The 40,484-nt window shown below is 68.5% G+C and carries 20 protein-coding genes (1 of these 20 only partly in view); 6 read left to right on the forward strand and 14 right to left on the reverse strand.

Annotation, left to right across the window (positions count from 1 at the left end; genetic code table 11):
- The 3 genes from LRH25_RS26450 to LRH25_RS26460 all read right to left on the reverse strand — a co-directional run.
- Positions 1 to 529: the 5' portion of a glutathione S-transferase family protein gene (locus LRH25_RS26450; protein WP_141289448.1), read on the reverse strand. 125 nt of this gene lie to the left of the window's left edge; only the first 529 of its 654 coding nucleotides appear in the window; its start codon is at positions 527 to 529; the stop codon falls past the left edge of the window.
- Positions 530 to 629: 100 nt separating this feature from the next.
- Positions 630 to 1,055, reverse strand: coding sequence for a hypothetical protein (locus LRH25_RS26455; RefSeq protein WP_141289449.1), 426 nt, complete (start codon positions 1,053 to 1,055; stop codon positions 630 to 632).
- 129 nt (positions 1,056 to 1,184) lie between these two features.
- Entirely contained in the window at positions 1,185 to 1,976 is a 792-nt protein-coding gene (locus LRH25_RS26460; protein ID WP_141289450.1) for a class I SAM-dependent methyltransferase, read from the reverse strand.
- A gap of 189 nt (positions 1,977 to 2,165) precedes the next feature.
- Between LRH25_RS26460 and LRH25_RS26465 the strand changes: the two genes are divergently transcribed.
- A complete protein-coding gene (locus LRH25_RS26465) occupies positions 2,166 to 2,846 on the forward strand; it encodes a hypothetical protein (RefSeq protein ID WP_211361483.1) in 681 nt (226 codons plus the stop codon).
- Between the two features lie 34 nt (positions 2,847 to 2,880).
- Here LRH25_RS26465 and def read toward each other — a convergent pair whose 3' ends face one another.
- Positions 2,881 to 3,420 (reverse strand): peptide deformylase, encoded by a 540-nt coding sequence (def, locus tag LRH25_RS26470; protein WP_141289451.1) that lies wholly within the window; start codon positions 3,418 to 3,420, stop codon positions 2,881 to 2,883.
- Positions 3,421 to 3,564: 144 nt separating this feature from the next.
- Here def and czcI point away from each other — a divergent pair, with 144 nt between their 5' ends.
- The 5 genes from czcI to LRH25_RS26495 all read left to right on the forward strand — a co-directional run bounded on the left by czcI (position 3,565) and on the right by LRH25_RS26495 (position 10,767).
- Positions 3,565 to 3,909, forward strand: coding sequence for a cation efflux protein, CzcI family (gene czcI, locus LRH25_RS26475; RefSeq protein WP_141289452.1), 345 nt, complete (start codon positions 3,565 to 3,567; stop codon positions 3,907 to 3,909).
- Positions 3,910 to 3,978: 69 nt separating this feature from the next.
- Positions 3,979 to 5,193, forward strand: coding sequence for a TolC family protein (locus LRH25_RS26480; protein ID WP_231012845.1), 1,215 nt, complete (start codon positions 3,979 to 3,981; stop codon positions 5,191 to 5,193).
- 17 nt (positions 5,194 to 5,210) lie between these two features.
- The gene (locus LRH25_RS26485) at positions 5,211 to 6,485 is read left to right on the forward strand and encodes an efflux RND transporter periplasmic adaptor subunit (protein WP_141289520.1); all 1,275 of its coding nucleotides are present in this window, start codon (positions 5,211 to 5,213) and stop codon (positions 6,483 to 6,485) included.
- Between the two features lie 14 nt (positions 6,486 to 6,499).
- Complete coding sequence (locus LRH25_RS26490) at positions 6,500 to 9,652, forward strand: CusA/CzcA family heavy metal efflux RND transporter (RefSeq protein WP_141289519.1); 3,153 nt, start codon at positions 6,500 to 6,502, stop codon at positions 9,650 to 9,652.
- A gap of 23 nt (positions 9,653 to 9,675) precedes the next feature.
- Positions 9,676 to 10,767 carry a DMT family transporter gene (locus LRH25_RS26495; protein WP_231012846.1) on the forward strand — a complete coding sequence of 364 codons (1,092 nt, stop codon included), beginning with the start codon at positions 9,676 to 9,678 and terminating at the stop codon, positions 10,765 to 10,767.
- A 17-nt stretch (positions 10,768 to 10,784) separates the two neighbouring features.
- Here LRH25_RS26495 and LRH25_RS26500 read toward each other — a convergent pair whose 3' ends face one another.
- The 10 genes from LRH25_RS26500 to LRH25_RS26545 form a co-directional block, all read right to left on the reverse strand.
- Positions 10,785 to 11,333: an arsinothricin resistance N-acetyltransferase ArsN1 family B gene (locus tag LRH25_RS26500; RefSeq protein WP_141291898.1), complete on the reverse strand. Its 549-nt coding sequence runs from the start codon at positions 11,331 to 11,333 to the stop codon at positions 10,785 to 10,787.
- 123 nt (positions 11,334 to 11,456) lie between these two features.
- Positions 11,457 to 13,421: an arsenic resistance N-acetyltransferase ArsN2 gene (gene arsN2, locus LRH25_RS26505; RefSeq protein ID WP_231012847.1), complete on the reverse strand. Its 1,965-nt coding sequence runs from the start codon at positions 13,419 to 13,421 to the stop codon at positions 11,457 to 11,459.
- Positions 13,422 to 13,483: 62 nt separating this feature from the next.
- Positions 13,484 to 13,951, reverse strand: a complete 468-nt coding sequence (locus LRH25_RS26510) for a MarR family winged helix-turn-helix transcriptional regulator (RefSeq protein WP_141287424.1) — start codon at positions 13,949 to 13,951, stop codon at positions 13,484 to 13,486.
- A 111-nt stretch (positions 13,952 to 14,062) separates the two neighbouring features.
- Complete coding sequence (arsH, locus tag LRH25_RS26515) at positions 14,063 to 14,797, reverse strand: arsenical resistance protein ArsH (RefSeq protein WP_141287425.1); 735 nt, start codon at positions 14,795 to 14,797, stop codon at positions 14,063 to 14,065.
- Entirely contained in the window at positions 14,794 to 15,873 is a 1,080-nt protein-coding gene (gene arsB, locus LRH25_RS26520) for an ACR3 family arsenite efflux transporter (protein ID WP_141287426.1), read from the reverse strand. Before arsB ends, arsH begins: the two co-directional genes overlap by 4 nt.
- Positions 15,874 to 15,875: 2 nt before the next feature.
- On the reverse strand, positions 15,876 to 16,388 hold the full coding sequence (locus LRH25_RS26525) for an arsenate reductase ArsC (protein WP_141287427.1): 513 nt from the start codon (positions 16,386 to 16,388) through the stop codon (positions 15,876 to 15,878).
- 24 nt (positions 16,389 to 16,412) lie between these two features.
- Complete coding sequence (locus tag LRH25_RS26530) at positions 16,413 to 16,745, reverse strand: ArsR/SmtB family transcription factor (protein ID WP_141287428.1); 333 nt, start codon at positions 16,743 to 16,745, stop codon at positions 16,413 to 16,415.
- 73 nt (positions 16,746 to 16,818) lie between these two features.
- Positions 16,819 to 18,213 (reverse strand): MATE family efflux transporter, encoded by a 1,395-nt coding sequence (locus LRH25_RS26535; RefSeq protein WP_211361365.1) that lies wholly within the window; start codon positions 18,211 to 18,213, stop codon positions 16,819 to 16,821.
- Positions 18,214 to 18,225: 12 nt separating this feature from the next.
- On the reverse strand, positions 18,226 to 19,689 hold the full coding sequence (locus LRH25_RS26540; protein ID WP_141287429.1) for a cytochrome P450: 1,464 nt from the start codon (positions 19,687 to 19,689) through the stop codon (positions 18,226 to 18,228).
- A gap of 12 nt (positions 19,690 to 19,701) precedes the next feature.
- On the reverse strand, positions 19,702 to 40,473 hold the full coding sequence (locus LRH25_RS26545) for a non-ribosomal peptide synthetase (RefSeq protein WP_310742445.1): 20,772 nt from the start codon (positions 40,471 to 40,473) through the stop codon (positions 19,702 to 19,704).
- Positions 40,474 to 40,484: the final 11 nt, after the last annotated feature.

The following is a 40,484-nucleotide window of genomic DNA, read 5'->3' on the forward strand; positions in this document are numbered from 1 at the left end:
ACGGCTTCAACCTGAGCAGCACCGCGACCATCATCAGGTCGCCGGCGCTGAACGCGCCGTCCAGCCAGTCGGCATCGCCCAGACGGTTCGACAGTTCACGCAACCGGACGCGGATGCGGTCCTTGACCAGCGGCAGGCGTTGTTCGGACCAAGGCTTGTCTCCCTCCGCGAACCTGGCGGTTTGCAGGTCCAGGATGGGCGGCTCCACTGTGTTCAGCGCAGCAAACATCCAGGTGATGGCGCGGGCCCGCGCATCCGCATCGGCAGGTAGCAGGCCTGCGTGGCGCTCTGCGATGTGGAACACGATGGCTGCGGACTCGAAAAGGACCAGGTCACCTTCCTCGTAAGTCGGAATCTGCCCGAAGGGATGCAGCGCGAGGTGGGCTGGCGCTTTCATCGCCTCGAAGGAGACCAGGCGAACTTGGTAAGCCTGGCCGGCTTCTTCGAGCGCCCAGCGAACGCGCATGTCACGGGCCAGCCCCTTGCCGCGGTCGGGCGAGCGTTCAAAGGCGGTGATGGTGAGGATCATGGTCGACTTCTCCTTTGCTGAGTCTCGTCGGATTCCTCAACACGACGTTCAGGACCGACCTGAATCGACATGACCGTGCATCGCTTCGCCCGATGGACGCTCACCCAGCCGGCTTCAGCGCCACCTCCAGGTAGCAGCGCAACATCAGCGCCAGCTCCTTCAGCGCGGGCGCGCCGCCGCCTGGCAGGTCATCGGCCTTCAGCTGGTTCGCAGCCTTCATGGCCTGCTGCACGACCGCCGCGACGGCGGCCAGGCGCTGGCGGCTGAGGCCTGCGGTGGCCCGTGGTGCCAGCGTCTCGATGACCCAGCGCCTCACCCGGCCTCGCACCTCGGCGGCCAGCGGGCCGGTGGCGCCGGCCGAGTCCTCCACCAGCACGGCAAAGGACGGATGTGACGCACGGAAGGCCACCAGCGCGCTGCAGAGTTCGCTGGCCAGCATGGCCAGGTCGGCCTGCGCGGTGCGTTCACGCAGCGCGTCCAGCGTGACGAACCGGTCCTCGGTCTGCTGCTGCAGCAGCGCCTGCACTCATGAGCCTGCGGCGCGCCGGTAGAAGCGGCGCACCAGGGCTCGATGGCCCACGTGCTGCCGCGGCTGGGCCAGCTGCAGTCCACGGCCCAGGTGCTGGCAGCGCCCTGAGCGGGCCGCCAGTCAAAGTCACGCCACCGGTCGCAGGCCCCGAATGGCGTTTGCCTTGGCGCTGCAGCGGATGCGGCCATCCGCGTCCGGACGCAAGCGCTCGTGCAGCCGAACGGTCAACCGTTCGACATCGGCCGGCGCCATCGTGGTCAGCCGAGGGGCCAGCCGCGGCCCGCTTTGGGCCACGCGCCAGAAGGTGTCGAAGTCGTCAAAGCTGCGCTGGACGTGGATTTCCTTTGTCTCGACAGCCACCAGCCCCGCCTCGGTCCACAGCGTGCGCATCGCGTCCATGCGCGAAGCGTCCGCGCGCGGTGGCCACAGCGGCGGCACGCCGAGTGCGGCCATCTCCTCCTGCAGCACGGCAAAAGGGAAACCGCCACCAAGAATGTCCCAGGCGTAGGCCGACACGCTGCCGCCCGGTTTGACCACTCGCGCCATCTCGGCCACGCCCCTGGCCGGCTCGGGCACGAAGAAGATGACCAGGGCCATCACTGCGGCGTCGAAGGCCGCGTTGGCAAAAAGCAGCGCCATCGCGCTGCCCTGCTGCAGCTGGACTGGCTGGCCGGCGAGGCGGCCGCGCGCATACAGCAGCTGATCTTCCGATGGATCGAGACCCTCGACCGCACTCGGCGCGCAGCGCTGCAACAGCAGCTCGGTGAACGCACCGTTGCCGCAGCCCACATCCAGCCAGCGCTGACCCGGCGCTGGCGCCAGCCACTGCAGGAACTGCTCGCCGGCCAGCCGGCTCCACTTGCCCATGAAATCCTCGTAGGCGGCCCCGTCGTCAAAGCGGATATGCTGCTCGTCCATGGCATGTTCCGGGTGGGTTGGGATGGCTGGATTCTGAACCGCGCCCGCTCAGACGCGCTCGTGTCTTCGGGCTGGTCTGACAGGCTGACGCAGGAAGAACCGGGCCGCCAAGCGCGAGACAGCGGGGGAACTGCCATGCGTCTCTGCTTCAACCCTGTGGGCATTGGGGCCGAAATGGTGGGGATGTCCATGCCCGCCCCTGTCCAGCTGCTCGGTTTTCGCCTGCGCATCGCGCACACCCGGCAAGACCTGCTGGCGGCCTGCAGCGTTCGCGCCGGGGCTTACGGCCGGCACCTGCCGCAGTTGCAGCAGTCCCTGCTCGCCCCTGACGACATGGACAGCGACGCGCACAGCAGCGTGCTGCTGTGCGAGGAAAAGCGCAGCGGCAAGCCGGTCGGCACGATGCGGCTGCAGCACAGTCTCGGCGGCCCGCTGCAGATCGAGCACAGCGTGGCCATGCCGGCCGAGGTGCTGGCCTGCTCGCGTGTGGAGCTGACCCGCTTCGCCGTGTCGCAGGGCGCGGACCCGCTGGTCAGGCTGGCGCTGATGAAGGCTGCGTTCCTGCACAGCCGCGCCGCTGGCGTGCAGCTGATGCTGCTGGGCGCGCGCAGCCCGGCGCTGGTGCGCCTCTACCAGCGGCTGCAGTGCAGCGAGCTGTTCGGTGCCGGCGCAAGCTTCCCGCTGCAGCATGCAGGCGGCTTGCCGCACCGGGTGCTGATCAATGACCTGCGCAGCGTGGAAGCGCGCTGGCGCGCCGCCGGCCATGCCTGGCTGGGCTTCATGCTGGACACCTGGCACCCGGACATCGATGTCACCCGCAACCCGCCCGCCTCGGCCTCGGCAGACCAGGCACTGCCGCTGGCCGCCTGAACCGCGCCACCAGCGAGGCTTGCGCAGCCTTGCCTCAATCGTCCGCGTTCGGATCCAGTTCCGGGAACAGCACTTCGGTGAAGCCGAGTTTGCGCAGGTCAGCCATGCGGGTCGGGTACAGCCGGCCGATCAGGTGGTCGACCTCGTGCTGCACCACGCGGGCGTGGAAGCCCTCGGCCTCGCGGTCAATGGGCCGGCCCTGCGGGTCCAGCCCCTGGTAGCGGATGCGGCTGTGACGAGGCACCAGGCCGCGCAGGCCCGGCACCGACAGGCAGCCCTCCCAACCCTCCTCCAGTTCGTCTGACAGCGGCGTGATGACCGGATTGATCAGCACCGTCTGCGGCACCACCGGGGCTTCGGGATAGCGCGGGTTGTGCTGGCCGGAGCCAAAGATCACCAGTTGCAGGTCCACGCCGATCTGCGGCGCGGCCAGGCCGGCGCCATTGGCCGCGGCCATGGTGTCGAACATGTCGGCGATCAGCGCGTGCAGTTCGGGCGTGTCAAAGGCGGTGACGGGTTGGGCGACGCGCAGCAGACGCGCATCGCCCATCTTCAGGATGGGGTGGACAGCCATGGCAGGGATTCGGAACGAAAGAAGCCGGGGTGCCAAGCTTAAGGCCGAAAATGACGGCAACAGAATCGTTGACCCCTTGACTCTCTACCCGCTTCAGGGTTTCCAATCGCGGCTGCCTTGTTGCCCACAGAATTCCCTCCCTTCGTGACCAAGCTCATCGCGTTGCTGCTTGCCTTGCTGATACCGCTCCAGTTCGCCTGGGGCGCAGCCGCGACCTATTGCGAGCACGAAAGGGCGCCGCAATCGGGCGCGCACTTTGGGCACCATGCACATGAGCACCAGGGCAGCGCCGATCCCTCGTCGCAGGGCAAGCTCAGCGTCGACAACGATTGCAGCTTCTGCCATGCCGGCGCGCCCGCGCTGGTGGCACCGGCCCTGCAGGCGCTGGGCGCGGTGCCCCGCGAAAGCCTGGCCGAAGGCCCGGACACCGCCGGCTCTTCTGCCCTCGCAGAAGGACCAGACAGGCCACAGTGGCCCCGTCTCGCCTAGCCGGCGGGACGAAAGGACTGACCCCAAGCCATCCGTCTCGCCGAATCCCTGGAACCACCATGAGATTCGATGAGAACACTTCTATTGCCGCTCGGGCTGGCGGCGACTTTGCTCAGCCCCTTCCTGGCGCAGGCCCAGCCTGCGTCGCCCCTCACCCTTGAAAGAGCGCTGCAGCTTGCGGGCACCGGCAGTCCCGTCCTGTCCGCTGCGCAGCGCGAACTCGAAGCCTCGGACGGTGCGCTGCAGCAGGCGGGTGCCTTCCCCAACCCTGCGCTGAACGCCTCGGTCGAGGACACCCGGCGCGCCACGCGCACCACCACGGCCACGCTGGACTTCCCCATCGAGCTGGGCGGCAAGCGCCAGGCGCGGGTGACCGCGGCCGAGCGCAGCCAGGACCTGGCGCGGGCCGAACTCGGCAACGCCCAGGCGCAACTGCGCGCCACCGTCATTGCCAGCTACTTCTCGGTGCTGCTGGCCCAGGCGCGCGTGCAGCTGGCCGGCGACTCGGCCGCGCTGGCCACCCGGGCCGCTGATGCAATTGCCAAGCGTGTGGCCGCCGGCAAGGTCTCGCCTGTGGACGAAACCCGGGCGCGTGTCGACCAGGCGAACGCGCAGCTGGAGGCCGCCGAGGCAGTTGCGGAACTGCAGGCCGCACGCCACGGTCTGGCGGCGCTGTGGGGCGACGAACAGCCCGGTTTCTCCGAAGTGACCGGCGATGCGAGCCAGCTGCCCAGCCCGGCGGCGCTGCATGAGCTGCGGCAACAGCTCGACGCCTCGCCGGCGCTGCAGGCCAGCCGCATCGAAGCCAGCCGCAGGCAGGCGATGGTGGAAGTCGAGCGCAGCAAGGCCGTGCCCGACATCACGCTCAGCCTGGGCGCCAAGCGCGACAACGAACTCGGCCGCACGCAGGCGGTCATCGGCGTGTCGATTCCTCTGCCGCTGTTCGACCGCAACCAGGGCAGCGTGCTCGAAGCCGGCAGGCGTGCGCTGCAGGCCGAAGATGCGCACCGCGCCACGCGCCTGCGGCTGCTGGGCGAGCTGCAGCAAGCCACCAGCCAGCTTGCGCTGGCCCGCAGCTCGGTGCAGACGCTGCAGGACACCGTGCTGCCGGCCGCGCAACGCGCCTTCGACGCGGCAAGCCAGGGCTTCGAGGCCGGCAAGTTCGGCTTCATCGACGTGATCGATGCCCAGCGCGCGCTGCTGCAGGCCCGCAGCCGCTACCTGAACACGCTGTCCGGCGCCCACCAGGCCGCCGCGACCATCGACCGCCTGCTCGGTCGCTAAACGCATTCCTTCCCATCATGGCAATCACTTCCAGACAACGCGTCGCGATGGCGCTCCTCATCGTGCTAGGCCTGCTCGGCACCGGCGCGGTGCTGATGACGGCACGGCACACCAGCGGCGAAGAAGCCGAGCACGCCGATCCACACGAGGGACAACATGAAGGTCAGCACGAGGACACACACGAAGACAAACCTGGCGACAAGGACGCACATGCGCCTGAAGCTCAAGCACATGGCGAGCATGAAGCGCACGAGGAGCACGAGGAAACGCGCATCTCGCTGAGCGCCGAGCAGATCAAGGCCGCAGGCATCACGCTGCAGGCCACCGGGCCGGGCCAGCTGCAGGCCAGCGCCGAGTTCCAGGGCGAGATCCGCTTCAACGACGACCGCACCTCCCACGTCGTGCCGCGCCTGGCCGGCGTGGTCGAGGCGGTGCATGCCGACCTCGGGCAGCAGGTGAAAAAAGGCGAGCTGCTGGCGACCGTTGCCAGCACCGCGCTGGCCGAGCAGCGCAGCGAATGGCTGACCGCGCAAAAGCGCCGCGACGCCGCACGCGTGAGCTTCGAGCGCGAGAAAAAGCTGTGGGAGGACAGGATCTCCGCCCAGCAGGATTTCCTGCAGGCGCAAAGCGCCTTGCAGGAGGCCGACATTGCCCTGCAGAACGCCGCGCAGAAACTGGCCGCGGTCGGTGCCACGGGCGCTTCGGCCGTGCTGAACCGCTTCGAGATCCGCGCGCCGTTTGCCGGCACCGTGGTGGAGAAGCACCTGAGCCTGGGCGAGGCCGTCAAGGAAGACGCCAGCATCTTCACCGTGTCCGACCTGAGCACCGTGTGGGCCGACTTCGCGGTGGCGCCCAAGGACTTGGGCACGGTGCGGGTGGGCCAGCGGGTCATCGTCTCCTCGACTGCATTCGACAGCAAGACCGAGGGCGTGATCGCCTACGTCGGCGCCCTGCTGGGTGAGCAGACCCGCACCGCCCGCGCCCGCGTGGCGCTGCGCAACCCCGGCGGCGCGTGGCGCCCGGGCCTGTTCGTCACCGTGGCGGTGCTGGGCGAGCAGCAGACGCTGCCACTGGTGGTGAATGCCGATGCGGTGCAGTCGGTCGAAGGGCAGAGCATGGTGTTCAAGGCAGTCGATGGCGGCTTCGCGGGCCAGCCGGTGAAGCTGGGCCGGTCGGACGGCCGCAGCGTCGAAGTGCTGGGTGGGCTGAAGGCCGGTGAACAGATCGCCGCGTCCAACACCTTTGTGTTGAAGGCCGAGCTGGGCAAGGGCTCGGCGGAACACGAACACTGAAGGAAGACGCATCCATGTTTGAACGCATCATCCGCTTCTGCATCGAGCAGCGCTGGCTGGTCATGCTGGCCGTGCTGGGCATGGCCGGGCTGGGCCTCTACAACTACACGCGCCTGCCAATTGACGCCGTGGTGGACATCTCCAATGTCCAGGTCGTCGTCAACACCGAGGCGCCCGGCTACTCGCCGCTGGAAGCCGAGCAGCGCATCACCTACCCCGTCGAGACCGTGATGGCCGGCCTGCCCGGCCTGGCGCAGACCCGCTCGCTGTCACGCTACGGCCTGTCCCAGGTCACGGTGATCTTCCAGGACGGCACCGACATCTACTTCGCCCGCCAGCTGGTCAACCAGCGGCTGCAGGAAGCCAGGGAGCGCCTGCCGGCCGGCATCACACCCAGTATGGGCCCGATCTCCACCGGCCTGGGCGAGATCTACCTGTGGACCGTCGAAGCAGCGCCCGGCGCCAAGAAGCCCGACGGCAGCGCCTACACGCCGACCGACCTGCGCGAGATCCAGGACTGGGTGGTCAAGCCGCAGCTGCGCAATGTGCCCGGCGTCACCGAGATCAACTCGATCGGCGGCTTCGAGAAGCAGTACGTGGTGGCGCCGAACCTGGAGCGGCTGGGGGCTCACGGCCTGAGCCTGGCCGACGTGGTGGCGGCGCTGGAGAAGAACAATGCCAACGAGGGCGCGGGCTACATCGAGCGGCGCGGCGAGCAGTACCTGGTGCGCGCGCCGGGCCAGGTCGCGTCGATGCAGGACATCCGCGACATCATCGTCGGCAGCGCGCAGGGCCAGCCGGTTCGCGTGGGCGACGTGGCCGAGGTCGAAATCGGACGCGAGCTGCGTACCGGTGCGGCCACCGAGGACGGCCAGGAGGTGGTGCTGGGCACCGTCTTCATGCTGATGGGCGAGAACAGCCGCAGCGTCTCGCGGGCGGTCGACAAGCAGATGAAGGCGATCAACCAGTCGCTGCCGGCCGGCGTGCGGGCGGTCACGGTGTATGACCGCACGGTGCTGGTCGACAAGGCCATCGCCACGGTGCAGAAGAACCTGCTCGAAGGCGCGGTGCTGGTGGTCGCGGTGCTGTTCCTCTTCCTCGGCAACATGCGCGCCGCGCTGATCACGGCGATGGTGATCCCGCTGTCCATGCTGTTCACCTTCAGCGGCATGGTCTCGTACCGCATCAGCGCCAACCTGATGAGCCTGGGCGCGCTGGACTTCGGCATCATCGTCGACGGGGCCGTGGTCATCATCGAAAACGCGGTGCGCCGGCTGTCCCATGCGCAGGCCCACAGAGGCCGGCCACTGACACGCTCGGAGCGCTTCCACGAGGTGTTTGCCGCGGCCAGGGAAGCCAGGCGGCCGCTGCTGTTCGGGCAGCTCATCATCATGGTGGTCTACGTGCCCATCCTGGCGCTCACCGGCGTGGAGGGCAAGATGTTCCACCCGATGGCCTTCACCGTGCTGCTGGCCTTGCTGGGCGCGATGCTGCTGTCCATCACCTTCGTGCCCGCGGCCATTGCGCTGTTCATCGGCCAACGCGTGGCGGAAAAGGAGAACCGGCTGATGCTGTGGGCCAGGCGCCGTTACGAGCCGGCCCTGAAGGCCTCGCTGGCCAACGCGCCGGTGGTCGCCACCTTCGCCGCGGTCGCGGTGCTGTTCTCGGTGGCGGTGGGCACCCGGCTGGGCAGCGAGTTCGTGCCCAACCTGAACGAGGGCGACTTCGCGATCCAGGCGCTGCGCATTCCCGGCACCAGCCTGACGCAGTCCGTCGCCATGCAGCAGCAGCTGGAGCGCCGTCTGAAGGCTCGCTTCCCCGAGATAGAGCGCATCTTCGCGCGCACCGGCACCGCAGAGATTGCCGCCGACCCGATGCCGCCCAACATCTCCGACGGCTACATCATGCTCAAGCCCATGGACCAGTGGCCCGCACCGCGCAAGACGCGCGACGAGCTGCTGGCCGCGATCCGCGAAGAAGCGGCCCTGGTGCCGGGCAACGCCTACGAGTTCTCGCAGCCCATCCAGCTGCGCTTCAACGAGCTGATCTCCGGCGTGCGCTCGGACGTGGCGGTGAAGCTGTTTGGCGACGACAACGAGGTGCTGAACACCACCGCCGCCCAGATCGCCGAGCGGCTGGGCCAGGTGCCCGGCGCCACCGAGGTCAAGGTCGAGCAGACCAGCGGCCTGCCGATGCTCTCGGTCAACATCGACCGGGCCAAGGCCACCCGCTACGGGCTGAACATGAACGAGGTTCAGGCCACCGTGGCCACCGCCATCGGCGGCCGCGAGGCCGGCACCTTCTTCCAGGGCGACCGGCGCTTCGACATCCTGGTGCGCCTGCCCGAGGCCGTGCGGCAGGACATCGACGCGCTGCGCCGCCTGCCCATTGCCCTGCCCAGGGGCAGCGGGCCGACGGCCTATGTGCCGCTGGGAGAACTCGCCACGCTGGAGCTGACGCCAGGCCCGAACCAGATCTCCCGCGAAGACGGCAAGCGGCGCGTGGTCGTCAGCGCCAACGTCACCGGGCGCGACCTCGGCTCCTTCGTCGGCGATGCCCAGGCCGCCATCGCCACCGTCAAGGTGCCAGCCGGCTACTGGACGGCCTGGGGCGGCACCTTCGAGCAACTGGCCTCGGCCACCCAGCGGCTGCAGCTGGTCGTGCCGCTGGCCTTGCTGATGGTGTTCGTGCTGCTGTTCACGATGTTCGGCAACGTCAAGGACGGGCTGCTGGTGTTCACCGGCATTCCGTTTGCACTCACCGGCGGCGTGCTGGCGCTGTGGCTGCGGGGCATTCCGCTGTCCATCTCGGCCGCGGTGGGCTTCATCGCGCTGTGCGGCGTGGCGGTGCTGAACGGCCTGGTGATGCTGTCCTTCATCCGCGGCCTGCGCGAAGAAGGCAGGAACCTGGACGACGCGATCTGGGAAGGCGCGTTGACACGGCTGCGGCCGGTCCTGATGACCGCCATGGTGGCCTCGCTGGGCTTTGTGCCGATGGCGCTGGCCACCGGCACCGGTGCGGAGGTGCAGCGCCCGCTGGCCACGGTGGTCATCGGCGGTATCCTGTCGTCCACGCTGCTGACCCTGCTGGTGCTGCCGGTGCTGTACCGCTGGGCGCACAGGCGCGATGAAGACGAGGTGCCGGCAGCCGCCGCCGTGCCGGCCTGATCCCGCGCCACCCCAGGTTTCCCATGTCCCTGCGACCCGCCCTCCCCGCGCTCACCGCGGCCTTGTTGTTCGGCGCCAGCACGCCGCTGGCCAAGTGGCTGGGCGGCGACATGTCGCCGCTGCTGCTGGCGGGCCTGCTGTACCTGGGCAGCGGCATCGGCCTGGCGGCATGGCTGCTGCTGCGGCAGTGGCGGGCCGGCGCTGGCGGCGCCCCCGCCCACCAGGCCTCGCTGCGCATCCCGCGCAACGAGCTCAGCTGGCTGCTGGGCGCCATTGCCTTTGGCGGCATGCTGGGGCCGGCCTTGTTGATGACGGGACTGGCCCAGGCCAGCGCCGCCTCGGCCTCGCTGCTGCTGAATGTCGAAGGCGTGCTGACGGCCGTCGTCGCCTGGCTGGTCTTCAAGGAAAACGCCGACCGCCAGATCGTGCTGGGCATGGTCGCCATCGTCATCGGCGGCCTGCTGCTGTCGTGGGAACCGGGCGCGGCCTCGGTCTCCACCGGCGCCCTGTTCATCCTCGGCGCCTGCCTGTGCTGGGCCATCGACAACAACCTGACGCGCAAGGTCTCGAACAACGATGCCATGCTGGTCGCCGGCCTCAAGGGCCTGCTGGCAGGCGGCTGCAACACCGCGCTGGCACTGGCCAGCGGTGCGGCACTGCCGCCCTGGACCTCCGTCGGCCTGAGCCTGCTGATCGGCTTCTTCGGCTACGGGCTCAGCCTGACACTTTTCGTGGTCGCCCTGCGCACGCTGGGCACCGCGCGCACCGGCGCATATTTTTCAGTGGCACCGCTTTTTGGCGTGTTGCTGTCGTTGGCGATCTGGCCGGCCATCCCGCCCCCGCTCTTCGGGCTGGCGGCCGGCTTGATGGCGCTTGGCGTGTGGCTGCACGTGCGCGAGCGCCACGAGCACCCGCACACCCATGAGCCGCTGGTGCACGCCCACGCGCATGCCCATGACGCGCATCACCAACATGCGCACGACTTCGCCTGGGACGGCACAGAGCCCCACCGGCACTTGCACCGACACGAGCCGCTGACGCACAAGCACCCGCACCATCCGGACATTCATCACCGGCACTCGCATGCGGCCACGCCGCCCGCACACGAAGACTGAGCGGCCAGCGCCGCGGATCAGGTCGCGGCCATCGGCCTCGGTGCGCCGGGCGACGCCAGCTGCTGCAACGGACATTGCCACCAGCCCACGTCGTGCCACACGCCATGCTTGAAACCCACCTTGCGGTAGACGCCAATGAGTTCAAAACCCACCGATTCATGCAGCGCCACGCTGGCCGCGTTGGGCAATGCAATGCCAGCAAAGGCCTGGCAATGGCCCAGGTCGACCAGCACCCGCTTCAAGGCCGCGTAGAGCTGCTTGCCCACACCTTGTCCCCGCACATCGGCCCGGACGTAGGCCGTGGTGTCGACCGACCACTGGTAAGCCGCTCGCTCCCGGTGCCTGCTCGCGTAGACATAGCCGCTCACCCGGCCGGCCTCATCCTCACTGACCAGCCAGGGCAGCGCCTGCAAGGTGGCGCTGATGCGCGCCCGCATCTCCTCCACCGTCGGCGGCACCAGCTCGAACGAGATGCAGGTGTCCTGCACGATGGGGGCATAGATGGCGGCGATGGCCGGTGCATCGTCTGGCGTTGCAATGCGGATGGCGGTGATCGTGGGGTCCATGGCAATCATCGGCCGGGCTAGGATCGCCGGCAGGTAGTACGAGGAGGCCCAGGCCAGTGTGTCTGGGCCAATCCCAGCGCCGCGACTTCCGCCGGCCTGGCACCAGGGCCATCGTGGGCTGCTTCAGCCACAGCAGCGGCGCGCGCTCGGTGCCCCGGCCGGCGCCGTGGCGGACGCGGCTGCGGGCTCCGGCTTGGGCCCGCAGCCGGAAGACGCGCAGCCCTTGGTGGGTGCGATCGGTGCAGCCGGTGTCGTCAATGTCATCGATGCCGTCGGTGTCACCGCAGCAGCCAACGCGATGGACGGGCTGGCCACTGGCGCAGGACCGCAGCAGCCGCCGGAGAGCGCAGCGCCTGACTTCACCCCAAAGTCGGACGAGCACACCCCTGTCTCCGGCAGGTCCAACTCGACCCGGTCCGCAGCAGGCAGGTCGCTGGCGATGGCGGCCACCACCGAACGCACCTGCTCGAAACCGGTGGCCATCAAGAAGGTGGGCGCACGGCCATAGCTCTTGACCCCCACCGTGTAGAAGTCCGCCTCAGGGTGGGCCAGCTCACGGTGCCCATGCGGCCGGACGGTTCCGCAGCTGTGCAGGTTCGGGTCGATCAGCGGGCCCAGCGCCTGGGTGGACTCGAGCCAAGGGTCCAGCTGAAGTCGCAACTCGCGCGTGATGTTCAGGTCGGGCCGCTGGCCGGTCGCGCAGACGATCTCGTCGAGGCCCTCGATGCGCACCGGCTGCTGCTGCAGGTCCAGGCCCTCGACTGTGAGTTGCGCGCCAGCCCGCCGGATGGCCGTGATGCGCACCCCACTGTGGAAGGCCAGCACACCGCTCTCGCGCAGGCGACGCAGCGCCGCACCCAGCTCGCCGCGTGCCGGCAGCGCATCTGCCACGCCGCCGCCATAGACCCGCTGCGGCACTGTCGAGCGCACCGCCCAGGCCAGCCGCGTCGTCGGCGAAGCCTTGGCCAGCGCGGCCAGGTCCAGCAGCGCATTGGCCGCGGAATGGCCCGCACCCACCACCAGCGTGCGCTTGCCTTCGTACCGGGTGCGGTCCCGGCCCAGCACGTCGGGAATGCCGTAGAAGATCTGGCCGCTGGCCTCGCCTTCGCCATCGGCCGCCAGGCCGTTGCCTCCCAGCGGGTTCGGGGTGGCCCAGGTGCCAGTGGCGTCGATCACCGCGCGAGCCCGGAACTGCACAGCCTGCCCGCTTCTCAGCGCATGGATCACGAAGGGTGCCTGCGCCCGGCCGTCGCTCCTGACCTTGTCGAAACCCTCGCGGCTGATGGCCGTGACACGGGTGCCCAGTTGCAGCGCCGCCTGCACCTGCGGCAACGCGGCGAAGGGCTGCAGCACCTGCTCGACCACTTCGCGGGACAACGGCAGGCCTGCGGGCGCCGGCGCTTGCCAACCCGTCGCGGCCAGCGCCCGGGCCACCGCTTCGTCCACATTGAAGCGCCATGGCGAGAAAAGGCGCACATGCCCGTGAGCCAGCAGGTTCTGTCCCACTCGGTCCCCGGCTTCCAGCACGACCACCCGCAGCCCGCGCTCCTGCAGCCGCGCCACCGCAGCCAGGCCAACCGGCCCGGCCCCCAGCACCGCCACCGGCAAGCCGTCCAGCAAGGCTGGCTTGGTCGCCTGCGCCTGCAGCGGCAGGCTCATGAATGCCGCACACGCTGGGCAGGCGCCCTGCAGCTCCTGCGACGCCTTCAGTGCTGCCGGGGCCTGGTCGAGCTTGCTGCGCTTGAAGCCGAAAGCGGCGAAGTATTCCGGCGCGGTGACCGTCAGCAGGTACAGCGTACCGATGCCGCGGCTGCGCGCTTCGAGGATGAGCCGTTCAACCAACTGGCGGCCGATGCCCTGCTGCTGCAGACCCGGCGCCACGGCGACCGAGCGCATGAGCGCCACGTGCCCATAGACCTCTGCGCCGGCGCAGCCGATGACTTCGCCGTTGGCCGTGGCCAGCAGGCAGGTGCCCAGGTGGTCGCGGGCGCCGTCCAGCGGCAGCTTGTTGGCCAGCAGCAGCGCCTCGACGGCAGGCCAGTCGGCGGCCGTGGCCTGCCGCAGGAGGATGGGTGACGTCAGCAACATGATTGGGAGTCCTTGACCGGTTCGGCCCCGGCTTCGCTGGCAGGCAGGCAACACATCGCCGCCTAGTCCGCGCGCAGGGCCTTCATCAACAGCAACAGGGAGCGCTCGACTTGGCGGCGGTCGCGCTCGCTCAGCGATGACAGCAACTGCGCGGCGTGGGCGTCGAGCGTCTGGTTCAGCTCAAGCACAGTGCGTTTGCCTTCGGCGGTGAGCGTGACGAGCCAGCTCCTTGCGTCGGACGGGTTCGGCTCCTTGGTCACCAAGCCACGCCTGGCCATGGCCTCCACCGCACGCGACACCCAGCTCTTCTCCAAGCTGACCCGCGTGCCCAGTTCGGCCAGCGGCAAGGGGCCGGTGCGTCCCAGCTCGGTCAGCAGGTGACACTGCGTGCTGGTGGTGCGACAACAGTCGGCCACGACCCGCTGCGCCCGCGTGTACATGCGGGCAACCTCGCGCAGCAGGCCGCCGTGATTGGCCGTCGTGACCGCCGCCTGGGTGACCGGAGCGCCGTCCTGCACGTCTGTGCGCATCTCGTTGTGAATAGCAACCATGCAGGCGCACGGTAGACCTCATGATTTTGGTTGTCAACAGCAACTACTTGGTGGGAAAAAACGGGGCCGGGCCCCGTGAACTGCAGGTGCTCAGATCGCGCGCTGGTTCACCCGCTTGCTTAGGGCCTCGGCACTCTCCTTGCGCTCGCTGTAGCGGTCGACCAGGTAAGGGCCCAGGTCGCGCGTGAGCAGGGTGAACTTGAACAGCTCTTCCATCACGTCCACCACCCGGTCGTAGAAGGCCGAGGGCTTCATGCGGTCGTGTGCGTCGAATTCGGCAAAGGCCTTGGCCACCGAGGACTGGTTCGGGATGGTCAGCATGCGCATCCAGCGGCCCAGCACGCGCATCTGGTTCACGGCGTTAAAGGACTGGCTGCCGCCGGAAACTTCCATCACCGCCAGCGTCTTGCCCTGCGTGGGCCGCACCGCACCAACCGACAGCGGGATCCAGTCGATCTGCGCCTTCATGATGCCGGTCATCGCGCCGTGGCGCTCCGGTGAAGTCCAGACCATGCCTTCGGACCATGCGGCGAGTTCGCGCAGCTCCTGGACCTTGGGGTGGCTGTCCGGCGCGCCATCGGGCAGCGGCAGACCGGCCGGGTCGAAGATGCGGACCTCGCCACCCATCGCTTCAAGCAAACGGGCCGCCTCATGGGTCAGCAGCCGGCTGAACGAACGCTCGCGCAGCGAGCCATAAAGCATCAGGAAGCGCGGCCGGTGGCGTGAAGGTTGCGGCACCACCAGGCGCTCCTGGGTCGGCACATCGAAGAGACCCGCATCCAGTGCAGGGAATACGCCTTGCGTGCCTTCGGGAATCGCGCTCATGCCGGTGCACCTTTTTCATACCAGGCCTGGCTGCGGTTGACGATGGCGACCACTGCCAGCATCACTGGCACCTCGATCAGCACGCCGACCACGGTGGCCAGCGCCGCGCCCGACTGAAAACCAAACAGGCTGATGGCGGTGGCCACGGCCAGCTCGAAAAAGTTGCTGGCGCCTATCAACGCCGACGGCCCGGCGACACAGTGCTGCACCCCCAGCCTGCGGTTGAGCAGGTACGCCAGGCCGGAGTTGAAGACCACCTGGATCAGGATGGGTACCGCCAGCAGCGCAATCACCAGCGGCTGATCCAGGATGGCCTGGCCCTGGAAGGCGAACAGCAGCACCAGGGTCAGCAACAGTGCGCTGATGGAGAACGGACCCAACCTGGACGCAACCGCCTGGAAGTACGCCGTGCCCTTGGCCAGCAGCGCCTTGCGCCAGAGCTGGGACAGCACCACCGGCACGATGATGTACAGGCCCACCGAGGTGAGCAGCGTGTCCCAGGGCACGGTGATGGACGACAGGCCCAGCAGCAGCGCAACGATGGGCGCAAAAGCCACCACCATGATGGCGTCGTTCAAGGCCACCTGCGACAGCGTGAAGTACGGGTCGCCTTTGCAGAGCTGGCTCCAGACGAAGACCATCGCGGTGCAGGGTGCGGCGGCCAGCAGGATCAGGCCGGCAACATAGCTGTCGAGCTGGTCGGCAGGCAGCCAGGCCGCGAATGCATGGCGCACGAACAGCCAGCCCAGCAAGGCCATTGAAAACGGCTTCACAGCCCAGTTGATGAACAGCGTGACGCCAATGCCGCGGGCATGAGCCTTGACCTGGCCGAGCGCCGAGAAGTCGATCTTCAGCAGCATCGGGATGATCATGACCCAGATCAGCAGACCCACAGGCAGGTTGACCTGGGCCACTTCCATCGCTGCAATGGCCTTGAACGCGCCCGGCAACCATTGCCCCAGCGCAACGCCCGCCACGATGCACAGCGCAACCCAGACGGTCAGGTAGCGCTCAAAAAAGGAGATGGCCGATGCGGCCTTGGGCGCTGCTGCGCCGGAGAGTTGGCTTGCGCTCATGGTCAGCTGGCCGAAATGGCGTTCAGGGCGGCCCGGAGTTCGGCCTTGTCCAAGGTTTCAAGAGGCAGTTGCAGCAACTGCAGCATGCGGTAGCCGATGGCCTGGCGGGTCAGCTCGAAAGCCAGCCGCTTGCCGGCGTCTCCGCCCTGTGCATTCGACGGGTCCGCATAGCCCCAGTGCACCTTCACCGGTTGGCCGCCATCGGCATTCGCGCCAAAGAAGACGGGGCACTGCTCGGCCGCGGCGCTGTCGCAAACGGTGATGACGATGGACAGCGGCGGCGCCTCGGGCGAGGTGAACTCTTCCCAGCTCTTGCTGCGGTAGCCGGTCACATCCACACCTGCGTGGGTCAGCGCTTCGAGGGCAAACGGATTGAGCCGACCGCTGGGCGCACTGCCGGCGCTGAAGGCCCTCACGTCCTTGCCGAGCCTGGCGGCCCAGTGGTTGAGCATGCCCTCGCTCAGCACGCTGCGGGCCGAGTTGTGGGTGCAGAGGATCAGCACGTTGACGGTCATGGTCGGCAGGTTCAAAAAATGAAGTCAGCAACTGCAGGCAGCCGAGGCATCGGCGCCATTGGCGCCACAGGCCTCGCCCTGGCAGCAGTTCTCGGTCAGGAAGGCCAGCAGCGCATTCATGTGGGCGTAGGCCGCCCGGTAGATCAGGTTGCGGCTGGCGCGCTCCTGGGTCACCAGGCCGGCGTGCAGCAGCTCCTTCAGGTGGAAGGACAGCGTGGCGGCCGGAATCTCCAGGCCTTGCTGCATCGCGCCGGGTGTCATGCCGGCATCGCCCACCACCACCAGCGCACGAAAGATGCGCAGCCGCATCGGCTGGGCCAGCGCGGCGAGGGACTTGACGGCCATCTCTTCTTCCATTCTTCCATTTTAATGGAAATAATGGAGTTCAGCCAGCCCCTGCGCCGGCCCTGTTGGCAAACAGGGCGGCGGGTCAGGCGCCGGCGGGCGCCAGCGCGATGGCGTTCTGGCGATGCTTCACCGCAGTCCAGATCCGCCAGACATACATCGCACCGATGACCCCCTCGAAAAACGCACCGACGACCCAGCAGATCGGCAGGAAGTCTGCGTTGCCATCGCGCCCCAGCGTCATGAAGTAGATCGTCGGGATGCTGAAGGCCCACATCAGCACCAGGCGGGTGGCAAACAGGAACCTGGTCAGGCCGAAGGCCTCCAGCACGGCCGCGCCTGTCATCGAGAAGGTGAAGGCCAGTGCATACAGCCAGAGCACCTGGGCCGTGCCGACCGCCGCGCTGCGGATCGCTTCAGGCTTGTGGCTGAGGCCGAAGGGGTTCAGCAGCTGTTCCGGCATGGTGATCTCGAAGAGCGCCACCACCGCCACATAGGCCAGCTCGATCACCCAGGTCACGAAGATGATCCTGGGCACCTGCGAAAAGTCGTTCGCGCCGATGGCATTGCCGCACAGCACGCTGCAGCCGATGCCCAGCCCGATCAGCGGCACGATGCCGATGTAGTTGACCGTGAGGTTGACGTTGTTGGCCGCCAGCGCAATCGCGCCCAGGCCGGCGATCATCCAGATGAAGGCCGCGTTGCCGAGGTTGTCGACACCGGCAGAGACCCCGAGCGGCAGTCCCCGCCGGACCCGCAGCATCATGTCGGCCACCACGGTCGCCCCGCGCTTGAAGACGCGTTGCGTGAGCTGGTGCCAGACCTCCTGCGGCAACCGGGACAAGTAGAAGACCAGCATCGCCGAGGTGCCGAACAAGGTGCCGATGGCCGAGCCACGCATGCCAAGCTCGGGCAGCCCGAATTTGCCGAACACCAGGCCAACCGTCATGAACAGTTCCACGACCTGCCCGATCAGGCCCGCGATCAGCGTGACCCGCGTCTGGCCAATGCCGCTGAAATAGGACGACAGCGACATGTTCAAGGTCATGACGCTGCCGAAATACGCGGCCCAGTACAGGAACTGCGATTCAAGCGCCGTGATGGCGGCCGGCCTGTTGCTCAAGCGAGGAATCAGCTCGATCACCGGCGCCAGCAGCACCAGGACCGCGGCCAGCACGGCCGCGACCACCATGCCGACCGCCGCCTGGTACGCCGCCTCGTCCCGCCCTGATCGGCCGAAGGCCTGGGCGACGCAGGACCTCGAAAAGCCGGCGAACGCGGTGAAGAAGCCGACGATGGCCATGGCGGTGTAGATCGCCGGCCCGGACGCGGCCAGCGTGTCGTCCGAGTAGCGTGCCAGGCAGATGCGGTCGACCAGCATCATGATCAGGTTGCCGACCATCGAGCCCATCAAGGGCACGGAAACCTGCAGCACGCGCCTGGCAATGCCGAAGTCGAAACGCATGGGGTTGGAATTCATCAATGCCTCAACTCAGCGGGCGCGCAGCTTCAGCCGCACTGGCACCGCGCTCGGGCCGACGAAGAAATTCAACAGCTGCTCGACCGGCGGCGCGTCCAGGTCCGGCACCAGTTCGAAGTTGCGCACCAGCATCGCCAGCACCATCTTGATCTCGGTCAGCGCGAGGAAGCGGCCGGGGCACAGGCGGGGGCCGGCGCCGAAGGGGAAGACCTTGCGCGAAGGGTCTTCCTCCCGCGAAGGCTTGCCGTCGAAGATCCAGCGCTCCGGGCGAAACAGCTCGTGCTGAGGGAAGTGCGCCTCGTCCTGGCTGGCCCCGGTGTTGGCGACAAAGATCACCGTGTCTTTCGGCACAAAGGTGTCGGCCACGACGCAGTCGGCATTGCTGGCAAAGCCCATGAACGGCGCCACCGCCCGCAGCCGCTGGGTCTCGCTGTGGGCCGCTTCGAGATACGGCAGTTGCTTCAGCCACTCCCATTCGCGGGCGACCGGCGCGTCGCCGAGCACCGCGTCCACTTCGGCGGCCAGCGTGGCGGCCGCCTCGGGGTTCTGCGCCAGCAGGTTGATCATCCACGCCATCGAGTTGGCGGTGGTGTCTTCGCCGCCGATCACGCTCATGATGGCGTTGCTGATCAGTTCCTGGTCGGTGAAGCCGGACTCGGGGTTCTCGCTCGCCGCGATCATCGCCTCCAGCATGTTGCCGGGCTTCTGGCGCAGTTGCGGCTGCTGCGCCATGCGCTCGCGCGCATCCTTGACGAAGCCGATGACAGCCTGCTCGATGTCGTCCGCCGACTTGTCGGCCGCGCGGTCCACCGGCAGCTTGAAGTGGCGCCAATAGGGCAGCAGCGTGGCGTTGCGGGCGCCCAGGCGTTGGAAGATGTTGTCGATGTCGCGCTGCACCTGGTTGCCGTCGTCGTTGACGGCGTCGATATCCTGCCCCATCGCAATGGCCACGATCACATCGAGGGCCATCGCCTTCAGGTCGCGATGCAGGTCGATGCGCCGGCCCTCTGCCACCGCTGTCTTCCAGCGCAGCAGCACCCGCTCGGTGATGACCACCATCGTCGGAAAGAAGTTGCGCACGACCTCGGCGTTCAGCCCGCCCATGACCAGCCTGCGCTGCTTGCGCCAGTCGTCGCCTTCGGCGGTGATGACGCCAGCGATCTTCAGCTCGCCCATGCTGGTCTTGAGGTTGGAGGTGCGCCGGAAGCCGTCCGGGCGGTCACGCAGCAGGCCCTCCACGGCTGCGGGCTCGGAGAGCACCATCAGCTGGTGGCCCATCACATCCAGCCGGAAGACGGGACCGAACTCGCGAATCCAGTCCGCCAGCGTCAGGTGGAACTGGCGCCCGCTGAGCTTGAGCAGGCTGCCGACCAGCGGCAAGCCCTTGGGGGCGGGCAGGTCGGCGATGGTGCGCGAGAACTCGAATGTCCCCATGCGTTTGGCATCCAGAGGGGGCGCTGAGGTGTTGGCGTCCATGCTGTCTTTCGGCTATTTGTTGGCGAACGAAATGTGGGCGGCAGCATGCAAAGGCCCGCTGCTCGCCCCACGGTGGAGGCTGGCCGAGATCTCGCGCGCCAGCTTCTCGATGTGTGGCGGCTTCACGATCGTGTAATGGCTGCCACCGATGGCCATCACCCGCAGGCGCTTGCCGAGCAAGGCGGCCCAGCCGAGCGTGAGGTCCTCGCCTTCGCGCCGCGCGGCGGCGAAGAAGCTCACCGGCGCCGCAATCAGCGGTGGCCGGTAGGCGTCGGCCGCCTTGGCACCGGCCACGTACAGCGCCACGATGCGCTTCACCTGCGCCGCATCGAGCTGCGTCGGCAGCAGCTGCTCGCGTTGGCACACCTGGATGATGGCGTCCAGTTGCCCGGCGCTCGCCAGCTGTGTGACCTCGTCGTAGACGGGATGCTGGCTCGCGTCGACCCACTCGGGGTGCAGGTCGATGACCCAGTGCAGCAGGGCGCTGCATTCGTCGACCTCGCGGGCCGCCTCGCCCGGCTCGCTGGCCAGCGGGCAGCCGCTGTCGATCATGCCCACGAAGGCCACCGTCTCCCCTGCGCCAAGCAGCTGGTGCGCGATCTCGTAGGCGATCATGCCACCCAGGGACCAGCCCGCGAGCTGGTAGGGCCCGCTTGCCTGGACCTGGCGGATGGCACCGAGGTAGGCACGCGCCATCTCGGCGATGCTGGCATGCGGCTTCTCGCCACTGGCAAAGCCGCTGGCGGCCAAGGCGTACACGGGCTGATTCGGGGCCAGGTGTCGCGACAGGTCGAACGCATACTGCACTTCGCCGCCAATTGGATGGATCAGGAACAGCGGCGTGGCGTCCCCGCGGGTGCGGATCCGGACCAGGTTCGGATGCCTGGCGGCCGTCGCATGCGAATCGATGAACTTCGCCAGGGCCGCCAGCGACGGGTGGGCAAAGAGGTCTCTCAAAACCATCCCGTTGACGCCGCGATCGCGCAGCTTTGCCACCATTTGCGTGGCCAGCAGCGAGTGGCCACCGAGCAGGAAGAAGTCGTCCTCGGCCCCCACCTTGTCGATCTGCAGCAGCTCGGCCCAGACCTCCGCGATGGCCTGTTCGGTCGGCGTGCGCGGCGGCATGTATGCGGCCTGGCTTTGCGCCATCTCAGGCACCGGCAAGGCTTTGCGATCGACCTTGCCGTTGGGGGTCAGCGGCAACACGTCCAACATCACGTAGGCGCTCGGCAGCATGAAGCTGGCCAGTTCCTCCGCCAGTTCGGCACGCAGGGCGTCCTCGTCCAGCGCGTGCCCGGCATGTGGCACCACGTAGGCCACCAGCCGCTTGTCGCCGCCAGGCGCCTCATGCGCCAGCACCACCGCCTCCCGGATGCCGTGGGCCGCAGCCAGCTTGGCCTCGATCTCGCCCAGCTCGATCCGGAAGCCGCGGATCTTGACCTGGAAGTCATTGCGTCCCAGGTACTCGATCTCGCCGCCCGGCAGGTACCTGGCGAGGTCGCCGGTCTTGTACAGCCTGCCGCCCGGCAAGCGGCCGAAGGGGTCGGCGATGAAGCGTTCCGCCGTCAGCTCTGGTTGGTTCAGGTAGCCGCGGGCGACGCCGGCACCGCCGATGTGGATCTCGCCTGCCACGCCAACCGGTACCGGCTGTAAACGGCTGTCGAGGATGTAGACCTGGGTGTTGGCCGCCGGGCGGCCGATCGGGATCTCACCCGGCGGCAAGGCCTGGCGAGCGTCCATCTTCCAGGCCGTGGCGTACACCGTCGCCTCGGTCGGGCCATAGGTGTTGAGCCAGGCCGTGCCTGCCTGCACTGCGCGCCGCCACGGACCGAGGTGGCGGCGCTCCGCCTTCTCGCCGCCCACCACGACCAGGCGCAGCGCGCCGGGTTCAGCGCCGCTCGCGGGCGCTGCGTTCTGCGCCCACTGTTGCCAGAAGGCAGTCGGCAGCTCGGCCACGGTGATGCCCATGTCGGCGATGAAGTTCAGGAAGACCTCGTCTGGCGCGACCAGGTCGGCCGGCCGCAGCACCAGGGTGGCGCCCACCGTCAGCGCGGGAAAGATCTCCTCGACCGACGCGTCGAACGCGACCGAGGCGAACTGCAGCACACGGTCCTCTTCAGAGAGCGCGCACAGGCGCACATGGCCCTGGATCAGGTTGACCACCGACGCATGCTCGACCATCACGCCCTTGGGTTGCCCGGTCGAGCCCGAGGTGTAGATCACATAGGCGAGGCGGCGCCCCGCCGACCCATCGGCTTCAAGCTCGGGGTTGACGCCCGCCTGATGAGCCCAGTGCTGTGCGTCCGCCTGAAGGTCCAGGTTCGGCATGCCCTGCGCCTGCAAGGTCGCCGCCAGGCGCGAACGGGTGGCCTGGCGCAGGCAGGTCAGCACCGCCACCGGCGCGCTGTCGTGCAGCATGTGGGACAGGCGGTCCGCCGGATAGGCTGGATCGAGCGGCACGTAGGCGCCGCCTGCCTTGAGCGTCGCCAGCAAGGCCATCACCATCTCCACGCCACGTTCCGCGCAGATCGCGACACGCGACTCGGGCCCAACGCCCAGCACCATCAAATGGTGCGCCAGCCGGTTGGCCTGTGCGTTCAGCTCGGCGTAGCTGAGCGAGCGGCCCTCATGGACGACGGCCACCTTGTGCGGCGTGCGCGCCACCTGCGCCTCGAACAGCTGCTGGACCTGCGTGGATTGCGGGTCCACGCCGGGGAACGCCGTGGCGGTGTCGTTCCATTCGGCCAGCATGCGCTGGCGCTCGCCGCTGCCCAGCAGGTCCAGCTCCCCAACCGGCGTGTCGGGATCAGTCACGATGGCCTGCAGCAGGCGCGTGAAGTGGCCGGCCAGGCGCGCGATCGTGCTGGCGTCGAACAGGTCGGTGCTGTATTCGAAGTCGCCATGCAACCCGTCTGCACTTTCGGTCAGGGTCAGGGTCAGATCGAACTTGGCGGTGACGACGGGGCCGGCAACAAACGACATCGACAGGTCCGGCATTTCCGGCCGGGCCATGGGCGCGTTCTGAAGGGCCAGCATCACCTGGAACAGCGGCGTGTGACGGGCATGCCGGCCGGGCTGCAAGGCCTCCACCACCTGCTCGAAGGGCACATCCTGGTTCGCGTAGGCATCCAGCGTGTGGCCCCTCACCTGCGCCAGCAGCGCAGAGAATCCAAGGCTGAGGTCGACCTGCGTGCGAATCACCAGCGTGTTGACGAACAGGCCGATCAAGCCCTCGATCTCGGTGCGGTTGCGGTTGGCGATGGGCGTGCCGATGCAGATGTCGGTCTGCCCGGCCTGGCGCGCCAGCAGGACGTTGAAGGCCGCGCACAGGGTCATGAACAAGGTGCTCTGCGTCTTCCTGCTGAGCGCCCGCAGCCTGGCAGAGAGCTCCGCGGGCAGCGCATACGGCAAGGAGGCGCCGTCTTGGCGCTGCACAGGCGGGCGCGGCCGGTCAGTGGGCAAATCCAGCAGCGCGGGCGCCCCATTCAGGCGCTGCTGCCAGTAGCCCAGTTGCCGCGCCAGGCGTTCGCCGCTCAGCCACTGCCGCTGCCGGGCGGCAAAGTCGACGTAGCGCATGGGCAGCTCGGGCAGCGCCAGCGGCAGCCCCGCGGCGTGGCTCGCATAGAGCGCACCGAATTCCCGCACCAGGATGCCGATGGACCAGCCGTCGAAGACGATGTGATGCACGGTCAGCAGCAGCAGATGCTGCTCGTCGCCGAGCTGCAGCAGGCCACCCCGGATCAGCGGGCCTGTCGTCAGGTCAAAAGGCAGCTGCGCTTCGGCCAGCATGCGCGCGGCCACTGCTGCGTCGCGCGCCTGCTGCGTCGAGTGGCGCAGGTCATCGAACGGGAGCGCCAGGTCCACTCGCTGCAACAGCCGCAGCACCGGTGTGCCGCCGGCGCTCTGGAAACAGGCGCGCAGCGCGTCGTGGCGACACACGAGGTCGTTCAGCGCCGCCTGCAACGCGGGCCGGTTCAGCTTGCCTTCGAGACGGAACGCGATCGGGACGTTGTAGGTGGCACTCGGGCCCTCCAGCTGATCCAGGAACCACAGGCGCTGCTGGGCCAGCGACGGCGGGAAGGCTTGTGCTGGCAACTCGGCCGGCAAGCCCAGGGCGGCCGGCGTCTGCGGCGCTTCCGGTGACTCGGCCCCCGCGGGCGCGAGGATGGCGGCCAGGTCCGCCAGCACCGGCGTCTCGAAGACGGTGCGCAGCGAAATGGCGGTGCCGAATTTCGCCCCCAGGCGCGACATCAACTGCGTGGCCAGCAACGAATGGCCGCCAAGCGCAAAGAAGTCGTCGTGCACACCCACCTTGTCGACCTGCAGCAGCTCGGCCCAGACTTCGGCCACGGCCTGTTCGGCCGCCGTGCGAGGCGCCAGGTATTCGGCCTCGCCCTGTGACATGTCCGGTGCGGGCAGCGCCTTGCGGTCCACCTTGCCATTGGCCGTCAGCGGCATCGCCGCCAGGCTCACGAAGTGGCTGGGCAGCATGTACTCGGGCAGGCTTTGCGCCAGCGCCGTGCGCAGCTGCGCCTCGTCGGGCAAGCTGTGCCCGTCATGCGCCACCAGGTAGGCCACCAGGCGCGGGATCTTGCGCTCGTCCTCCCGCGCCAGCACCACCACGTCGCGCACGGCCTGCATGGCCCCCAGCGCGCTCTCGATCTCGCCCAGCTCGATGCGCAGCCCGCGGATCTTGACCTGGTGGTCGCTGCGGCCCAGGTACTCGATGTTGCCGTCGGGCAGGTAGCGCGCCAGGTCGCCCGAGCGGTACATCCTGGCCCCGGGCTCTGCGCTGAACGGGTTGGGGATGAAGCTCTGTTCGGTCAGCTCGGGCCGGTTGATGTAGCCCCGCGCCAGGCCGATGCCGGCGATGAACAGGTGGCCGACCACGCCGATGGGCACCGGGTTGAGCAAGTCGTCGAGGATGTGGATCTGGATGTTGGCAATCGGCTTGCCAATCGGCACGCACTGCAGTTCGCTGTCCTTGTGGCATTGCCAGTAGGTGACGTCCACCGAGGCTTCGGTGGGGCCGTAGAGGTTGTGCAGTTCGACGTGGTCCCAGGTCTGGAAGAAGCGCTGCTGCAGCTCCAGCGGCAGGGCCTGGCCGCTGCACATGACCTGGCGCAGCGACCTGGCACTGGCGGGCTTGGCTTCGTTGAGGAACACGTCCAGCATCGGCGGCACGAAGTGCAGCGTGGTGATGCGTTCGTCATCGATCACGCGCGCCAGGTAGGCCACGTCCTGGTGGCCGCCGGGCCTGGCCACGACCAGGGTCGCGCCTTCGAGCAGCGGCCAGAAGAATTCCCACACCGAGACGTCGAAGCTGAAGGGGGTCTTCTGCAGCACCCTGTCCGCTGCCGTCAGCGGGTAGGCCTCCTGCATCCATTGCAGGCGGTTGACGATGCCCCGGTGCTCGATGCCCACGCCCTTGGGCTTGCCGGTGGAGCCGGAGGTGTAGATGACATAGGCCAAATGGCCTGGCTGGGTCAGGTTCTCCAGGTTGCCGGGGTCGACCAGCAGCCTCTCGTCGCTGTCCAGCACGATCACCGGCAGGTCGGGCGTGGCGGGCACGCGGTCCTGCAGGTGGCTTTGGGTGAGCACGGCCACGGGGCGGGCGTCTGCCAGGATGGTGGCCAGGCGCTCGGCCGGGAAGCCGGGGTCCAGTGGCACGTAGGCGCCGCCGGCCTTCAGGGTGGCATACAGGCCGACGATCATCTCGACGGAGCGCTCCATGCACAGGCCCACGAGCGAGTCCGGGCCAACGCCCAGGCTGCGCAGCTGGCGCGCCAGGCGGTTGGCCTGCGCGTTGAGTTCGGCGTAGCTCAGCGAGGCACCCTCGTAGACCACGGCGGTGCGCTCGGGGCTGCGTTGCACCTGGGCTTCGAAGAGCTGGTGCAGGGTGTTGCTGCCCGGGGCCACCCGCGGGTAGACGGTGGCGGTGTCGTTGAAGCCGTACAGGAGCTGCTGGCGCTCGGCTGCGCCCAGCATCGGCAGCTCGCCCACCGGGCGCTCGGGATCTTCCACGATGGCCCGCAGCAGCTGCGTGAAGTGGCCGGCCATGCGCTCGATGGTCGCGGCCTCGAACAGGTCGGTGTTGTACTCCAGCTCGCCGTGCAGGCCTTGCGGGTCTTCGGTCAGCGTCAGCGTCAGGTCGAACTTCGCCGTCACTCGCTCACCCGGCACGAACGCCAGTTGCAGGCCGGGCAATTCCAGCTTCATCGGCGCGTTCTGCAAGACCAGCATGACCTGGAACAGCGGCGTGAAGCTGCTGTCGCGCTCAGGCTGAAGCGCCTCGACCAATTGCTCGAACTGCACGTCCTGGTTCGCGTAGGCATCCAGCGTGTGGCCCCTCACCTGCGCCAGCAGCGCATTGAATCCGAGGCCGAGGTCGACCTGAGTACGCAGCACCAGCGTGTTGACGAACAGGCCGATCAGCCCCTCGATCTCGGCGCGGTTGCGGTTGGCGATGGGCGTGCCGATGCAGATGTCGGTCTGCCCGGCCTGGCGCGCCAGCAGCACGTTGAAGGCGGCGCACAGTGTCATGAACAAGGTGCTCTGGCGCTTTCGGCCCAGCGCCAGCAGCTTGGCATGCACCTCCGCAGGCACGGCATACGCCACCGAGGCGCCGGATTGGCTCTGCACCGCAGGGCGTGGCCTGTCGGTGGGCAAGGCCAGCAGCTGCGGACTGCCCGCGAGTTGCTGGCGCCAGTAAGCCAGTTGCTGCGCCAGCACCTCGCCAGCCAGCCATTGCCGCTGCCAGCGGGCGAAATCGACGTAGCGCATCGGCAGCTCGGGCAGCGCCGCGGTGGCCCCCATCGCGCGGCCGGCATACAGCACACCGACTTCCCGCACCAGGATGCCCATGGACCAGCCGTCGGAGACGATGTGGTGCATCGTCAGCAGCAGCAGGTGTTCCTCGTCGCCGAGCTGCAGCAGGCCACCGCGGACCAACGGGCCGGTCTGCAGGTCGAATGGGGTGCGCGCCTGGTCCAGCATCAACCACTGCATCCGGGCCTCGCGCTCCATGCGCGGCAGATCGCGCAGGTCGTTGAGCGCCAGCGTCACCTCCAGGCGCGGCAGGATCTTCTGCACCGGCATGCCGCCGGTGCTTTCGAAGTACGCGCGCAGCGCGTCATGGCGGCCGATCACCGCGTTGAACGCGAAGGCCAGGGCCTCGTGGTCCAGCTTGCCCGTGAGGCGCACGGCCGCGGGGATGTTGTAGAGCGGGCTGTGGCGTTCCAGCTGGTCCAGGAACCACAGCCGCTGCTGGGCAAAGGACAGCGGATGACCTTCCGAGGTCTCGGCCGGCGCGGACGGCACGGCGGCCGGCACGGCGGCCGGCACAGCGGTCGGTTCTGCGGTCGGTTCGGCCTCATCGGGCGCCACCAGTTGCACCATCTCGCCCAGCGTGGGCGCCTCGAAGATTGCGCGCAGCGAGATCTCGGTGCCAAACGCCGCGTTGACGCGCGACATCAGCTGCGTGGCCAGCAAGGAATGGCCGCCCAGGTCGAAGAAGTTGTCGCCCAGGCCGACCTGTTCGACCTTCAGCACGTCCTTCCAGACCGCTGCCAGCTTCAGCGCGTTCTCGGTGCGGGGCGCCAGGTATGCGACCTCGCTCTGTGACATGTCAGGCGCGGGCAGCGCCTTGCGGTCCACCTTGCCATTGGCCGTCAGCGGCATCGCCTCCAGGCTCACGAAGTGGCTGGGCAGCATGTACTCGGGCAGGCTTTGCGCCAGCGCCGTGCGCAGCTGCGCCTCGTCGGGCAAGCTGTGCCCGTCATGCGCCACCAGGTAGGCCACCAGGCGCGGGATCTTGCGCTCGTCCTCCCGCGCCAGCACCACCACGTCGCGCACGGCCTGCACGGCCCCCAGCGCGCTCTCGATCTCGCCCAGCTCGATGCGCAGCCCGCGGATCTTGACCTGGTGGTCGCTGCGGCCCAGGTACTCGATGTTGCCGTCGGGCAGGTAGCGCGCCAGGTCGCCCGAGCGGTACATCCTGGCCCCGGGCTCTGCGCTGAACGGGTTGGGGATGAAGCTCTGTTCGGTCAGCTCGGGCCGGTTGATGTAGCCCCGCGCCAGGCCGATGCCGGCGATGAACAGGTGGCCGACCACGCCGATGGGCACCGGGTTGAGCAAGTCGTCGAGGATGTGGATCTGGATGTTGGCAATCGGCTTGCCAATCGGCACGCACTGCAGCTCGCTGTCCTTGTGGCACTGCCAATAAGTGACGTCGACCGAGGCTTCGGTGGGGCCGTAGAGGTTGTGCAGTTCGACGTGGTCCCAGGTCTGGAAGAAGCGCTGCTGCAGTTCCAGCGGCAGGGCCTGGCCGCTGCACATGACCTGGCGCAGCGACCTGGCACTGCCGGGCCTGGCTTCGTTGAGGAACACGTCGAGCATCGGCGGCACGAAGTGCAGCGTGGTGATGCGCTGTTCATCGATCACGCGCGCCAGGTAGGCCACGTCCTGGTGGCCGCCGGGCCTGGCCACGACCAGGGTCGCGCCTTCGAGCAGCGGCCAGAAGAATTCCCACACCGAGACGTCGAAGCTGAAGGGAGTCTTCTGCAGCACCCTGTCTGCCGCGGTCAGCGGATAGGCTTGCTGCATCCACTGCAGGCGGTTGACGATGCCCCGGTGCTCGATGCCCACGCCCTTGGGCTTGCCGGTGGAGCCGGAGGTGTAGATGACATAGGCCAAAAGGCCTGGCTCGGTCAGATTCTCCAGGTTGCCGGGGTCGACCAGCAGTTCGGCGCCGTCGTCCAACACGATCACCGGCAGGCCAGGGGTGGCCGGCACGCGGTCCTGCAGATGGCTTTGCGTGAGCACGGCCACCGGCTTGGCGTCGTCCAGGATGGTGGCCAGGCGCTCGGCCGGGAAGCCGGGGTCCAGTGGCACGTAGGCGCCGCCGGCCTTCAGGGTGGCATAGAGGCCGACGATCATCTCGACGGAGCGCTCCATGCACAGGCCCACGAGCGAGTCGGGCCCTACGCCCAGGCTGCGCAGCTGGCGCGCCAGGCGGTTGGCCTGCGCGTTGAGTTCGGCGTAGCTCAGCGAGGCACCCTCGTAGACCACGGCGGTGCGCTCGGGGCTGCGTTGCACCTGGGCTTCGAAGAGCTGGTGCAGGGTGTTGCTGCCAGGGGCCACCCGCGGGTAGACGGTGGCGGTGTCGTTGAAGCCGTGCAGCAGTTGCTGGCGCTCGGCTGCGCCCAGCATCGGCAGCTCGCCCACCGGGCGCTCGGGATCTTCCACGATGGCCCGCAGCAGCTGCGTGAAGTGGCCGGCCATGCGCTCGATGGTCGCGGCCTCGAACAGGTCGGTGTTGTACTCCAGCTCGCCGTGCAGGCCTTGCGGGTCTTCGGTCAGCGTCAGCGTCAGGTCAAACTTCGCCGTCACTCGCTCGGCCTGCATCAGCTCGGCGCGCAGGCCAGGCAAAACCAGCCCGGTCATCGGCGCGTTCTGCAGCACCAGCATCACCTGGAACAAGGGCGAGTAGCTGGTGTGCCGCTCCGGCCGCACGGCCTCGACCAGTTGTTCGAAGGGCACGTCCTGGTGGTCGTAGGCTTCCAGCGTGGTCTGCCGCACCTGCCGCAGCAGGCTGAGGAAGTCCTGCGCCAGGTCCACCTGGGTGCGCAGCACCAGCGTGTTGACGAAGAAGCCGATCAGGTTCTCGATTTCGGTGCGGTTGCGGTTGGCGATGGGCGTGCCGATGCAGATGTCGGTCTGGCCCGAATGCCGCGCCATCAGCACATTGAAGGCCGCGCACAGCGCCATGAACAGCGTGCCCTGCGCCTGGTGGCCCAGTGCCCGCAGGCCGGCCACCGCTGCCGCCGGCACGGTGAACGGCAGGGCCGCGCCCCGGTGGCCCAGCTTGGTCGGCCGCGGCCGGTCCGTGGGCAGGGCCAGCAACTGCGGGCTGCCTTCCAGCTTGCGCTGCCAGTAGCCCAGCTGCCGTGCCAGCAGGCCGCCGCTCAGGCGCTGGCGTTGCCATTCGGCAAAGTCCGCGTACTGGATGGGCAAGGCCGGCAAGGCGGGCGGCAGGCCCTGCAGGAAGGACCGGTACAGGGCCGCCACCTCCTGCACCACGATGCCCATGGACCAGCCATCCGAGACGATGTGGTGCATGGTCACCAGCAGCAGGTGCGCATCGCTGGCCAGCCGCAGCAGGCGGAAGCGGATCAGCGGGCCGGTCGCCAGGTCGAACGGCTGGTCCGCCTCAGCTTGCAGCTGTTCACGGGTTTGTGCCTCGCGCTGCGCTGTGGGCAGGCCGCTGAGGTCCAGCGTCTGCAGCGGCAACACCAGCGCCGGCGCGATGACCTGCACCGGCTCGCCCGCTTCCATCGCGAACGAGGTGCGCAGCGCCTCGTGGCGGCGCACGATCTCGTTGAGCGTGCGCGCCAGCGCGTCGGTGTCCAGCTGGCCAGTCAGCCGCACGGCGGCCGGGATGTTGTAGATGGCCAAGCCCGGCTCGTACTGGTCCAGGAACCACAGCCGCTGCTGCGCGAACGACAGCGGCCACGAGGTCCTGCCCGCTTGCCGCGGCATGGGCTTGACGGCCGCCGGCGCAGCCCGTTCGGCAGCGGCGGGTGTCGGCGGTTCAGGCTCCGCCGGCTCCTGGGGTGGCATGGCCGGCTCCATGCCGGCCGCAAGAGAGTCACCCGCAAACTCAGCAGCAAAAGGATAGGTGGGCAGGCTGATCTGCTTGGGACGGGCAGCGCCATCCGCGGCTGGGTGCAGGCGCTGCCAGTCCAGGTCGAAGCCTTGGGCCCACAGATCGGCCAGCTTGCCGAACTTGCCCTTGGCAATCCAGGCCCGCACGGTGGCGTCCATGTCCTCGTCGTCCAGCAGCGCGGCCAGCGCCTGCCGCCCGGCTTGCCCGCGATGCAGGCCGCCAAGCTGCAAGTTGCCCGCGATGAAGGCGGCCAGCTTGGCCCGCAAATCGTCCAGCGAATCCACCTGCAGCGCCAGGCGCTCTGCCATGGCCTCGCGGCCCACCTGCAGCGTGTAAGCCAGGTTGGCCAGCGTCAGCCCGGCCGTGGGCTGCGGCGTGGCGATGGCCGCCAGCAGCCGCTGCGCCTGCCGCTGCAGCGCAGCCTCGTCGCGGGCCGACAGCAGCACCAGCGCCGGTCCCTGGCCGGCGTTCGCTGCCTCGTCCGCCTCCAGCGGCGGGATGTGCTCCGCGATCACCACATGAGCGTTGGCGCCGGCAGGCCCGAACGAAGAGACGCCCGCCATCCTTGGCAACTCGCGCGGCTGGCCGTCCAGGGCCAGCACCGGGCGGCGCCAGTGGGTCAGTTGCGAACCCGCGTCCGGCAGCAGGGTCTGGTGCTTCATCTGCAGCAGCAGCTTGCTGAGGCCCACCAGGCCGCTGGCCGCCTGCGTGGTCACGTGGCTGACCGCCCGCGCATCGACCCCCGCCCGCTGCAGCGCGTCGCCGACCAGCCGGGCCTGCTGCGCAGCACGGGATGCGGCATCGCCGCGCGTCCTGCCCGGTGAGCTCACCGCACTGCCCTTGATCACGCCGTGGACATGATCGCCATCGGCCAGCGCGCGATGCAGCGGCTTGAGCACCAGCGCGCCCACGGCCTCGCCGTCCACGCCGCCGGCAATGGCCACCTCGCTGTCGCCGCTGCGCAGGCTGTCGACGGCCAGGTGCACAGCCGTCAAAGCGGACGCACCGGCAGTGTCCACCGCCATGCCGGGGCCCTGGAAATCGAAGCACTGCGACACCTGGTCGGCAATGGCCCAGCCGCGCTCGTGGCTCACCCCGACGAACAGGCCGATCTTCCAGCTGTGCGCCAGCCGGGCGGGTGTGTAGCCCGCTTCTTCGACGCTCGCATGCACCTGCTGCAGGAAAAGCCGCGCCTGCGGCCCCATCGCCTGGGCCTGCTGCGGGCTGAGGCCGAAGAACCGGGGATCGAACCCGCGGGCCTCGTTCCACAGGGCGGGCTCGGGCGCGAAGGCCGGGGCAGGCCGAGGCGTCCCCGCGAGGTGGGCCCAGAGCTCGCCGACATCGGCGGCCTGCGGGTAGCGCCCGGCCAGGCCGACGATGGCCACGTCGAAGCCGGGCCTCGCCTCGGGCTCGCTCACTCCTGGGGAGACCACCGCAGGGGCGACGGGACGCGGCACCGCGACGCGGTCCAGACCCGTCCAGCGCCGCAAGGCCTCGGCCTCGGTCTGCATGAAATGGTCGACCAGGCGCTCGATGGTGGGGTGCTCGAAAAACAGCGAGGTGCCGATGCCCTCGGCCCCGATCGCGTCGCGCAGGGCATTGGTCAGCTCCAGCGCCAGGATGGAGTCGATGCCGTATTCGTCGAAGCCGATGTGGGCCTGGATGGTTTCCACCGGCAGCCCGACGCCCTCGCTGATCAGCTGCCTGATCTGCAGGATGCTTTTTTCACGCAAGCGCTCATCCGCGGCCTGCGCTGGATTTGCAGCAATCGAATCGATCATCTCGGAGGTGTTCCGCTTGAGTTGGGTTTCGCGTGCGGCTGGCGGCACGGCTTCGTTGGCTGCGTCGCCCGGGCGCACGGCGCCGCCTGGCACCCAGTGGCGTTCCTGGGCGAAGGCATAGGTCGGCAAGCTGATGCGGCGCCGCTGGTGCGGGCCGTGCAGCGCCGCCCAGTCCAGCGCAAAGCCCTTGACCCACAGGGCCAGCAATGGGTTCAGCTCGGCATTTGCCAGCCAGCCGCGCACGGCTTGCGCATGGTCTTCGTCCGCCGGCAGGGCCGCCATGGCTGCCTTGTGCGGCCGAACCTGGCCGCGATGGCCCGCTTCCACGCCAGGCTCGCCGGCCAGGAAACGCGCCAGCTTGTCGCGCAGCTCGTCCAGCGATCCTGCGACCAGGGCCAGCCGTTCTTCCATGGCCTCTCGCCCCACCTGCAGCGTGTAGGCCAGGTCGTTCAGGTCAAGGCCTGCGTTTTCCGGCAAGGCGATGAAAGCCGAGAGCTGGCGCGCCTGCGCAAGCAAGCGCTCTTCATTGCGCGCCGAGAGCACCACCGCAACCGGCCCGGCATCGACCGCCGCCGACGCCGGCGCGATGTACTCCTCCAGCACCACGTGTGCATTCACGCCACCAAAGCCGAACGAGCTCACGCCCGCGCGGCGCGGCAGCGGCTGGCCTTTCGCGTCGCGCAGCGCTTCCCATTCGCGTGTTTGCTGCACCACGTAGAACGGGCTGCCGTCCAGGTCGATGTAGGGGTTCAGCGTCTCGCTGTGCAGGCTCTTGACCAAGGTCTTGTGCTTCATCTGCAGCAGCACCTTGACGACGCCTGCCACACCGGCTGCGAGTTCCAGGTGGCCGATGTTGGTCTTGACCGAGCCCAGGCCGCAGTGCGGTGCTGCGACTTCGCTGTCACCGGTGGCGGCATACAGCTCCTTGAACGCGGCCTTGAGCCCGTTGATCTCCACCGGGTCGCCCAGCGGCGTGCCGGTGCCGTGGGCTTCGATGTAGCTCACGGTGCGCGGGTCGATGCCAGCGTTGCGGTGTGCCTTGGCGATCACCGCGGCCTGCGCCACCGGGTTCGGGGCCGTCAGGGAATTGGCGCGCCCGCCGTGGTTCTCCGCGCTGCCGCGCACCAGGCCGTGGATGTGGTCGCCGTCGCGCTCGGCGTCCGACAGGCGCTTGAGCACCAGCATCGCCACGCCTTCACCACGCACATAGCCGTTGGCATTGCTGGCGAAGGTCTTGCAGCGGCCATCCTCGCTCAGCATGCCGGCCTTGTTGAAGCTGATGTGCATTTCCGGCGTGACCATGGTGTTCACGCCACCGGCGATGGCCAGGCCGCAGTCGCCACGCTGGATCGCCAGGATGGCCCGCCGCAGCGCCACCAGCGAGCTGGAGCAGGCCGTTTCCACCGGCTCGCTGGGCCCATGCCAGTCGAGGAAATAGCTCATGCGGTTCGGGCCGACCGAGGGCACGCCACCGGTGGACGAATAGGCTTCGCCGCCCAGGCTCACGCGGTTCAGCAGCGTGCCGTAGCCGGCAGCACCGGTGCCGACATAAATGGCTGTGTCGCTGCCCGCCAGCGCCGGCCCGGCATAGCCGGCGTCTTCCAGCGCCTTCCAGACGTGCATCATCATCAGCCGCTGCTGCGGATCCATCAGCCTGGCTTCCTTCGGCGAGATGCCGAAGAACATGGGGTCGAACTGATCGATGCCGGCCATGAAGCCGCCCCACTTGATGTGGGTGCGGTTCTGCTCGTGCGCCGGGTCGCCGAACCATTCGCGCCAGTCCCAGCGCTCGGGCGGGATCTCGGTGATGCAGTCCTGGCCCTGGGCCAGCACGCGCCAGAAGGCCTCAAGGTCCGGCGCCTGCGGGAACTGCCCGCTCATGCCGATGATGGCGATGGGCTCGTCCAGCGCCTGGCGCTGGCTCACCACCGCTGCCGGGCGGACCAGGCTGGCGCGCCCGCGCGACCGGGGGCGTTCGACCGCAGGTTCCTGCGCGAGCATGGGGGCCATGGCGTCTGTCATCTCGGCGACTGCTGGTGCGAGCAGCGGTGCGAGTGCCGCGTGGTGCTCGCTCGCCAGGTGGCCGGCCAGCGCGTCCAGCGTGGGATGCTCGAAGAAGATCGTCGGCTTCACATCGATCCGGTACTGCTGGCTCAGCGCATTGCCGAATTCGGTCAGCGAGATGGAGTCGAAACCGTATTCGCTGAGCGCCGTGTCGCCATCGATGTCTTCGGGCTTGACCTTGATCAGCTGCGACACCATCTCGACCAGCATGCGCCTGACCTTGTCCTGCAGCACGCTGCCAGCCGGGGCGGGCACGGCGGCAGGCACCGGCCTGTCGTCCTGCGGGGCACTGCCCATTGGCGAGCGCACGCCGAACTGCCGCAGGCGCACGCAGACGGCACCCTGCTCGTCGCAGAGGTCGATGTCGAAGCGTTGCACGGACTCACCGGCCTGGCTGCCGGGGCAGCGCTGCGCGATGGCCCACATCGCCAAGGTGCACGGCGCGAAGGTCTCCAGGCTGCCAAGCGCAAAGGGCAGCATCAACTGAGGCTCGCCCACTTGCAGGCCCAGCGTGGCCTGCAGGGCCGCGTCCACCAGACTGGGGTGCAGCTGGTAGTCCGGCCAGGTGGCCTGCACCGCCTCGGGCAAGACCAGCCGTGCCAGCACCTGGCCGGCGCCGACAAACAGCTCGTGCAAGCCGCGGAACGCGGGGCCGTAGCGCAAGCCCATGCGGGCGAAGCGCTCCTGGCACTGCGCGCCGCTGAGATGCGCCGCGTCGCAGCGTTGGCGCAGCGCCGCCAGGTCGTGGGCCTCGACAGGAAGCTTCGCGAGCTCGGACCTGGCCATGCCCTGGCTGTAGACCACAGCCTCGTCGCCAGCGCCTTCGCCGCGAATCTCGAAACCGAGCTCGCCGTTCGCCTCCGGGTACAGCGTCACATGCACCGGTAAGCCGCCCTCGCCCACCGCGATCGGCCGCTGCCAGGCCACGTCATGCAAGGCGATGCGACCGGCCTCGCCCAGCACTTTGCTTGCGGCCTGGCGCGCCATTTCCAGCTGGGCCGCAGCGGGCAGCACACGCGCCTCGCGCACCACGTGATCGGCCAGGAAAAAGGCCTCGCCGCTCAGCTGCGTGCTGAAGCGCAGGCCGTCCAGGTCCGAGGTGTTGCGGTGAAGCAGCGGATGCAGGGCTGCCGTCGCGGCAGCGCCGGCTGGCTTTGCATCGTCCGTCCGCACCCAATGCCGCTCGCGGGCAAAGGGATAGGTCGGCAGGCTGATGCGGCGTGGCCGCACCGCGCCGTAGAGGCGCTGCCAATCCACCGCCATGCCCTTGACCCACAGGTCCAGCAGTTTGCCCAGCTTGCCCTTGGCCATCCAGGCCTCGGCGATGGCGGCCATGTCCTCGTCACCCGCCAGCGCGGCCAGCGTGTCCTTGTGCGCCTTGACCTGGCCCCGGTAGACCTCGGCCATGGCGAGCTTGCCGGCAAGGTGGTCGGCGAGCCTCTCGCGCAGCTCCGCCAGCGAACCGACAACCAGCGCAAGGCGCTCCTCCATGGCCTTGCGCCCCACCTGCAGCGTGTAGGCCAGGTCGGCCAGCACGATGCCGGGCTCGGCTTCGATGGCCGCAAGCAGCTGCTGCACCTGTTCGGCGAGCTGGGACTCGGTGCGCGCCGAGAGCACGACGGCGACCGGGCCTGCATCGACAGCCGCCGACGCCGGTGCGATGTACTCCTCCAGCACCACGTGTGCATTCACCCCACCAAAGCCGAACGAACTGACGCCCGCGCGGCGCGGCAGCGGCCGGCCCTGCGCGTCGCGCAGCGCTTCCCATTCGCGTGTTTGCTGCACCACGTAGAACGGGCTGCCGTCCAGGTCGATGTAGGGGTTCAGCGTCTCGCTGTGCAGGCTCTTGACCAGAGTCTTGTGCTTCATCTGCAGCAGCACCTTGACGACGCCCGCCACACCTGCCGCCAGTTCCAGGTGGCCGATGTTGGTCTTGACCGAGCCCAGGCCGCAGTGCGGTGCCGCCACTGCGCTGTCGCCGATGGCCGCATACAGCTCCTTGAACGCCGCCTTGAGCCCGTTGATCTCCACCGGGTCGCCCAGCGGCGTGCCAGTGCCGTGGGCTTCGATGTAGGTCACGGTGCGGGGGTCAATGCCTGCGTTGCGGTGCGCCTTGGCGATCACCGCCGCCTGCGCCACCGGGTTCGGCGCCGTGAGGGAATTGGCCCGGCCGCCGTGGTTCTCGGCGCTGCCGCGCACCAGGCCGTGGATGTGGTCGCCGTCGCGCTCGGCGTCCGACAGGCGCTTGAGCACCAGCATCGCCACGCCTTCGCCGCGCACATAGCCGTTGGCGTTGCTGGCAAAGGTCTTGCAGCGGCCGTCCTCGCTCAGCATGCCGGCCTTGTTGAAGCTCACATGCGCCTCCGGCGCAACAAGGGTGTTGACCCCGCCGACGACGGCCACCGAAGCCTCGCCCTTCTGCAGCGCCGCCACCCCGCGCCGCAGCGCCACCAGCGAGCTGGAGCAGGCGGTTTCCACCGGCTCGCTCGCGCCATGCCAGTCGAACAGGTAGCTGAGCCGGTTGGGGCCGACCGAGGGCACGCCGCCGGTCGCGGCATAGGCTTCGCCGGCGAGGCGGGCACGGTTCAGCAGCGTGCCGTAGCCCGTCGCCCCGGTGCCGACGTAGATCGCCGTGTCGCTTCCCGCCAGCGCCGTGCCTGCGTAGCCGGCGTCCTCCAGCGCCTTCCAGACCTGGGCCATCATCAGCCGCTGCTGAGGGTCCATCAGCTCGGCTTCTTTCGGCGAGATGCCGAAGAACATCGGGTCGAATTCGTCGACACCCTCGATGAAGCCGCCCCACTTGACGTTGGTCTTGTTGTCTTCGGTGATCGGGTCGCCGAACCAGGCCTGCCAGTCCCAGCGCTCGCGCGGCACCTCGCCGATGCAGTCCTTGCCAGCCTGCAGGTTGCGCCAGAACTCGGCGATGTCCCGGGCCTGAGGGAAGTGGCCGCTCATGCCGATGATGGCGATGGGCTCGTCAACCACCGGCCTTCGGCTTGCGGTTGCCTGTCGCTGGTTGAAGAGATTGCGGCCACGCGAACCGGTGCGCTGGTGCGCCGGTGGCGCCACGGCCGGCGGCGCTGTGGGCAGCATGCTGGCCGCCCCTGCGAACCGCGGCGCCAGCGCCGCATGGTGTTCACGGGCCAGGTGGGCAGCCAGACCGCTCAGCGTCGGATGTTCGAAAAAGATCGTCGGCTTCAGGTCGAGCGTGTACTGCTGGTTCAGCGCAGCGCCGAATTCGGCCAGCGAGACCGAATCGAAGCCGTATTCGCTCAAGGCCGTCTCGCCGTCGATGTCCTCGGGCCTGACCTTGATCAGCGCCGAGACCATCGCGACCAATGCGCGCTTCACGCTTTCAGGCAAGTCGTGATCGCTGGCCTGACGGTCCGCCTGGGCGGGTTGAGGCACGGGCGGCAACGGCGCCTGGGATGGCTGGCCCAGCAGCAACTGCCGGATGCGGACGGCCTCACCGGCCACGACCAGGCATTGCGCACCGCCGCTCGCCAGGGCCTGCCGCAAGGCCAGCACGCCGTTTGCGGTGACCAGCGGGTGCAGGCCGAATTGCTGGCCCAGCAGCTTGCGTGTAGCGGCATCGACCTGCATGCCGCCTTCGTCCCACAGCGGCCAGTTCAGCGACAGGGTCTGCCCCCGGCGTTTGCCTTGCGCCACGAGGGCATTGCGATGCTGTGCAAACGCGTCCATGAACGCATTGGCCGCGGCGTAGTCTGCCTGCCCGGCATTGCCCAGCGCGCCGGCAATCGATGAGAAGCAGATGAAGAAGTCCAGCGCCATGTCGCGGCTGGCCTCGTCGAGATGAATCGTGCCGGCCACCTTGGCAGCCAGCACCTCGCGCAATTGCTGCGGCGTCTTCCTGGCGATCAGGCTGTCGCGCAGCACCCCGGCGCTGTGGACGATGCCGTCCAGTCCTTCGAACTCCTCGGGAATGCTGTGCAGCAGCTGTGTCAAGGCCGCGCCGTCGCTGACGTCGACCGCGTGATAGCGCACCACGGCACCCAGCGTTTCCAGCTCGCGAATGCTGGCCTGGATGCCTTCGTTCAATGCCGAACGGCCGGTCAGGATCAGCACCGCGTTCCTGGCGTGGCGAGCGATCTCCCGCGCGAAGATCAGGCCCAGGCCGCCGGCGCCACCGGTGATCAGGTAGACGCCGTGTGGCTTCCATGGCGAGGCGACATCAGCCGCCACCGCAAGTTCCGTCCAAGCAGCGACTTCACGCTCACCGCTGCTGGTGTATCGCACCTGCCGCGCGTTGCTGCCGCAGTTGTCCAGCAAGGCCTGCGCAAGGTCCTGCCCGGGCTGCACACCGATCACCTGACCGGTGATGCGCGGGTTCTCCACTTGCGCCGTGCGCAGCATGCCGCCCAGGCCCACCAGGGCCTGGCCTTCTCCGGTCGCCGGGACGAGCACCTGGATCAGGTGCCTGCCGGGCTGGCCGGTCAGCGCCTGCAGCTGTCCGAGCAACCCGATGGCGGCGGATTCGAAGCGTTGCGCCAGGGCACCGTCATTGGCAGGCGTCAGGCAGACGATGCCGGGCAGACGCTCTGCCAGATCGGTGGCCTCCACGCCGCACAGCAGCACGAGATGCCGAGCGAACGCGTCGCCTGTTGCCGGCGTTGCCGCTTGCGCAGTCCAGCGGGGCTGAAACAGCAAGGTCTGGACCGATGCCTGCGGCGCGACAGCCCGCGGCATCGGCAAGGGCTCGACGCGCGCAACGGTGGCCGTTGCCGAACGCAAGCTGAACCCTCCAAATCGCACACAGACATTGCCCTGCGCATCGCACAGGTCCACGTCCAACCGCTGCACCGCGTCTCCTGCACTGCTCCCAGCACTTCTGCGCACGACCGCCCACATCTCGCCCGTGCACGGCGCCATCGCCTCCAACGTGCCCAGCGCAAACGGCAGCATCAATGTTTCGCTGTCCAGTTGCAGACCCAGCGTCGCTTGCAAGGCCGCGTCCAGCAGGCTGGGGTGCAGTTGGTAGCCGCCCTGCGGCGCCGCATCCGGCAAGCTGATGCGCGCCAGCAACTGGTCCTGCCCGACATGGACTTCGCGCAAGCCCTGGAACGCCGGGCCGTAGTGCAAGCCCAATTGTTCGAAGCGGGCGTAGCACTGCGCAGCATCCAGTTGCGACTGCTGGCACTGCGCGCGCAACGCTTGCAGGTCATGCGCCTGCGCGCTGGCCGGCTGCTGGAGGTGGGCATGGCCCTGGCTGTAGACCCGGGCCTCGCCCTCGCCGTCCTCGCTGTAGATCTCGAAGCTGAGGGACCCGTCGTCTTGCGAATCCAGCGCGATGTGCAGGCTCAGGCCTTCGCTGGCCAGGACCACCGGGCGCATCCACACCACGTCACTCAGCGCCACGACCTCGTGCCCCAGCACATGGCTGGCCGCCGTGCGCGCCATCTCCAGCTGCGCCACGCCGGGCAGCACGCGCTCGCCGCGCACCACGTGGTCGGCCAGGAAGAATTCTTCGCCGCTCAGCTGCGTGCTGAAGCGCAGGCCGTCCACGTCCGAGGTGTTGCGGTGCACCAGCGGGTGCAGGCTGGCCACGGTCGCCACCAGCTGCGTTGGACTGGTCTGCACCCAGTAGCGCTCACGGGCAAACGGATAGGTGGGCAGGCTGATGCGTTGCGGCCGCTTGTCGCCGTACAAGCGACTCCATTGCACCGCCATGCCCCTGACCCACACGTCCAGCAACTTGCCATGCTTGCCCTTGGCAATCCACGCCTCGACCGCCGTGCCAAGGTCCTCGTCCCCGCTCAGCCCCGCCAGCGCGTCCTTGTTGCGCTTGACCTGGCCCCGGTACAGCTCGTCAACGTCGTTGCCTTCGAGGTAGGCCCCCAGTTTTTGGCGGAGCTCATCCGTCGAACTGACGACCAGCCCCAGCCGCTCCTCCATCGCCTCTCGCCCGACCTGCAGCGTGTAGGCCAGGTCGGCAAGGTGGATGGCCGCGTCGGTTTCGATGGCATCGCGCAGTTGCCGGACTTGTTCCTGGAGCCGGTCTTCGCTTCTGGCCGACAGCACGATGAGTGCCGGTCCGCTTTGGGTGTCTTGCGTTTGCGGTGCGCTGTATTCCTCAATCACCACATGCGCATTGGCCCCGCCCGCACCGAACGACGAGATGCCGGCAATGCGTTTGCCCACCCTCTGGATACCGGCCACTTCGCGCACCGGTGCAGGCCAGTCGGCCAGCTCCTGCTGCACGACGAAGGGCGTGGCCTCGAAGTCGATGTTGGGGTTCAGGACACTGGAGTGCAGGCTGGGCGCGA

The sequence above is a fragment of the Ideonella azotifigens genome, from assembly GCF_021043325.1.
Taxonomy (GTDB): domain Bacteria; phylum Pseudomonadota; class Gammaproteobacteria; order Burkholderiales; family Burkholderiaceae_C; genus Ideonella; species Ideonella azotifigens.

Bases quoted from the DNA above. Each gene is read 5' to 3' on its own strand.
- LRH25_RS26490 (WP_141289519.1), top strand. From the start codon at position 6,500: ATGTTTGAACGCATCATCCGCTTCTGCATCGAGCAGCGCTGGCTGGTC.
- LRH25_RS26480 (WP_231012845.1), top strand. From the start codon at position 3,979: ATGAGAACACTTCTATTGCCGCTCGGGCTGGCGGCGACTTTGCTCAGC.
- LRH25_RS26485 (WP_141289520.1), top strand. From the start codon at position 5,211: ATGGCAATCACTTCCAGACAACGCGTCGCGATGGCGCTCCTCATCGTG.
- LRH25_RS26460 (WP_141289450.1), bottom strand. From the start codon at position 1,976: ATGGACGAGCAGCATATCCGCTTTGACGACGGGGCCGCCTACGAGGAT.
- LRH25_RS26535 (WP_211361365.1), bottom strand. From the start codon at position 18,213: ATGAATTCCAACCCCATGCGTTTCGACTTCGGCATTGCCAGGCGCGTG.
- arsB (WP_141287426.1), bottom strand. From the start codon at position 15,873: ATGAGCGCAAGCCAACTCTCCGGCGCAGCAGCGCCCAAGGCCGCATCG.
- LRH25_RS26495 (WP_231012846.1), top strand. From the start codon at position 9,676: ATGTCCCTGCGACCCGCCCTCCCCGCGCTCACCGCGGCCTTGTTGTTC.
- LRH25_RS26525 (WP_141287427.1), bottom strand. From the start codon at position 16,388: ATGACCGTCAACGTGCTGATCCTCTGCACCCACAACTCGGCCCGCAGC.
- arsH (WP_141287425.1), bottom strand. From the start codon at position 14,797: ATGAGCGCGATTCCCGAAGGCACGCAAGGCGTATTCCCTGCACTGGAT.
- def (WP_141289451.1), bottom strand. From the start codon at position 3,420: ATGGCTGTCCACCCCATCCTGAAGATGGGCGATGCGCGTCTGCTGCGC.
- LRH25_RS26540 (WP_141287429.1), bottom strand. From the start codon at position 19,689: ATGGACGCCAACACCTCAGCGCCCCCTCTGGATGCCAAACGCATGGGG.
- LRH25_RS26500 (WP_141291898.1), bottom strand. From the start codon at position 11,333: ATGGACCCCACGATCACCGCCATCCGCATTGCAACGCCAGACGATGCA.
- LRH25_RS26465 (WP_211361483.1), top strand. From the start codon at position 2,166: ATGCCCGCCCCTGTCCAGCTGCTCGGTTTTCGCCTGCGCATCGCGCAC.
- arsN2 (WP_231012847.1), bottom strand. From the start codon at position 13,421: ATGTTGCTGACGTCACCCATCCTCCTGCGGCAGGCCACGGCCGCCGAC.
- LRH25_RS26530 (WP_141287428.1), bottom strand. From the start codon at position 16,745: ATGGAAGAAGAGATGGCCGTCAAGTCCCTCGCCGCGCTGGCCCAGCCG.
- LRH25_RS26510 (WP_141287424.1), bottom strand. From the start codon at position 13,951: ATGCGCACAGACGTGCAGGACGGCGCTCCGGTCACCCAGGCGGCGGTC.